At 39.2% G+C, this 57,671-nt stretch carries 43 protein-coding genes (1 of these 43 running past the window's edge); 31 read left to right on the top strand and 12 right to left on the bottom strand.

Annotated elements, in window-relative coordinates; all coding sequences use genetic code 11:
- Nucleotides 1–1,133, bottom strand: partial view of a hypothetical protein gene (locus tag DNJ75_RS04530; protein WP_150468990.1) — the 5' portion only. The gene continues 160 nt to the left of window position 1, outside the view; only the first 1,133 of its 1,293 coding nucleotides appear in the window; the start codon lies at nt 1,131–1,133; its stop codon lies off the left edge, out of view.
- Between the two features lie 136 nt (nt 1,134–1,269).
- Here DNJ75_RS04530 and lptM point away from each other — a divergent pair, with 136 nt between their 5' ends.
- Nucleotides 1,270–1,650, top strand: coding sequence for an LPS translocon maturation chaperone LptM (lptM, locus tag DNJ75_RS04525; protein WP_117001996.1), 381 nt, complete (start codon nt 1,270–1,272; stop codon nt 1,648–1,650).
- A gap of 51 nt (nt 1,651–1,701) precedes the next feature.
- Nucleotides 1,702–2,844 (top strand): DUF481 domain-containing protein, encoded by a 1,143-nt coding sequence (locus DNJ75_RS04520; protein WP_117001995.1) that lies wholly within the window; start codon nt 1,702–1,704, stop codon nt 2,842–2,844.
- A 103-nt stretch (nt 2,845–2,947) separates the two neighbouring features.
- Here the strand turns inward: DNJ75_RS04520 and DNJ75_RS04515 are convergent, their stop codons facing one another.
- The gene (locus DNJ75_RS04515; protein ID WP_117001994.1) at nt 2,948–3,547 is read right to left on the bottom strand and encodes an LPS-assembly lipoprotein LptE; all 600 of its coding nucleotides are present in this window, start codon (nt 3,545–3,547) and stop codon (nt 2,948–2,950) included.
- 6 nt (nt 3,548–3,553) lie between these two features.
- Nucleotides 3,554–5,983, bottom strand: a complete 2,430-nt coding sequence (gene leuS, locus DNJ75_RS04510) for a leucine--tRNA ligase (RefSeq protein ID WP_117001993.1) — start codon at nt 5,981–5,983, stop codon at nt 3,554–3,556.
- Nucleotides 5,984–6,204: 221 nt separating this feature from the next.
- On the opposite strand from leuS, the gene DNJ75_RS04505 reads away from it, so the two are divergent.
- From DNJ75_RS04505 to DNJ75_RS04450, 12 genes are all read left to right on the top strand, one after another.
- Nucleotides 6,205–6,429 (top strand): type II toxin-antitoxin system Phd/YefM family antitoxin, encoded by a 225-nt coding sequence (locus tag DNJ75_RS04505; RefSeq protein WP_117001992.1) that lies wholly within the window; start codon nt 6,205–6,207, stop codon nt 6,427–6,429.
- The gene (locus DNJ75_RS04500) at nt 6,430–6,834 is read left to right on the top strand and encodes a type II toxin-antitoxin system VapC family toxin (RefSeq protein ID WP_117001991.1); all 405 of its coding nucleotides are present in this window, start codon (nt 6,430–6,432) and stop codon (nt 6,832–6,834) included. It begins immediately after the preceding gene.
- Nucleotides 6,835–6,867: 33 nt separating this feature from the next.
- The gene (locus DNJ75_RS04495; protein ID WP_117001990.1) at nt 6,868–7,611 is read left to right on the top strand and encodes a DUF2147 domain-containing protein; all 744 of its coding nucleotides are present in this window, start codon (nt 6,868–6,870) and stop codon (nt 7,609–7,611) included.
- Nucleotides 7,612–7,743: 132 nt separating this feature from the next.
- On the top strand, nt 7,744–8,364 hold the full coding sequence (gene lpoB, locus DNJ75_RS04490) for a penicillin-binding protein activator LpoB (protein WP_373282845.1): 621 nt from the start codon (nt 7,744–7,746) through the stop codon (nt 8,362–8,364).
- A 206-nt stretch (nt 8,365–8,570) separates the two neighbouring features.
- Entirely contained in the window at nt 8,571–10,037 is a 1,467-nt protein-coding gene (locus tag DNJ75_RS04485; RefSeq protein ID WP_117001988.1) for a DUF6844 domain-containing protein, read from the top strand.
- A 13-nt stretch (nt 10,038–10,050) separates the two neighbouring features.
- Nucleotides 10,051–11,259, top strand: a complete 1,209-nt coding sequence (locus DNJ75_RS04480) for a CsgG/HfaB family protein (protein ID WP_117001987.1) — start codon at nt 10,051–10,053, stop codon at nt 11,257–11,259.
- 18 nt (nt 11,260–11,277) lie between these two features.
- Nucleotides 11,278–12,666 carry a COG3014 family protein gene (locus DNJ75_RS04475; RefSeq protein ID WP_117001986.1) on the top strand — a complete coding sequence of 463 codons (1,389 nt, stop codon included), beginning with the start codon at nt 11,278–11,280 and terminating at the stop codon, nt 12,664–12,666.
- Between the two features lie 102 nt (nt 12,667–12,768).
- The gene (locus DNJ75_RS04470) at nt 12,769–13,044 is read left to right on the top strand and encodes a hypothetical protein (protein ID WP_117001985.1); all 276 of its coding nucleotides are present in this window, start codon (nt 12,769–12,771) and stop codon (nt 13,042–13,044) included.
- Nucleotides 13,045–13,206: 162 nt separating this feature from the next.
- Nucleotides 13,207–15,888 carry a pyruvate dehydrogenase (acetyl-transferring), homodimeric type gene (gene aceE, locus DNJ75_RS04465; RefSeq protein WP_117001984.1) on the top strand — a complete coding sequence of 894 codons (2,682 nt, stop codon included), beginning with the start codon at nt 13,207–13,209 and terminating at the stop codon, nt 15,886–15,888.
- 59 nt (nt 15,889–15,947) lie between these two features.
- Nucleotides 15,948–17,528: a dihydrolipoyllysine-residue acetyltransferase gene (gene aceF, locus DNJ75_RS04460; RefSeq protein WP_117001983.1), complete on the top strand. Its 1,581-nt coding sequence runs from the start codon at nt 15,948–15,950 to the stop codon at nt 17,526–17,528.
- 15 nt (nt 17,529–17,543) lie between these two features.
- Entirely contained in the window at nt 17,544–18,962 is a 1,419-nt protein-coding gene (gene lpdA / locus DNJ75_RS04455) for a dihydrolipoyl dehydrogenase (protein ID WP_117001982.1), read from the top strand.
- Between the two features lie 140 nt (nt 18,963–19,102).
- On the top strand, nt 19,103–20,068 hold the full coding sequence (locus DNJ75_RS04450) for a biotin--[acetyl-CoA-carboxylase] ligase (protein ID WP_117001981.1): 966 nt from the start codon (nt 19,103–19,105) through the stop codon (nt 20,066–20,068).
- Between the two features lie 2 nt (nt 20,069–20,070).
- Here the strand turns inward: DNJ75_RS04450 and ylqF are convergent, their stop codons facing one another.
- Nucleotides 20,071–20,913 carry a ribosome biogenesis GTPase YlqF gene (ylqF, locus tag DNJ75_RS04445; protein ID WP_117001980.1) on the bottom strand — a complete coding sequence of 281 codons (843 nt, stop codon included), beginning with the start codon at nt 20,911–20,913 and terminating at the stop codon, nt 20,071–20,073.
- 201 nt (nt 20,914–21,114) lie between these two features.
- On the opposite strand from ylqF, the gene gcvT reads away from it, so the two are divergent.
- The 4 genes from gcvT to gcvPB all read left to right on the top strand — a co-directional run bounded on the left by gcvT (nt 21,115) and on the right by gcvPB (nt 25,914).
- The gene (gene gcvT / locus DNJ75_RS04440) at nt 21,115–22,221 is read left to right on the top strand and encodes a glycine cleavage system aminomethyltransferase GcvT (protein WP_117001979.1); all 1,107 of its coding nucleotides are present in this window, start codon (nt 21,115–21,117) and stop codon (nt 22,219–22,221) included.
- A 39-nt stretch (nt 22,222–22,260) separates the two neighbouring features.
- A complete protein-coding gene (gene gcvH, locus DNJ75_RS04435; RefSeq protein WP_117001978.1) occupies nt 22,261–22,644 on the top strand; it encodes a glycine cleavage system protein GcvH in 384 nt (127 codons plus the stop codon).
- Between the two features lie 429 nt (nt 22,645–23,073).
- Complete coding sequence (gcvPA, locus tag DNJ75_RS04430; RefSeq protein ID WP_117001977.1) at nt 23,074–24,456, top strand: aminomethyl-transferring glycine dehydrogenase subunit GcvPA; 1,383 nt, start codon at nt 23,074–23,076, stop codon at nt 24,454–24,456.
- 3 nt (nt 24,457–24,459) lie between these two features.
- Entirely contained in the window at nt 24,460–25,914 is a 1,455-nt protein-coding gene (gene gcvPB / locus DNJ75_RS04425; RefSeq protein WP_117001976.1) for an aminomethyl-transferring glycine dehydrogenase subunit GcvPB, read from the top strand.
- A gap of 34 nt (nt 25,915–25,948) precedes the next feature.
- Here the strand turns inward: gcvPB and DNJ75_RS04420 are convergent, their stop codons facing one another.
- The 4 genes from DNJ75_RS04420 to ubiD form a co-directional block, all read right to left on the bottom strand.
- Nucleotides 25,949–26,965 (bottom strand): DUF475 domain-containing protein, encoded by a 1,017-nt coding sequence (locus tag DNJ75_RS04420; protein ID WP_117001975.1) that lies wholly within the window; start codon nt 26,963–26,965, stop codon nt 25,949–25,951.
- A gap of 13 nt (nt 26,966–26,978) precedes the next feature.
- Nucleotides 26,979–27,545, bottom strand: coding sequence for a UbiX family flavin prenyltransferase (locus DNJ75_RS04415; RefSeq protein ID WP_117002047.1), 567 nt, complete (start codon nt 27,543–27,545; stop codon nt 26,979–26,981).
- Between the two features lie 286 nt (nt 27,546–27,831).
- Nucleotides 27,832–28,593 carry a CDP-alcohol phosphatidyltransferase family protein gene (locus DNJ75_RS04410; RefSeq protein WP_117001974.1) on the bottom strand — a complete coding sequence of 254 codons (762 nt, stop codon included), beginning with the start codon at nt 28,591–28,593 and terminating at the stop codon, nt 27,832–27,834.
- Between the two features lie 105 nt (nt 28,594–28,698).
- Nucleotides 28,699–30,186, bottom strand: a complete 1,488-nt coding sequence (gene ubiD / locus DNJ75_RS04405) for a 4-hydroxy-3-polyprenylbenzoate decarboxylase (protein ID WP_117002046.1) — start codon at nt 30,184–30,186, stop codon at nt 28,699–28,701.
- 326 nt (nt 30,187–30,512) lie between these two features.
- Here ubiD and DNJ75_RS04400 point away from each other — a divergent pair, with 326 nt between their 5' ends.
- Nucleotides 30,513–30,983, top strand: a complete 471-nt coding sequence (locus tag DNJ75_RS04400) for a Fur family transcriptional regulator (protein ID WP_224742296.1) — start codon at nt 30,513–30,515, stop codon at nt 30,981–30,983.
- Between the two features lie 29 nt (nt 30,984–31,012).
- Here the strand turns inward: DNJ75_RS04400 and DNJ75_RS04395 are convergent, their stop codons facing one another.
- Both DNJ75_RS04395 and DNJ75_RS04390 read right to left on the bottom strand, forming a co-directional pair.
- On the bottom strand, nt 31,013–32,080 hold the full coding sequence (locus tag DNJ75_RS04395; RefSeq protein WP_117001973.1) for a beta/alpha barrel domain-containing protein: 1,068 nt from the start codon (nt 32,078–32,080) through the stop codon (nt 31,013–31,015).
- 63 nt (nt 32,081–32,143) lie between these two features.
- Nucleotides 32,144–32,764 (bottom strand): IMPACT family protein, encoded by a 621-nt coding sequence (locus DNJ75_RS04390; protein ID WP_117001972.1) that lies wholly within the window; start codon nt 32,762–32,764, stop codon nt 32,144–32,146.
- Between the two features lie 153 nt (nt 32,765–32,917).
- Here DNJ75_RS04390 and DNJ75_RS04385 point away from each other — a divergent pair, with 153 nt between their 5' ends.
- The 7 genes from DNJ75_RS04385 (at nt 32,918) to DNJ75_RS04355 (ending at nt 43,895) form a co-directional block, all read left to right on the top strand.
- On the top strand, nt 32,918–33,664 hold the full coding sequence (locus DNJ75_RS04385; protein ID WP_117001971.1) for an ATP-dependent zinc protease family protein: 747 nt from the start codon (nt 32,918–32,920) through the stop codon (nt 33,662–33,664).
- On the top strand, nt 33,661–35,262 hold the full coding sequence (locus DNJ75_RS04380) for a UUP1 family membrane protein (protein WP_117001970.1): 1,602 nt from the start codon (nt 33,661–33,663) through the stop codon (nt 35,260–35,262). Before DNJ75_RS04385 ends, DNJ75_RS04380 begins: the two co-directional genes overlap by 4 nt.
- Nucleotides 35,263–36,204, top strand: coding sequence for an alpha-L-glutamate ligase-like protein (locus tag DNJ75_RS04375; protein WP_117001969.1), 942 nt, complete (start codon nt 35,263–35,265; stop codon nt 36,202–36,204).
- A gap of 280 nt (nt 36,205–36,484) precedes the next feature.
- Entirely contained in the window at nt 36,485–37,684 is a 1,200-nt protein-coding gene (locus DNJ75_RS04370) for an efflux RND transporter periplasmic adaptor subunit (RefSeq protein ID WP_157968203.1), read from the top strand.
- Nucleotides 37,685–37,687: 3 nt separating this feature from the next.
- The gene (locus DNJ75_RS04365; protein ID WP_117001967.1) at nt 37,688–40,768 is read left to right on the top strand and encodes an efflux RND transporter permease subunit; all 3,081 of its coding nucleotides are present in this window, start codon (nt 37,688–37,690) and stop codon (nt 40,766–40,768) included.
- Between the two features lie 152 nt (nt 40,769–40,920).
- Nucleotides 40,921–42,396, top strand: a complete 1,476-nt coding sequence (locus tag DNJ75_RS04360; protein WP_157968202.1) for a sodium-dependent transporter — start codon at nt 40,921–40,923, stop codon at nt 42,394–42,396.
- Between the two features lie 170 nt (nt 42,397–42,566).
- Nucleotides 42,567–43,895, top strand: coding sequence for a POT-type proton-dependent oligopeptide transporter (locus DNJ75_RS04355; protein ID WP_117001965.1), 1,329 nt, complete (start codon nt 42,567–42,569; stop codon nt 43,893–43,895).
- A 12-nt stretch (nt 43,896–43,907) separates the two neighbouring features.
- Here DNJ75_RS04355 and DNJ75_RS04350 read toward each other — a convergent pair whose 3' ends face one another.
- Entirely contained in the window at nt 43,908–44,903 is a 996-nt protein-coding gene (locus DNJ75_RS04350; protein WP_117001964.1) for a hypothetical protein, read from the bottom strand.
- A gap of 517 nt (nt 44,904–45,420) precedes the next feature.
- Between DNJ75_RS04350 and DNJ75_RS04340 the strand changes: the two genes are divergently transcribed.
- The 4 genes from DNJ75_RS04340 (at nt 45,421) to queF (ending at nt 52,912) form a co-directional block, all read left to right on the top strand.
- The gene (locus tag DNJ75_RS04340; protein ID WP_224742297.1) at nt 45,421–48,228 is read left to right on the top strand and encodes a valine--tRNA ligase; all 2,808 of its coding nucleotides are present in this window, start codon (nt 45,421–45,423) and stop codon (nt 48,226–48,228) included.
- A 242-nt stretch (nt 48,229–48,470) separates the two neighbouring features.
- A complete protein-coding gene (gene clpB, locus DNJ75_RS04335; RefSeq protein WP_117001962.1) occupies nt 48,471–51,062 on the top strand; it encodes an ATP-dependent chaperone ClpB in 2,592 nt (863 codons plus the stop codon).
- 74 nt (nt 51,063–51,136) lie between these two features.
- A complete protein-coding gene (locus DNJ75_RS04330) occupies nt 51,137–51,907 on the top strand; it encodes a phosphodiester glycosidase family protein (RefSeq protein WP_117001961.1) in 771 nt (256 codons plus the stop codon).
- Nucleotides 51,908–52,078: 171 nt separating this feature from the next.
- A complete protein-coding gene (gene queF, locus DNJ75_RS04325; protein ID WP_117002043.1) occupies nt 52,079–52,912 on the top strand; it encodes an NADPH-dependent 7-cyano-7-deazaguanine reductase QueF in 834 nt (277 codons plus the stop codon).
- Here the strand turns inward: queF and DNJ75_RS04320 are convergent.
- Nucleotides 52,857–54,452, bottom strand: a complete 1,596-nt coding sequence (locus DNJ75_RS04320; protein ID WP_117001960.1) for a hypothetical protein — start codon at nt 54,450–54,452, stop codon at nt 52,857–52,859. The genes queF and DNJ75_RS04320 overlap by 56 nt on opposite strands.
- 774 nt (nt 54,453–55,226) lie before the next feature.
- On the opposite strand from DNJ75_RS04320, the gene DNJ75_RS04315 reads away from it, so the two are divergent.
- Nucleotides 55,227–57,575: a hypothetical protein gene (locus tag DNJ75_RS04315; RefSeq protein ID WP_117001959.1), complete on the top strand. Its 2,349-nt coding sequence runs from the start codon at nt 55,227–55,229 to the stop codon at nt 57,573–57,575.
- Nucleotides 57,576–57,671: the final 96 nt, after the last annotated feature.

Genomic DNA, 57,671 nt, shown 5'->3' with positions numbered 1-57,671 from the left:
TTGATATGAATCGAAAGTGGGTAGTTTAACTCGTGTGTGCTTAAGTTCGCTTGTCCAGAGCCTGTGACCGTAAACTCTGGGGCTTGCCAATTGATCGAAGTTGTTTTAAGTTGGTTATTGTCAATATGACTTTGAATGCTAAGTTGTTTTAATTGCGTGCTTTTGTTTGGATCAGCAACGAGTTTGTCTTTAGCAAGAAGCGGTAGTAGTTGAGATTTCAATGTTTGAAAGGCGCTACCAATACCATCGCCTTGATCAACAGCACTTAATAGATTGTGTGTTGAAGAAGCAATCGCATTAAGATCAATACCGATAAGATTAGCACTTTGAGCGTTGATGCTAATGTCAGCTTTAGCTGCTGAGTCATTGTGTGAGAGTGCAAAATCAAGTGCAAACGAATCTAAGTTGACTTTGAAACCGTTAAGATTAATTATTTGCGCTAATGCAAGATGGGGTGCTGTGAATTGCCCTTTAAATGAAAGCTTAGGCTTAAGTATAATTTGGCTCATATTACCCATAAGTAGCTGATCATTGATTTTTAGGCGAATATTATCAATATTGTTGAGCATATTATTATTGTTCAGATAAATACTGGGCACTTTAAGGCAAACGGGCAAGTTATTAAGTACCGTTTGTATGCTTAAATCCGTAATTTCAGTGCTGTTAGTGTGTGGGGTTAAAGTTAATTGAATATTTAGCTGCTTGACATCGTTGGTTAACTCAGTGCTCACGCTATAGCGTTGATGTTTTTCAATGATATTCAAAAGAGATGCTTTAAACTGTTGATGTGCAGCACTAATTTCACCGTTTTGTAGCGTTAAAGACTCAAAAGGATTGCTCGGGTGGATAAAAAAATCAAGTGGGTTGATTTTAATCGTTGCATTTTGCCAGTGACTGTTAAAAGTACCATTTTGCGCGTTAATAGCGACCTCTTTAGCATTAAGCTGCATTGATTTTAGCGAGAAATCCAACACTCCATTAAGCATAATGTGGATGTTGGGGTCATTGTTTATTTTGCTATTGATCCAAGCTTTATAATCATTAGGGTTGAAAATAAATATCAACCAGATAAACATTAAAATAATCAACAGTGCAATAATGCCGATAATACTAAGTAAAAGTTTTTTAATCACACACATATTCCTTCGTAAAAGTAAAAGATGTCAAATTCATTGCAGAAAGACCATAATTCTATTTGGCTTCGCGCATAATGTTTTTTATTATGTTGGGAATTATTTTAACGAATATTTACATAGCGCCAAGCGGATTATGACAAAAAAATCTATAAAATTATTTACATTACTTATTCCTATGACCTTATTAGCTGGTTGTGGGCAAATGGGACCTTTGTATTTGCCAAAGGATGATACTGCGACGGTCGCAAAGCCCACCGAAACCTCTAATGCAACAAAGACAAGCGCTACAGCAGCGCAGTCGGCAGATACTAGCAATAATGATAAGCCATCGAATAAATCAGTTGATACAACAAACAATGATGATAAAGATAAACAAAGTGCTCAAAGCAATACAACATTACCATCAACTAATGAGCAGACGACTGATGATGCAGAAGCTAAGCAGGATATACAAAACACCGAAAGTCAGCAAGATCAGCAGGGTTCAAACAGTCTGCAAAATCAAAGTGAATAAAAGATAAAAAAACAACTAAAAAAAATAAAAACAAAACAATTGGAGTGAGTAATGACAAAGAGGCTAACTGCTTTAGCTGTATTGATAGGAACACTTAATGTAACAGCAGTTTATGCAATGAGTCCTGATGACGCACAAACCATGGCACAAAAATATCGTGCCTTAGCGCAAAGCTATGAAGATTTAGCCAAACACTATCAGGCAATTGCCGATGCTGGTAGCGTTAAAATTAAGCAAAATGATACAGCACAAAACACAAAAACAGCTACTACGGCTACACAAGCGACAGATAGCGCAGCAGCAAATGCTAAAGTACCCGTTGCCAGTGCCGCAGTTCTTAGTCCTTGGAGTGATTCACTGCAAGAGCAGAAAAAACCAGTAGCTCAGTCAGTGCAAGCATCTAAATCAAGTGCAGATACTGCGGCAACATCACAGGCGCAATCTACGTCGTCACTTAGTAGTTTAAATCTGCCAGAAGGCATTGCTAATGATGATGCAGTATCACAGAAAAAGCCAAACATAGCCATTGCAGACCCTTGGAAAGGTACGAGCTTTGGGTTGGGTGGTAGCATTGTCACAGGGAACTCTGCAGCAACTAACTATAATGGTAATGCCAATATTAGTTATAACCCGATTATCCCATGGAAAAACACATTGGTGATGAGTTACTTGTATAATCGCGATGATATGCCCGATGGCAAAGGCGTTAAAACCAATAAGTTCCAAGCAACAGGAACGACTTCATGGAATTTTGATAAGAACAATGGTATTTATGGCAGGATTAACTACTTAAATGATCAGCTTGATACATACAGTTATATTTTGTCAGAATCTATCGGTTATCAGCGCCAGTTGTATAGTAATGATACGATGAGCCTTACATCATCGATCGGTCCGAGTTTAACGCAACAGAAGGTCAAGGATACCGGTGAGTTTTCCAATGCACTCGGTGCGCAAGGTGGACTTGATTATGTGTGGAACTTTACGGATACCTCAAGCTTTAAACAAAGCATTTTAGTCAACTGGACAGCAGATGATGCAACGACTTATCAGACCAATAGCACCTTATCGACAGAGATTTATAAGAATCTTATTTTGCAATTGGGCTTCCAAATTAATGGTAGCAGTTGGGCAAGTTCCAATAAGAAACGCGCTAATACTGTGACATCAACAACGATTGCGTATTCGTTTTAATTACATACCCATAATAAACTATATCTAAGGCAAGTATAGAGATGGCTAATGGCATGAGTTAACACTCAGCCAACGTATAATCATTGTGTGTTTTTAAGGTCGTTTACTTTTTAGCAACTTCTACTGTGTGATTATTAGATGATGATTGCGTGTCAGGATTCTCATCGGAAGAAGCGTTATACTTTTCTAGAGTAATACTCTGCATCTGCACAATAATATTACTTGCCACTTGCGATTGTAGGCTATTGTAAATTTGTTGCTGTTGTGAGTTGTTGCTTAGCTGTTGTGTTGCATTCGTTGTATACGTTTGCTGTGCAGAGTTACTTTGATCTTTTAGGATAACTTGGTTTTTGCTATTCAAAATATCATAACTTACGGCATAGCTCATGATGTAGTCATTGGAAGATGCACCACCCGTGATGCCGACTAAGCGACTACTTTGTGCGGCAGACTTAATGTGAATAATAATATTCGCCTCTTTGGCTGATGGGACGACTTCAGCACCAGTGGATGTGATCACAGAATTTAAGGCATTAATAAAGCCAAATTCACTACCATTGTAGCTGATATATACTTTTTGCATAAACTTAGGCATGCCTTCATTCCAACCGCGTAAGTGAAAGCCGCAGCCATAAATTAAAGTAGCAAACAATGCGACAAGTAATAATTTAAGATTAATGTTTTTAAAGCGTAAATAATGCATGATCCATTACGCTCCAATCACTAGATTCATTAATTTTTTCGGCACGTAAATCGCCTTTTTAATTGTTTTGCCTTCAAGAAATTTGCTGACCACTTCATCGGCAATAACCATGGCTTCAATCTCTTTGGCAGTAAGCTCACTAGAGACATCAATTTTGGCACGTAATTTACCATTGACTTGTACCACTAGAGTGAAGTTGTCACTAATAAGTGCTTGATCATCAATTTGCGGGAAGCCTGCATTTAAAATATCATCACCAAAGTGAAGCTCTGACCATAAGGATTGTGCAATGTGTGGGGTAAATGGCGCTAATAAACGCAGCAGAATACTCACGCCTTCAGTGATAACAGCGCTGTTCTGAGCATTTTGTAAACTATTAAAAATCTTCATGCACGCTGAAACAACCGTATTAAACTGCATCTTATCAAAATCAAAAAGCGCCTGCTTTAACACGCTATAGATTTCAAAGCGCACCTTTTTATCATCATTACTTAACTTATCAAGGCTCAATGTGTATTTTGGATCAATCTTGTCATGATTGCTATGAATATAGCTCCATATTTTCTTTAAAAATCGATGTGCTCCTTCTACACCTGAATCAGACCACTCAAGTGATTGCTCAGGAGGAGCAGCGAACATACTAAATAAACGCACGGTATCAGCACCGTACTGTTCAATCAAAGCTTGCGGGTCAACCGTGTTGCCTTTTGACTTTGACATTTTAGCACCATCTTTTAGCACCATGCCTTGTGTTAATAGGTTGGTAAATGGCTCGCTACTGGTGACAAGACCAGCATCACGCATCAATTTATGGAAAAAGCGTGCATATAACAGATGCATAATTGCATGCTCAATACCGCCAATATACTGATCGACAGGCAGCCAGTAGTTGGCTTCATCATCAAGCATTTTATCAGCTGTTGGGCAGGTGTAGCGTGCATAATACCATGAAGACTCCATAAAGGTGTCAAAGGTGTCTGTTTCACGTGTTGCTTTACTGCCACATTGTGGGCAGGTTGTTTCGTAAAACTCAGGCATTACTTTAAGTGGCGAGGTAGCACCTGTTAATGTGACATCTTGAGGTAGTTTAACAGGTAGGTTTTCTTCTTTTTCAGGGGATATGCCACAATTTTCACAATGAATCATTGGAATAGGGCAGCCCCAGTAGCGTTGGCGCGAAACACCCCAATCACGAATCCTGAAGTTGGTTGTAATCTCGCCCTTGTTGTTGGTAGTTAAATACTCGGCAATTTTGCTAAAAGCAGCATCAAAATCAAGACCATCAAATTGTCCTGAATTAATCAAAGTGCCTTTTTCGGTAATTGCGCCTTTGCTAAGGTCAGTGTTACCTTCAGTGGTTTCAATGACTTGTTTTAATGAGATATTATATTTATGAGCAAATTCCCAATCACGCTCATCGTGCGCGGGTACCGACATCACAGCACCTGTGCCATAACTCATTAAGACAAAGTTGGCAATCCAGACTTCAACTTTATCACCAGTAATAGGGTGTGTCGCATAAAAAGGTGTTTTAATGCCAAGCTTTTCTTGTGTGGCAAGATCGGCTTCCATGGTCGAGGTTTGCTGACACTGTTTAATAAACTTAGCAATTGCAGCATTTTCTTTTGAAGCTTGTAATGCCAGTGGATGCTCAGCAGCAATTGCCAGATAAGTCACACCCATTAAGGTATCAGGACGCGTGGTGAAAACATCAAGTTTAGTGCCATTGACATCAAATGTTATCGTTGTGCCTTCAGACTTGCCAATCCAATTAGTCTGCATGATTTTAACCGCATCAGGCCAGCCTTTTAGTTTGTCTAGATCTTGTAAAAGCTCATCGGCATAGTCCGTGATTTTAACAAACCATTGAGGGATTTCTTTTTTCTCAACAAGTGCACCTGAGCGCCAACCACGACCATCAACAACTTGTTCATTGGCAAGCACGGTTTGATCAACGGGATCCCAGTTAACTACTGAATTTTTGCGATAGACTAAGCCTTTGTTGTAAAGCTCAATAAAAAACCATTGCTCCCACTTGTAATAACTATCATCACATGTTGCAACCTCGCGATCCCAGTCATAACCAAAACCTAAAGATTGTAACTGCTTTTTCATATAAGCAATATTACTATATGTCCAATCAGCGGGTGCTTTTTGATGTTTGATAGCAGCATTTTCAGCCGGTAAACCAAAGGCATCCCAGCCCATAGGTTGCAATACATTTTTACCAAGCATGCGTTGATAGCGGCTAACGACATCACCAAGGGTATAATTACGCACGTGCCCCATATGCAGTGTACCACTTGGATAGGGCAACATCGACAAGCTATAAAACTTTTCTTTGTTAGTATCTTTAACGGCTTTAAAAGATTGATTGTCTTGCCAGAAGGCTTGGATTTGCTTTTCTAATTGGGTGAAATCATAAGTTTGTTGCATTCTATTATCCAATTGTATGTTCTAAGTAGCTGTAGAAAGTATTTACTAAATTGTCAGTATGTTAGCGAAATTTTTAAGAAACGACTAGTGTCAATAGTGTTTATCTTGCGTTACTGTTGTTAATGCTTTAACTTTTATAGTGCGGAGTCTAACTATTAATGTTTGCATTGCTCTGTTTTGAGGCTAAAATATGGATATAGTCATTATAGGTGGTCATTTTTATGAGTAAGCAGATTTCTAAATCAAATTTTAAAACACATGCTTTAGAGTGTTTCCGTACAATAGAAAAAACAGGGCAGCCATTTATTATCACAAATCATGGTAAACCGTCATTAATGGTCTCATTAATAAAAAAGAAAATGCCTTTGGATGTATTGAAAGACTCTGTAATGAAATTTGAAAATCCAACTAAGCCGGTAGCAGATAATGATTGGGATCTGGCGTAAATGGATATTGTCTTGGATACGCATATTTTAGTTTGGTGGGTTGATGGTAACGATAAGCTAAGCACTAAAGCAGTAAACGCTATTAATAAGGCTCAGCAAGAGAAAAGTCGAATTCTATTATCGTCGATTACAGCGTGGGAAATTTGTATGCTAATTAACAAAGGAAGGTTAAGTCTACGTATTGATATTAGAAAATGGCTTGAAACAGTGCAGATGATAGATTGTGTTGAGTTTGTCCCCGTTACCAATGAGATAGCAATGACTTCGACATCTTTACCAAATTTTGATTACCATAAAGATCCTGCTGATCGTATGATTATTGCAACTGCAAGTATTTATGGTGCAATATTAATAACAGCGGATGAAACAATACGTAGTTATGAGCACGTCAGAACGCTCTTTTAAAATAAAACATTAATAAAAAACAAAGGAAACAAGATGAAAGGAAAATATATAACATTATTAGCTTCAATGTCTGTAGCTACCAGTATCGGGCTGTCACAAGCAGCTACTGATCAAGCTTCAGTGAAGTCGTATAATGATCAAACAATTGCCTCAATGCATAAAGCGCAAAACCTGTACTCACCCGTTGGTTATTGGTTGCAGTATACCGATGGTGATAAACAAGCACAGTCAATTTTGCAAGTTTACAAAGGTAAAGATGGTAAGCTTGAAGGTAAGATTATTGTTCCTTTTGTTAATATTGTGGGTGACAAAGAACAAGTGCCTGATGTTTCGTGTAAAAACTGTGGTAAGGGTGATGAAAACGGTTATAAGTTTGACTATTCAAGTTATCCAAACAATCAAGTGCAAGGCTTGAAAATAATGTGGAATTTCAGCAAAGATGGTGACAAAGATGGATCAGATGGAGCGTTATATAAAAGCGGATCAATTTTGGATCCATCCAATGGCAAAGTCTATAGTTGCAAGATTCAAACACAAGAAAATGGCAAAAAGCTCTATGTGCGTGGCTATGTTGGTTTCTCATTATTTGGACGCACGCAATATTGGTATCGTATTGATCAACAGGAAGCATTGCAATGCGCTAAAGTCTGCGGCTTAACCAAAGATGGGCATTATGCTTATGCTGACAAAACAGGAAAAATTACCAATGAGAAATTATGGCAGCAATGTTCAAAGATTATTCTAAAAGCCAATGGTTTGTGTGATTTTGGTGCTTAATTGTGAAGTTTGTGATCAAAAAATAAAAATTAGCTGTGTGCGGAATAAATAAAATTTGAAAGTGAGATCTTTTTTCAATAGAATCTCGTTTGAATTTTGGATTCTAAGGATTATGGAGTGAATACGATGAATATGAAAAAAAAGTTAAAAACCAAATCAATTTATATGTTACCAGCGTTGCTGTCTGTTGGCTTACTCGCAGGCTGTGCTAGCTCAAGTAATGTCAGCTATGTAGATCCGCAGGGTGTCGATACGACATCGATTAATTTCAACTCAACAGACTTGCAAACGACAACGCAGAAAATGGTTGGTGGCATGCTAGCATCTCCAGCGATTGCACGTATTACAGCGGGTGGCAAGCAGCCGATTGTATTCTTTAGTACGATTAAAAATGAAACCGCAGAGCACATTAATACTGGTATGCTAGCGAATACTGTGTCAACTGAGATTATCAATAGTGGTAAATTCCAGTTCACTGATATGTCGCAAGTCAAGCAAATGAAAGAGCAGATGGATTATCAATCGGAATCTGGTATGGTCGATCAAGCAACGGCGACAAAGATGGGTCAACAAATCGGTGCACAATATATGATTTATGGCAGCATTGCCGATATGCAATCGATGAATAGTGATCAACAGTCTTTATTCTATTTGATTACATTAAAAATGATTGATCTAAAAACAGGTATTATTGTTTGGCAAGATCAAAAACAAATTCGCAAAGTACAAAAGCGCAGCTCTTTTGGCTGGTAACCTACCAACACATAGGTCTCTATGTAAATATTAATTGCTGGATTTACGCACTTTAGAAAAAACGATAATTTTATAAACACCCCGTCAGCCTCCGGCTGCCACCCCTCTTTGCAAGAGGGGTGCTTAAGCTTGCGAAGCGGGGTGTTGAAATAGAAAAAGTCCGTAACTTCAGTTAATTTTATTTTCTATAGTAAATAAGGACTTTTATGAAGCTAAAAGCAATTGCTGCCACTTTGTTTATGATGGCAGATGTTCATGTATATGCCACACAGCAAAATCAAGTAACTACCGATTCAAGTACACCTGATGCAAAAACACAGCAAAAGGTGGAAACAATGCCTATTGAAAGCACAATAAATCAAGTGGTCGCTAAAGATACACCTATTTCAGAGGTGGAAGATCAAGATGATCGTACTGCTCAAGAAGTTATTATGGATAAGGTGGGCGCTTATATCGCTAGTAATGGGTTGAATTTTAATAACGAAGATACGCGAGTGTATTCTGCTTACGCTAAAGTGGCTAAAAGTGATAATGATAATAATACGATGAATGCAACGACTTTACAGCTTGCATTTCAAGAGGCGATGTTAAAAGCGCAAGCTGAACTGGTAAACAGTGTGGTTAGTAAGAACTTAACCAAAATAGTGTTTGAGAACCATCAAGATGATAGCTCAAATAAATATGACATTGATAATGATCAATTGCCCGGAGGTGGTGATGGTTTTTGGAGTACGATGAGCTCCTTGTATCATAAGTATGTTGCGATAAAGAGTAATGATTTAGATAAAGAATTAGCAAAGCAAGGTGTTGATGCTGAGAAAATTGCTCAAGATCCGATGCTTAAAAAACAAGTGGCATTTCAGAAAATGTTGATTGAAGCGTATAAAAATGCCTATCTGGAAGTTGCAGGTTTGTTGCCGCTAAAGACATTTGTCGTGACTAAAGATAATCAGCAATATGTTGCAGTTATCGCGTTATATTCTGAGAAAATAAGGGCTTTGGTGACGGATGTTAAATCAGGTAAAGCATCATCAATACATTATCAAAAAGGTCTGAGTATCAATGAGATTGTCAATAAATCAGCCAATGTGCTGAAAAATGATTTTGGCATTCGTATTGTCTTTGATGAGCGCGGTGAACCGGTTATTTTATCCTATGCGCAATTTGGTTATCAACGTCGTGGCTCAGCTAACTCTCTGGATATCGCAGTGGCGCAGGCACGCGCAGTTGCTGAAGCAAACTATGCTAACTTCTTAAACTCATCAATGACGACCAGTCAGTTGACAAAATTAGGTAGAGAAAGTGCTGAGTATGTATTTAGAAATCTCACTACCGGCAAAGAAAACATTAAATCAACAAACAACCTAATTAATATGCTTGATAGTGAAATTAAAAACACGGCAAGCACGTCATTATCCGGTGTGCAAGTGGCAAAAACATGGCGTTATATACAAAAAGGTAACAATGATGCTGTCTATGGTGTTGTGCTTGCGTGGTCGCCAACAAGTATGCATTTAGCGCAGAGTGTTAAAGATTTTAATGGAAATGTATATAATCAAGCACAGCAAAAACATAATGCTGATAATAAAAACGTGGCAAATAAACAAAATAAGCAAAACAGTAAAGCGATTGTGAGCGAGAGTGAAGACAATCCTTATTTACATCAGTTTTAAGTGAGAATCGATAATGATTAAAAAAACGATATTAGCACTTTCTTTGTTGCCTGCTGTACTTTTTGCGCAGGTGACGGAAGTATCAAAAAATGTCACAGGTGTTGGTAAGACTTATGACAAGGCTTTAAAAAGCGCCTTAGTGCAAGCGGTATCACAAGTTAATGGTGTCGATGTATCGTCAATTGAGCAGTCGATTAATAAAACTTTTGATGCGGATATTAATGCCAAAACCAGTGATTATGGTGATTTAAAGGCAGATGTTAAGCTATCAAAAAGCTATGAATCGAGCATTAAAACCGCAACCAAAGGCTTAATCAATGGCTATGATGTGATTGATAGCAAAGAGGTTGATGGTGTATGGCAGCTAACAGTTGTTGTTAAAATGAGCGAATATCAAAGTGTTGATGAGCGTGAGAAGCTCAAGCTTTACTCCATTGCTTTGACACCTTTTCATTTTATGCCTGGATCAATTAATGGCTTAATTGGTTTAGAGCAAGTAAAGCCAATGATTCAAGAGGCGTTGCAAAACCAGTTTGTCCAGTCACGCAAGTTTAATGTGGTCAGTCGTAGTGCTGAAGATTTTGGCGCATATAAGGATGAAATGGCAGTGCTGGAATCAGGGCATGCCAAGCCAGCTGAAAAAGCGCGTATTAAGCAGTTGATTGGTGCTGATTTTATGGTAGTTGGTGATATTGCAAGCTTTGATTTTTATCAAACCAAAAAAGAATTTTATGGTGAGGATTTCAAAACATGGCATGTTGGTTTGGTCATTAACTATCGTGTGATTGAAACGGCAACGATGGCAATTAAATGGTCAGATAGTGTTAAAGTTTACTTGCCATCATCGGATGTTGCAAAAGAGATAAACTCAGAAAACACAGCGGTAAATGCGATCGCACAGTCTTTGTTTGACAAAGCAGGGCAGCAGATTGCTAATGAAGTGATTGGGTTAATTTACCCATTGACGATATTAACCGTTCAGGGCGGTGATATTTATCTTAATCAAGGGGGTGATCGCGTGCAGGTGGGACAAAAATTTGAAGTGCGCGGAAAAGTAGATACGGTAATCGATCCAAGTACAGGGGAGCATATTCCAATACAAGGTAAAAAGCTTGCTGAGCTTGAAGTGATGAGTGTGACACCAAAATATGCAATAGCAAAAGTGCTTTCAGGTCAGGCTAATACGGTTGTTAGAGGTTTACAGGTTTATCCTATAAAGTAGTGATTTGGGTTAAAGAGAATGGCAAAAATAATTAAAAATAGCGGGTTAAGTCTATTCTGTGTTAGCACGTTAATGTTATCAGGGTGCGCGACTTTTTCAGCGTCCTATCCCAATAAAATGAAGCAAGTAAAGGCAGATGCGGCAAGTGGTAATATATCGGAAGCACAAAAGGCATTTATTGATGAATTTGGTGATAAGCCGACAACTGATAACTTATATTTATTAGAGCAGGCGCGTTTAGCGCAACTAAATGGTAATGTCGCCGAGTCTAAGAAAGATTATCAAGCAGTCATTCAAACCGTGGCAACGAGTAAAATGGCAGCGAAAGTTCAAGTATCTAAAATGCTAGAGAATATGGGTGCGGTGCTCACCAATGATCGTGAGCTACCATTTTCAACCCCTGATTATGCAATGACATTTTTATATCCGTACCAGGCATTGAATTACTTATCTGAAAATGACCTAAGTGGTGCGCTTGTGGCTATTCGTCAATTAAGTAATGCACAATATTGGACGTATCAGCAAAAATTAATGGCAGGAGACTTGCAAAGTAAATATCAAAAAGATACGAGCAAAGCTGAGGTCGATCAAAATAAGCTAGGGCTTAACAAATCGACTGAAATCAATCAGATGTTTAGTGCGGTCAAAGATGCCAGTAATGCCTATGAAAATGGCTTTGGCTATTATCTGGCAAGTATTTTATATCAAGCATTTGATGATAATTACAATAATGCCTTTGTCTCGATCAAAGATGCCAAAAGGCTTTTGCCTGATAATCCTTATGTCTTGAGGACTTATAAAGAGATTGAACGCGGCTTTAATGGCGGTAACGCCTATGAATCTGGTAAAGGGCGTTTGGTTGTGCTTTATGAGCAAGGTTTTGTCACTCCAAGAGAGGCATTTAAACTGCCACTTTTTTTAGGGAAACTTGGTTTGCAAGAGGTTGCAGTAGCCTACTATCCATCAAAGTATACTTTGTTGCCTGCAAAAGATTTATATATCACACAAGATAAAAAAATCATCGATAAAGGGCAGACTTCATTGTTGGTAAATACCACGCAAATGGCAATGAAGTCATTAACTGAAGAGTATCCTGCGATTATTACCCGTGAAGTGATTCGTTTGGTCGTAAAATCACTAGCAACTTATGAAGCGAGTAACCAAGCCGGTGGTTGGGGCTTGTTAGCAGGTTCCATATATAGTTTTATGACCGCGCAAGCCGATGAGCGCAGCTGGTTGCTACTACCTAATAATATTCAACTATTTGAGCAGCAATATACGCCAGGAAAATATACGCTAGATATTGCATTAAAAAAGACACCGATTGACATTAAGTCGAATAAAACAACATTACTATGGATTGTAAATATGGGTGATTTCACGAAAGTATATCATTTTATTATTTAAGATTTAGAAGTTAGAAAGGGGGTAATGTGCATTCTAATCATTCTGATACCGCAAATAACACCATCAAAAAACTAACCGCAATCGGGCTTTTTATTTGGTGCAATGCAAAGTGCACATGTGCTTAATTTCTCGATGATTAAAGGGCATGTTCATGATAAGCAATTAGGTGTTGGCATTGCGTTTATTAATCTGTTTTTACCATTAAGTGGCGCGGTATTTCAGCCATTGTCTGGCTTTTTGTTACAGCTCTTTAAGGGCTCGCATGGTCTTCATCAAGCCTATCAATATATGATGATTTTAATCCCTGTTTTAATGTTGCTATCCTTTATCATTGCGCTTTTTTTCAAAGAAGTTAGAACAAAAGATATTACTTTGTGATTGCATTCTAATCAAAGCTTCCAAGCTTTTCCGCTAAAATGCTAATTCGCCTATATTTTCAGGTATCTTAGGTTTATAATTGTCGCCGTTTTTAATACTTAGCTTTAATTGTTTTTTTAAGCTTTTTGAGCTTTTTAAGTTTTAACTGTCTATGGAGGCAACATGTCTGAAAGGTTTCATGATATTGATACAACCGAAACGCAAGAGTGGCTAGAAGCATTAGAAGATGTCGTGACACGTGAAGGTGCCGAACGTGCTAGTTTTTTGGTAAATCGTTTATTGGATCGCGCTGGCGAAATTGGTATTGATAGTGCGTATGCGCCTGCTAAAAGTATTTCGTTTATGAATACGATTAAAGTCGCTGATCAGCCTGGTTATCCAGGGGATTTGGAAGTTGAGAAAAAGATTGAGAATCTTAATCGCTGGAATGCGGCGGTTATGGTTGCCAAGGCCAATAAAAAAGATGGCACATTGGGTGGACACATCGGCTCGGGTGCTTCAATTATGACGCTTTATGAAGTCGGGTTTAACCACTTCTTCCATGCACCAAGTGAAACAAAAGCAGGGGACTTGGTTTTTTATCAAGGACACACAACGCCTGTGATTTATGCGCGTTCTTATCTTGAAGGGCGTTTAACTGAAGAGCAGTTAAAGAACTTCCGCCAACAAGCATTTAATGGAGATAAAGGCTTATCATCTTACCCTCATCCATATTTACAGCCAACCTATTGGCAGTTCCCAACGGTTTCGATGGGGCTTGGTCCATTGCAAGCGATTTATCAAGCACGCTTTATGAAGTATCTAGAAGCACGTAAATTAGCTGAGACCAGCAATCGCCGTGTATGGGCGTTTTGCGGTGATGGTGAGATGGATGAACCTGAGTCATTAGGAGCCATTAATCGTGCGGCACGTGAAGGCTTGGACAATCTGATTTTCGTGATTAATTGTAATCTGCAACGTCTAGATGGTCTTGTTGATGGCAATGGCAAGATCGTTGAGGAATTTGCTCAGATCTTCACAGGTGCCGGTTGGAATGTTATTAAAGTACTATGGGGTAGTAATTGGGAGCCATTATTCGCCAAAGATACCAATGGCAAATTACAACAACGCTTAGCACAGATGAATGATGGTCAGATGCAGTTTGCACGTTCGCATGGCGGACAAGATTTGCGCCAAACAATTTTCGGTGGCGATCCAGAGCTAGAGGAAATGGGCAAAGGTTACACTGATGAAGATGTACAAAACTTAATGCGTGGTGGTCATGACCCGATTAAGGTATATGCTGCTTATCAACGCGCTGTTAATAATACAACAGGTAAGCCAACGGTTATTTTACCAATGACGATTAAAGGCTATGGTTTAGGTGAGTGGGGTGAGTCTAAGAACATTGCGCACAATGTTAAAAAGCTTGATACCGCAGCGCTAAAATATATTCGTGATCGATTCGATGTGCCGGCAACGGATGAGCAAGTTGAGAATATGGAATTTGTCAAATTCCAAGAAGGCTCTAAAGAACATGCTTATTTACATGCGCAACGTAAAGCATTAGATGGTTACGCGCCTGCACGTTTTGAGAATAACACCGCTTTACCGATTCCAAGTTATCAGGATTTTGGTCAGCTATTCTTAGAGGCAAGTGGTGATCGTGAGTTCTCAACGACAACGGCATTTGTACGTATGTTTGTTAATCTAACCCGTCATAAAGAGCTAAAAGATCGTTTGGTGCCAGTGACAGTAGATGAATCACGTACGTTTGGTATGGAAGGCTTGTTCCGTCAACTAGGTATTTATAATCATCGCGGTCAGCAATATGTGCCAGAAGATAAAGCGCAAGTGATGTATTACAAGGAATCAACGGATGGACAGATCATCCAAGATGGTATCAATGAAGCTGGCGGATTTTGCTCATGGTTAGCGGCAGCGACTTCGTATAGTGCTCATCGTGTGCCAATGATTCCATTTTATATTTATTATTCTATGTTTGGTTTCCAGAGAATTGGTGACCTTGCGTGGTTGGCAGGTGATTCACATGCTAAAGGCTTCTTATTAGGAGGCACTGCAGGACGCACTACACTTAATGGTGAAGGGCTTCAACATGAAGATGGGCATAGTCATATTCAAGCTAGTCTTATTCCATCATGTATCTCTTATGATCCAACGTATGCATATGAGCTTGCTGTGATCCTTTGGGATGGTATGCGTCGCATGTATGTTGAAGGCGAGCAAGTTTTCTACTATGTCACGGTAATGAATGAGAACTATGTGCATGGTGCGATGCCTGAAGGCTCTGAAGAAGGCATTATCAAAGGCTTATATTTGTTAAAAGGTGCCAAAAAAGCCGATGCGAAAAAGCATGTACAGTTAATGGGCTCAGGCACTATTTTGCGTGAAGTTGAAGCCGCTGCTGAGTTATTAGAGAAAGACTTTGGTGTCACCAGTGATGTTTGGAGTATGACCTCAGCGAATGAGCTTTATCGCGATAGTCGTAAAGTAGCGCGCTGGAATATGCTTCACCCTGATAAAAAAGCACAACAGACGCATATTGAGAAATGTTTAAAAGGTCATACAGGACCTGTGATTGCGTCAACGGATTATATCAAGCTTTACACTGAGCAGTTACGTGAGTTTATGCCTACAAATTATATTACCTTAGGTACGGATGGCTTTGGTCGCTCTGATTCGCGTGAGAACTTAAGAAGCTTCTTTGAAGTAGATCGTTATCATGTAGTTATTGCTGCGTTAACTGGCTTGTTACGCGAAGGTGCTGTGACTGCTAAAGTGGTTAAAGACGCGATTAAGAAATACAATATTGATCCTGAACGTCTTGATCCACTAAGTCACTAATCGGGCGTTTTAAAACTAAATTAAAAAAATTAAAAAAATAAAAACAAGAGGAAAATTGCATGGCAGTACAAAAAGTCACAGTACCAGATATCGGTGACTATAAAGATGTTGATGTAATTGAGGTGAATGTCAAAGTGGGTGATGTAATTGAGGCAGAAGACTCATTAGTTACCCTAGAAACAGACAAAGCGTCAATGGAAGTTCCAGCTCCCTTTGCAGGTGTTGTTAAAGAGATTAATGTCAAAGTGGGCGATAAAGTTTCAGAGGGCTCATTAGTTCTATCGGTCGAAACTGATGCAATTGCTTCATCTGCGCCATCTCAATCAGTAGAGCCCGTAGCGGCAGAAGTTGCACCATCACAAGCGCAAAGTACACAAGTGATTGATGTGACTGTTCCTGATATCGGTGACTATAAAGGGGTTGATGTTATTGAGATTAACGTCAAGCCGGGGGACGAGATCAATGCTGAAGATTCATTAGCAACACTTGAAACTGATAAAGCATCAATGGAAATTCCAGCACCTGAATCAGGTAAAGTCGTTGATGTCAAAATCAAGGTCGGTGATAAAGTATCACAAGGCGATTTGGTGCTAACCCTTGAAGTGACAGGTGCGGCAACTGTGGCACCTGCGCCAAAACAATTAGAAACCAAAGAAGCAGTGATAGCTGCTGCTCCAGCGGCTCAAGCTCAGTCAACTGCTGCAGTTGAAACAACAGATGTGCATAATACCAATGCACATGCATCTCCTGCTGTACGTCGTTTAGCGCGTATCTTAGGTGTGGAGCTGGCACGCGTTGTGGCAACAGGTCGCAAAGGACGCATTACCAAAGAAGACTGTGAGAATTATATCAAAAAAGCTGTGCAAGCCGTCCAATCAGGCAATGTATTAAGCGGTGGTGGTTTAGATCTTTTACCTGATCCACAGATTGATTTTGCCAAATTTGGTGAGATTGAAGTTGAAGCTTTGTCACGCATTAATAAATTAAGTGCTAAGAACTTAGCGCGTAACTGGGTTAAGATCCCGCATGTGACTTTCTATGATGATGCAGATATTACTGATCTTGAAGCCTTTAGAAATGCCAAGAAGCCAGCCGCTGAAAAAGCAGGGGTTAAGGTAACACCTTTATCATTCTTGATCAAAGCCGCAGCTGTGGCGTTAAAAGAATACCCGCGTTTTAATAGCTCATTATCCAATGATGGTGAGAATTTAATCCTTAAGAAATACTTTAATATCGGCTTTGCCGCAGATACACCAAAAGGTTTGGTTGTGCCAGTGATTAAAGATGCCGATCAAAAAGGGATCTTTGAGATTTCACGCGAGATTATGGATCTGGTCAAAAAAGGGCGTGATGGTAAGTTAAAGCCTGATGATATGCAAGGTGCAACCTTTACGATTTCAAGCTTGGGTGTTTTGGGTACAACAGCATTTACACCAATTATTAATATGCCTGAAGTGGCAATTATGGGTGTGTCAAAGGCTGCCATTAAACCAGTGTGGAATGGTAAAGAGTTTGCGCCAAGAACGATGTTGCCATTGTCATTATCAACTGATCATCGAGTGATTGATGGCGCGTTAGCGGCACAGTTCTTAACGCGTTACTGTGCAATTTTGGCAGATTTAAGAGAAATACTTTTATAAACAAAGGGTAAAAAAATGAGTGATGTAAACAATATTAAAACAGAAGTCGTTGTCTTAGGTAGTGGACCTGGCGGTTATAGTGCAGCATTTCGTGCGGCAGATTTAGGTAAGAAAGTTGTCCTTGTTGAGCGTTATGACTCAATTGGTGGTGTGTGCTTGAATGTTGGATGTATCCCATCAAAAGCGTTGTTGCATGTCGCTAAAGTCATTAATGAAGCGCGTCACTTAGAAAAAGACGGTTTGATTAGTTTTGATAACTTAACTTTCAATAAAGATAAAATTTTAGGTTATAAAGATAAGATTGTTGGTCAGTTAACAGGTGGCTTAAAGGGCTTAGCAAAGCAACGTAAAGTTGAAATCGTTCAAGGCTATGGTAAGTTTACAGGTGCTAATGAAATCGCGGTTGAAACAAAAGATGGCGTTAAGAAAATTGCTTTTGAAAATGCGATTATTGCGGTGGGTTCTAGCTCAATTAAATTACCATTTATTCCAGAAGATCCACGTATTATTGATTCAACAGGTGCACTTGAAATGAAAGAAGTGCCGAAGAAGATGCTTGTTATTGGCGGTGGTATCATCGGTCTTGAGATGGCGCAAGTCTATAGCGAATTAGGTACTGAGATTACCGTTGTTGAGTTTATGGATCAATTGATGGGTGCTGCTGATAAAGATATCGTTAAGCCTTATGAGAAAATGATGTCTAAGCGTTATGATATTCGCTTAGAGACTAAAGTGACGAAAGTTGAAGCGAAAAAAGATGGTCTTTATGTTTCAATGGAAGGTAAAAAAGCTGCTAACGGTGAGCGTTTTGATCGCATTTTATTGGCAGTTGGACGTACACCAAATGGTAAGTTAATCGATGCTGAGAAAGCGGGGGTTAACGTTGATGAGCGTGGTTTTATTGCTGTTAATAATCAGTTAAAAACAAACGTGCCACATATTTATGCGATAGGGGACGTGGTCGGTCAACCAATGCTAGCACACAAAGCAGTGCCTGAGGGGCGTATTGCTGCTGAAGTGATTTGTGGTATGAAGCATTACTTTGAACCAAAATGCATTCCAGCAGTCGCTTATACTGATCCTGAAGTAGCATGGGTTGGTGTAACTGAAAAAGAAGCCAAAGAGAAAGGTATCAAATATGACAAGGGTGTATTCCCATGGGCAGCTAGCGGCAGGTCCCTTAGTATTGGGCGCAATGAAGGCATGACTAAAGTCCTGTATGATGAGAACCATGTCATCATCGGTGCTGGCATTGTTGGTCCAAACGCTGGTGAGTTAATTGCTGAAGCGGCATTAGCCATTGAGATGGGCTGTGATGCTGAAGATATCTCATTAACAATCCACCCACACCCAACCCTTACTGAAACATTGATGATGGCGACAGAGGTTTATGAGGGTACAGCAACTGATATTTATGCGCCTAAGAAGAAGTAAATCTAATTACGACAACATTACCTTTTAAATTTTTAATATCATATCAAGACATGCTCTTTGGGGCATGTTTTTATTTTCTTACTGTCAATATTGCTGAATGTGTCAATAAAAGACACAGTTGCACAATGGAGTAATCATAGTTGAATACAACAACGTTAGAGATTTTAAAGCAGTTAAGCCATGAGACTTATATTGATGGCACGACCATCGGTAATGCGCTTGGAATTACACGCGCCGCGGTATGGAAAGCGATTCAAAAACTGCAAAATGATTATCATATAGCGATTGAGTCGCATCGTGTTCATGGATATAAGTTACAATCACCGCTTATTATGCTTGATCAAGCAAAGATTTTAGCAGCTGTTGAGGTGACAAACGTAGCGCTTGAATGCTTAACAACTGTTGATTCAACCAATACTTACTTGCAGAATTCAGCGCTTAAAAGTAAGTATCATATTTGTATCGCAGAAGAGCAGCGCCAAGGAAAAGGTCGTTTTGATCGTGTGTGGTGCTCACCTTTTGCTGAGAATCTATATTACTCACTGAAGGTAAGCTTACAAAAAGAATTAAGTGAGCTATCAGGTTTGAGTTTGGCAGTGGCAGTGAGTGTTGCAAAAGCTTTAGTGAACAAATACCCAACATTAGATATTAAAATCAAGTGGCCAAATGATATTTATATCAATGCCAAAAAACTTTCAGGTATTTTGATTGAAGTTAAAGCCGAATCCAATGCGCAAAGCCAGATCGTGATTGGTATTGGTATTAATGTTAATATGCAGCAACGCGGTGATATTACACAAGACTGGACATCATTGACAAGTGAATTAAATCATTATATTGATCGAAATGAATTAGCTATTAGCCTCAGTAATGAGTTAATACCGAGCTTACAACGATTTGAAAACAAGGATTTTAGTATCTTTATTGAAGATTATGATAAGTATGATTACTTAAAAGGCAAAACCATTGGTTTGAATATTTTAAATAAAGAAGTGATTACCGGTGTTGCTAATGGTGTCAATGCATTAGGTCAATTGAAGCTTAAAGTTGGAAATAGTGAGCGCGTATTTGCTTCAGGTGAAACTTCTGTTATTAAAAAAAGCTAAATTTAGATACCTTCTTCAACATTCTCATTCACCTGAAATTTTAAATAGTTCTCTGGTGTTTCCAAGGTTATTTTGCCTATTCTGCCTTGGCGGAAGTCTTGGATAAGTTTCTCGGCAATATGATGCATATGCTGCTGCCCTAGTGTTTTGCCAACCTCTATAAGCATCTGTTCTAAATCTTCTGAGTCTTCAGTAATTTTGTAACGAGAATTTAATACTCCAGAGTAATCTTGTTTTAATAGTTGCAGCATAAAATAAGCAGTTGTTGGGTAATCCATGGCAGTATCACGAATCGAACCAATAGCAGCAAGCTTAAAGCCACAACCTTCATCCTTCGGGCTTGGGAACATAATCCCTGGTGTGTCATTAAGATAAAAATGTTTTTCAATCTCAATTTTTTGCTGCCTTTTAGTGACTGCAGGTTCATTGCCCGTTTGTGCGATTTTACGCTTGGCAAGACTGTTAATAAGTGTTGATTTGCCAACATTAGGAATACCAAAAATAACCGCACGTATTGGCTTTAAAAGCGTGCCGCGATTGGGCAGTTGTTTTTTACATAATTGAATGATCTTTTGCGCGCTTTTTTTATCACGTGCAATGTCCAAGGCAATCGCCTTACCATTATAAAACTGAAGCCATTGTTTGGTGACTTTAGGATCAGCAAGATCAGATTTAGAGAGAATCTTAATAATCGGTTTGCTTTTGGCTGCTTCATGCAATACCGGATTGGCACTTGCCTCAGGTGCGCGCGCGTCAACAACTTCAATTGCAATATCAATTTGTGGCATAAGCTTAAGAAGCTCTTTTGTTGCTTTGTGCATATGCCCTGGAAACCAGTGAATCATCGTAAGGTAAAATATATTTATAGTAAATTGATGGCTACCTTAGCGTATTTGCCCAGTGAAGTAAACTATATGAAGAAGGTGCTGCACGGGTGAGGGGAATTTAAATTCTGTAAATTTCTGCCAATTAGCGATTTATTCACTATTTTCTTTTGGCTATAATGAGCCCTCGACGTAAGAGGATTAAGCCATACGAGGTTATTCATGGGATTAATAACACCTTTATATGAAAAGCATTTGCAACACAATGCACGAATGGTTGACTTTGCTGGCTGGGAGATGCCTATTCAATATCAAGGCGTGATTGAAGAGCATCATGCGGTACGCAAAAGTGCCGGTATATTTGATGTTAGTCACATGCTAACGGTTGATATTATTGGCAAGGATGCAAAGCGCTTTATTCGATTTTTATTAGCCAATGATATTAATAAAGTACCACAAGGCAAGGCTTTGTATTCTTGTATGCTCAATGAAGGAGCAGGCATCGTTGATGATCTTATCGCTTATCATTTTAGGGATGACTTTATTCGGTTGGTGATTAATGCTGGAAATCGCACAACAGATGTTGAGTGGATGAACAAACATAAAAGCAATTTCGACGTCAAGATTAATGTACGTGATGACTTGGCAATTATTGCTGTGCAAGGACCCAAGGCGCGCCAAAAGGCTGATGTTGCATTAGCAAACTTAGCTACAGAAGAGGTGAGAAATCTAAAACCATTTAGCATGCATAAAAATGGTGAGTGGATGATTGCTCGCACGGGTTATACCGGTGAAGATGGCTATGAAATCTCACTCCCTGCAAGTGAAGTATGTGCATTTTGGGATAAGTTGATTGACGAGGGTGTAACCCCTTGTGGTCTAGCTTCACGCGATACTTTACGCTTAGAAGCGGGGATGAATCTTTATTCCCAAGATATGGATCAAACGACAACACCTGTAGAATCAGCATTAATGTGGACAGTGGCATTAACTGATGATCGCGACTTTATCGGGAAAGAGGCATTGTTAAAGAAAAAACCTGCGATTGATAGCAAGCTTGTCGGCTTGGTACTTTTGGATCGCGGTGTATTGCGTCATGGTCAAAAGGTTGTGGTGGAAGGAAGTAGTAAAACAGGGGTTATCACCAGTGGCACTTTCTCACCAACACTATCTGAAAGTATAGCGCTTGCACGTATCCCTAAAGATGCTGAGAATGTATTTGTTGAAATTCGCAATAAACAAGTTCCGGCTAAGATTGTGCAATTTCCTTTTGTACGCAAAGGCGAAAAAGTATATAGAGAATGCCAAAAAGCAGTGACTGAAAATTAATATCTTAATGAATGACATATAAAACCTAAGGAGAAAAAAATGGCAGAAATAAGAGAAGAGTGTCGCTACAGCAAGTCTCATGAGTGGGTGCGTGTTGAGGGTGATATTGCCGTTTGTGGGATTGATGATTTTGCGCAATCAAGCGCTGGTGAGCTTGTGTTTGTTGAGCTGCCTGAATTGGATGATGAAGTAAAAGCTGGTGACGATGTTTGTGTTGTTGAATCAGTTAAAGCAGCATCGGATGTTTACGCTCCAGTCTCAGGGACAATTGTTGAGGTCAATGAGGCATTGATTGATTCACCATCAATGGTTAATGAAGGGTGTTATGATGAGGGCTGGTTATTCAAAATTAAAATGGATGATCCAACTGAATTAGATGATTTATTGTCTGCAGAAGAATACGCAGAGGAGCTTGATGCTTAAGTTTGGCATATAAAGAGACGCCCGATGAGCTATGATGACATCGGGCGTTTTTGTTTGTAATGACAAAATACGATTTTAAATGTAAGTAGGGGCGTATTGAATACGCCCTTGTAAGTAAGACGATAGAAACATATACCGCTCGTAAATCATTTTGTGGTGTTCGGTGCCGAAGAAGCTTTTGATGCTTTTGGGTGATTGGATTGCAGGTAATAGCTAGGACTATTGCCAAAATTAAATCACTCAAAAGAGCGTAAAATTCAATGGTAGAAATGCTGTAAAATGGTTTATGGGCGGTATGGTAACCAATGAAAAATAAGTTGTACTACTTATTACCTCGCCCCTTGCGGGAGAGGTCGTGCAGCATTAAGCTGCGCGGGTGAGGGGTGATTAAAATTCAACTTATTTTTTATCATGATATAAGGAGCCTATATGCCTTTTGTGCCGCATACCGAGCGTGACATTGATATGATGCTTTATACGATTGGAGCAAAAAAAGTTGAAGACTTGTTTGATGAGATTCCCCAGTCGATTAAAAGTAAAAGCCATTTAAATTTGTCAGATGGTTTAAATGAGTGCCAAATGCATCGTTTGTTTAATGATAAGTGCGCTAAAAATATTCCACAAACCAACTTTATTGGTGCGGGTGCTTATCAGCATTACACGCCTGCGATTGTCACTGATGTGATTAGTCGTGGTGAGTTTTATACTTCATATACCCCATATCAGGCAGAAGCTTCACAAGGGACATTGCAAGTGATCTATGAATATCAGACAATGATTGCTTCATTAACGGGTATGGATATCTCTAATGCCTCGATGTACGATGGTGCTACAGCGTTAGCTGAAAGCGTATTGATGGCAGTGCGTGCTAATAAGAAAATCAAAAGTAAGAAAGTGCTGATTACGGATGCGATTTTCCCGCAGTATGTTGATGTGATTAAGTCAATGACGCATGCCCAAGGGATTGAACTTGAGTTTTTAACGCCAAATCCAAGTGTTGGTAAAACTGAAATTGATGATTTACCTGAAATTGAAGTGGGTGATTATGCCGCTGTTATCGTGCCGCAGGTTAACTTCTATGGTCAGATTACCGAGTTTGATGCAATAACCGATTGGGCACATGAATCTTCAGTAATGGTTATCGGTCTTGTTAATCCAATGACGCTAGGCTTGTTAAAAGCACCTGGCTATTGGGGAGAAGAGGAAGATGGTGCCGATATTGCTTGTGGCGATGGTCAAAGTCTAGGCTTGCCTTTAAGTGGAGGTGGTCCTTATTTTGGTTTTATTACCACCAAGGAAGAGCTATCGCGTCAAATGCCAGGGCGCATTGTCGGACGCACGGTTGATGTTGATGGTAAAGAAGCGTTTTGTTTGACACTTCAAGCGCGCGAGCAGCATATCAGACGCGCGAAAGCGACATCAAATATTTGCTCAAATCAAGGCTTGCTTGTCACAGCGGCAACAGTTTATATGACACTAATGGGGGCTGTTGGCTTAAAAGAAGTGGCATTACAATCGCACCAAAACACGCATCGATTGATAGAGAAGCTATCAAAGATATCAGGTGTTAAAGTTCGTTTCACACATAATTATATGTATGAAATGGTTGTGGACTTGCCGATTTCGGCCAAAGAAGCAAAGGCGCTTGCGACGAAAGACCAAGTTCAGTTAGGTTATGATCTTGGGCAGTTTGATGCTCAACAGACCAATAGCTTATTGGTATGTGTCACTGAAGTGCACAATGAGACGGATCTAAATCGCTATGTCGATGTATTAACAAAAGTTCTAGCAACCTGTGCAGCAGAGGTATAATCAATGACAGTTAGTTTTGAAAAATCAGCGGAAAACCGTAGAGCAAATTCACAAAAATGGGCAGTGTCAGATATTATCCATTTTGAGCAAAAGCATTTGCGCGATGATAAACCCTTATTACCAGAGTTAGGTGAGCTTGAAGTCTTACGTCATTTCACCAAGTTATCGCAAAAGAACTTCTCGATTGATACGCAGTTTTATCCATTGGGTTCATGCACGATGAAATACAATCCACGTATTGCATTGAAGTGTGCGTTTAACCCATCGGTCTTAAATATCCATCCTTATCAAGATGAGTTGACACAGCAAGGTCTGTTGGAGATGCTCTATGAATTACAGGAAATTTTAAGCGAAGTCACTGGTATGGATGGTGTGTCACTTGTGCCTTGTGCCGGTGCTCAAGGTGAGTTTGCTGGAGTGCAGATGATCAGAGCGTATCATATTGCTAATAATGAAGCGCATCGCAATGAAATCATTGTGCCGGATGCCGCACATGGCACAAACCCTGCAACCGCGGTGATGGCAGGGTGCAAAGTGATTGAGATCCCAACATCACTTAAAACAGGTGATATTGATATTGAGGCTTTAAAGAAAGTCCTAGGACCTAATACGGCAGGCATTATGCTAACCAACCCATCAACGATGGGCGTATTTGAGCGTGATATCGAGCAGGTGGCTAAGCTTGTGCATGAGGCGGGTGGGCTTTTGTATTATGATGGTGCGAATTTGAATGCGATTATGGGTAAAGCTAAACCAGGCAAAATGGGCTTTGATGTAATGCATATGAATGTTCACAAAACCTTTGCCACACCGCATGGCGGTGGTGGACCAGGCGGTGGGCCTATTGCCGTGAATAAGCGTTTATTGCCTTATCTGCCAGTGCCAACCATTGTTAAAGAGGGTGATATCTACCGCATTAAAGGTAAAGAGGCAATTCCACAAACCATTGGTGCAATGCATGCCTTTATGGGTAATGTTGGCGTATTAATCCGTGCTTATGTTTACCTTAAAACATTGGGTGGCAATGGTTTAACCAAAGCCTCAGAAATCGCTACGTTAAATGCCAACTATATGATGGCACGTTTAAAGTTGGCAGGCTTTACAATTGCATTACCTAATCGTCGCGCGTCACATGAGTTTATTGTTTCATTAGCACCTGAGAAAAAAGCCTATGGTGTTAATGCCAATGATTTTGCTAAGCAACTTTTGGATCATGATATGCATGCGCCAACGATGTATTTTCCATTGTTGGTGCCTGAGTGTTTATTGATTGAGCCGACTGAGACGGAAACGCGCGAGCAAATGGATCAGTTTGTTAATGCGATGATTGAAATTCGTGAGTTAGCACGAACAAATCCTGAGAAAATGAAACAAGCGCCGTTAACGCAACCGGTAAAGCGCGTTGATGATGTTAAAGCCGTGCGCGAGCTTGACGTTGTCTTTGGGCAGTGCTGTTAAAGTGACCTGAGCGTAAGTCGAATGCAAGTAAGAGTTATGTTGAGCGTTTGTTTGCAATATTTGAGTGAACAAACGCCACGATAATTAAACCAATCCCAATTGTTCCTGTTAACCATTCTGGTACATGAGTGTAGATCTTGATAAACATAATAATCGCTAAAAAGCCAATGGCGTAATGTGCGCCATGCTCAAGATAGCGAAATTTCGTTAAGGTTTGATGCTCAACAAAGAAGATGGTCAGTGAGCGCACATACATCGCACCAATACCCAAACCAATCATGATAATAAAGATATTTGTTGAAATGGCGAAGGCACCAATAACACCATCAAAGCTGAAAGATGCATCTAATACCTCAAGATATAAAAAGCCCATAAGACCATTTTGCATAACCTTGCCCGTCATATTGCTACCAAAGGCGTGGTTTAAAATACCTAATGCTTCATGCACCATTAAGCCCATTAAAAAGGCAAGTGCTAGTGTACCCCCTTGATTGCTATCCGCATTGTAAATAACGATAAAACCAATAATTAGTGCAAAGATAATATAACCACCTGGGTAGTGACGAATCAGGCTAATAAATTTATTTTCTTCAATCGCTGGGATCCAGTGAAGATCATGTTTCTCAGCAACGAAAAACTTCAAAAACACCATGATCAGAAAGCCCCCACCAAATGCGCAGATCGTAGGAAAGCCAAGCTCTAAGGCGTGTTGATAAGCCGCAGGATCATTAGTAGCTAGCTTAAAGACATCAAGAAAGGATAGGCTTGTCGTCACACTGACCAAGAGGATAGGGAAGATTAAGCGCATACCAAATACAGCAATTGGCAAACCAATCCAGATAAATATCTTCTGCCACTTTTTTGGCATATTTGCCAATACTTTGGCATTAACGACCGCATTATCAAAACTCAATGAAATCTCCAAGAGTGCCAAAACCAAAATCAAATAAAGCGCATAGGCTTTGTGTGTTGGTTCAAGCATGACTGCGGCAATAATGCCAACAATCGTAATGAAAAAAGCACTGTAAAAATACTTAAGGTTTTGATGCATGTTTATTATCCTTCTATCCTTGCCATTGTTTCATTTGAGGTAAATTTAGCCCAAAAACATCGAGTGTACGATAAACAAAGTCATCGATGATGTCATCAAGCGTTTGCGGTTTGTGATAAAAAGCAGGTACAGGCGGCATGATAATCGCACCTGCTAATGTTGCTTTTTGCATATTTTCAATGTGTATTAAGCTAAAGGGAGTTTCTCTTAAGCAAATAATCAGTTTACGTCGCTCTTTGAGCACGACATCCGCAGCGCGCGCAATTAACGAATCCCCTATGCCATTGGCAATTTCAGCCAAAGTTTTGGTCGATGAGGGGATGATAATCATGCCATCGGTTGGGTAAGAGCCACTGGCAATTTTAGCGCCAATATCAGCATTAGCATAATAGCTATGTGCTAAGGATTTGATCTCTTGTGAGCGATACGCTGTTTCGTATTCACGTGTCATTTCAGCGGGTTTTGATACGATTAAATGCGTTTCAATGCCTTGCACTTTTAGAACTTTGAGCATTCTGACAGCATATTCAATGCCGGTAGCACCGGATAACGCAATAATAATTCGATTATGTTTAAGCATGTGCTTGAATAATAAAGTCATCATTTAAATTGGTTGGGAGTATATACCCACCGTAAACCATTTTACAGTATTTCTGCCATTGAATTTTTTGCGCTTTTGAGCGATTGGATTTTGCCAATAGTCCTAGCTATTATCTGCAATCCAATCGCTCAAGATCATCAAACACTTCTGCAGCATTAAACATTGAGAAATGATTTACGATGGGTATATATGACAGGTGCGGTATTTTATAGATGTTTTTGTAGGGGCGTATTGCATACGCCCAATACTTTATACATCTGATTATTTACAGCCAGTTTAAGGGCTTCAAAGTGCGATAAAGACTAAAGAGAAAATAGACCAAAATATAACTAACAATCGTCCAAGTCAAAAGGGCATTAGATATTGGCCAAATAAGCGCTGAAGCAATCGTTGCCGCGCCCCATATCAATGTGTAGATAAACATCAATGAAATAATTGATTTACGCTTGCTTAGATAATTCATTCGTGATGGGTAGATGTATTTAATCGGCACAAAGGTCAAAATCGTCAGAGCGACAATAATTACAAAGTTAGTGGTTCCCGAGAACTGGAAATAAATCAGATAATAAATTGCCAGATTCCAATAGCTTGGAAAGCCTTTAAAGAAGTGATCTTTGGTTTTAGCATCAAGTTGGCAAAATTGATAGCATGAGGCAAGCATGATCAAGATAAGCGCAAGTGTTTTAAAGCCATCAGGTACGACGTCGGTGATATAAACCCACACAGCAGGGATAACCGCGTAATTGGTAAAATCAATAATATTATCTAATAAGCCACCATCTAAAGGGGCTAGCTTTTTGATATCAACACGACGTGCTAATGTGCCATCAGCGGCATCAATTAAAATCGCAATGACGACATATAAAAAAGAAAGCTTTAAATAATGGATATAATCAAGATGGTTTCCTAATAGTTTAGCCGCATAAGCTTGTGCTGAGCTGGTTAGTGCCAGTACCGAGAAAACAGCGCCACTAGCGGTAAATAAATGTACGAACCATGCGTAAATACGTTGAAAAAAAATAGGCATAGGTTTTTAAAGTAAACTCAAAGTCCGCATAGGGTAGCAAAAAAACCTTAAGATAGGAAGTTGTAAAAATTATTCTGCCTTAACGTGAAGAAGGCTTTGGGCTGCTTAGGCTTTTGAGTCATTATCGATCCCTAAATCTGCCCAGATCGCATCAATCTTATCAATAATATCTTGGCGCATGGTGATCACTTCTCCCCATTCGCGCATTGTTTCACCAGGGAGTTTATTGGTTGCATCTAGTCCCATTTTCGAGCCTAGGCTAGCAACAGGCGAAGCAAAATCCAAATAATCAATCGGTGTATTATCGATCAAGGTCGTATCTCTTGTCGGATCCATACGAGTGGTAATTGCCCAGATCACATCCTCCCACGAGCGGGTATTGATATCATCATCAACAATAATCACAAACTTGGTATACATGAATTGGCGCAAGAATGACCAAACACCCATCATCACGCGTTTGGCGTGTCCTGGGTATTGCTTTTTGATACTAATGACTGCCAAGCGATAGGAACAACCTTCAGGTGGCAAATAGAAATCAACAATCTCAGGGAATTGCTTTTGAATGATGGGCACGAATATCTCATTAAAGGCAACACCTAAAATAGCCGGCTCATCTGGTGGTCGCCCAGTATAGGTGCTGTGATAAATCGGGTTTTTGCGATGAGTGATTTTCTCAACGGTGAATACAGGAAACTTTTCAACTTCATTATAATAGCCGGTGTGATCACCAAAGGGACCTTCCTCAGCGATATCATTGGGATATATAAAGCCCTCTAAAATGATCTCAGCATGCGCTGGTACCATAATATCTTCACCATGAAGTATCGAGGGAGTGAGCTCGGTCTTGCTACCACGCAATAATCCGGCAAAAGCATATTCAGAGAGCGTATCAGGAATGGGGGTCACTGCACCTAAAGTAGTCGCGGGATCTGCACCCAATGCAACACATACCGGAAAAGGCTTTTCAGGATTGGCTTTGCACCATGCTTGGTAATCAAGCGCACCTCCGCGATGATGAAGCCAGCGCATAATAAGGCGATTCTTACCAATAACTTGTTGGCGATAAATACCTAGATTTAAACGCTCTTTACGAATGCTATTGGTGATGGTTAAACCCCATGTAACAAGTGGGGCAATATCTCCAGGCCAGCAGGTTTGTATGGGCATTTGATAAAAATCAATGTCTTCTTTATTGATAATTACCTCACGGCATGGCGCATTCTTAATAATCTTAGGTGACATCTTTAAGACTTGCTTTAATATCGGCATTTTATCCCAAGCATCTTTAAGACCCTTTGGCGGTTCAGGTTCTTTTAAATAAGCCAAAAGTTTACCAATCTCACGCAGTTGACTGACATCATCTGCACCAAGTGCCAACGCAATGCGCTTTTCAGTGCCAAATAAGTTGGTTAACACTGGCATATGATGATTTTTCGGGGTTTCAAATAAAAGAGCGGGTCCTTTGTTGTGCAGTACGCGCGATGAGATCTCAGTCATCTCCAGAAAGGGCGATACTTCTTGTTTGATGCGTTTTAGCTCACCTATTTCTTCCAAGTGATCTAAAAATTCGCGTAAGTCTTTGTAGTTCAGCATAAATGTCTTATCAATTTATCTAAAGATGGCACTTATGGTAATGATTCACGATGCAAAAAAGCAAGTATGACGCTTTGATTTCTCAAAAGTGTAAAGTATTAACCGTCCCCTAAGCATAGTCGAAGGGTACGGTTGAGTGATTGCATAATGGCTTCAACTAACGCTCAGCCAACGTGAAATAACCTCCCCCTTGCGGGAGAGGTCGTGCCGCATAAGCTGCACGGGTGAGGGGGCTGAAAGCAACTGTTTTTGTTTGGCAATAGATAAACAACTGAAGATTTTGTAGTAGTGACTTCTTCATTTATCGAAATGATCAGGTTAGAATGTCTAGCATTGACGAATTTAATGAGTGCTTATACACAATGTCACTAGGAAAAGAAGATCTAAAACAGGCGGGATTAAAAATCACGCAACAACGATTGAAAATATTACGTATTTTTGAAGAATCAGATCAGCGCCATTTATCTGCTGATGATGTTTATCGAATTGTTAAAGAAAAAGAAGAAGATATCGGTATTGCGACGGTTTATCGCGTCTTGGCACAATTTGAGTCGGCAGGACTTTTGCAGCGCTTAAACCTTGGTCGAGAGCAAGCAGTGTATGAACTTGATTCGGATGATCATCATGATCATATGATCTGTGTTAAATGTCACAAAGTGGAGGAGTTTGTTGATCATGTGATTGAAGCAAGACAAATGAAAGCAGTCGAAGAGCTAGGCGGCAATCTCGTTGAGCATAGTTCCGTGCTCTATATCGAATGTAAGGATTGTTTGAGTAAACCAAAGAAAAAATAAAGAAGGATAAAAAGCGCGTGAGTTAGTGACTATTTTGTTGTCTGCAACTTTTGCCAATCATGTGCTAATAATGGATTCCACATCGCACCTGTTGCACTCATAGCAATATCAGCGCCCGCGTTTAGGTAATCATCAATATCTTCAGGGCAAACAATGCCACCCACACCGCAAAGCACAAAATCAAAGTGATTTTCTTTGCGTATCTTATGAATGCGTTTAGTCATTTCAAGCGATAGATCTTTAATGATACTACCGCAAATGCCACTGTTTAAGCGTCCCTCACCAGGAAGTGCTTGACTGTTATCTTTATTTCTTGCTTGCATTGAGATGGTATTAATTGCTGCAATTCCATCAACAAATGGCGCATTGGCTTTGATGATGTCATATGCTTTGGTCTCTTCTTTGATATAGCCCATCTTGATCATAAGCGGCACATCCTTGATCGCTTTTTTTACCGCTTGTGAGATCGTGCTTGAAAGCGCAGCATCTTGATAAATGCTACCTTCTTTAGAGACAACATTAGGGCATGAGTAATTAAGCTCAATGGCTTTAGCTCCCGCTTCAACCGCTTTTTGTGCGCAAAGAACAAAGTCATCGATAAAACTGCGATTTGTCACAGGTGTGCCAACGCATGAGACGATCATCAGCTGATTAGGCGCCATAAACGCATTGGCTTTGGCAATATCTGCTTGCCAGATTTCTATTGATTTACTTGGAATACCAAAAGAGTTAGTAATGGCAATCTCATGCGGTGTTTGTGGTGCTTGATCAAATGGGTAAATATTTTGGCCAATATCATCGATGGTTAGTTGCTTATGACTGTCAACCATTAAACAGTTCGGTGCCGGGTGCACTTTACGTTCAAGTGTGCGCACGGTTTTATACACCGGTAGATCAAAGCCTAACTGGGCATATAGCTTAATATATTCGGCATTAATTAAAGGACCCGCTGGCACGCCAATGGGTGAGTTTATTTGGTAGCCCCACAAGTTAATCGGTTTTAATGAAATGCGTGTGGGAATAGTAAAATCACACATGGGTCCATTGTTGTAATTCTCGTCATAAGACTTATGAATATCGTAAGTTGGATGTAACATAGCTGCTTCAAACTCAATTGATTTGTCACATGGTAGAGAAAAAAAAAGGAAATGCAAAGCGATTTATCGATGAATAATGACTCGTCCTTGTGTCATTTCTAATAGCGCTTGATAAGTGGTATCCCATTGTGATAATGCAATATCGAAGTGCAAGGTAATGTCATTGCCAAAGATTGAATCAATCGCTGTTAATTTAAGTGTGTGTAGCACTTGCTCAATTAATGCGGTATCTCTGTATTGATAGGTCAGGGAGAGTTTTTTGGTTGGTGTGAAAGTTACAAGCTGACTATTTTTAATGACTTCACTGGCTGCTTGACCATAGGCGCGTACTAAGCCGCCCACGCCAAGCTTGGTGCCGCCAAAGATTCGCGTCACGACAATGGCAGCATTAATGAGTTTGTTGCCTTGAAGGTGATTAAGGATGGGTTTTCCAGCGGAACCTGAAGGCTCGCCATCATCATTAAAACGAATCTGCTGATTGTCAAAGAGATGATAAGCCCAACAGTGATGATTGGCATTGGCATATTCTTTGGTCAGTTGCTGCAAGAAACGGTGAAGCGTGGATGGCTCTGTCAACGGCAGTAAATGAGCAATAAAACGAGACTTTTTAATCGGATCAATCTCATGCTGTGATATGCATTCAACGCTGTAATAATTTGCTGTCATAGTCGATGTTGTTGTCATTCTTAAGGTTCAATTAATGCAAGTATGGTGTTATTAGGCGCTTTATAATTAGGCTTTATAGTTAATAGCATATCCATTGGCATAATGCCAAGTTTATAACTATACTACGAAGCAATTTACTGCCTAAAGGTAAAAATTTTTAAAGGGAAACAAATGAAGGCAAATAAGATCATCAAACATTTAGCTTTATCAACCATATTAATGACGAGTACAGCGATGGCAAATATAAAAACAGGTTATGGCTATGTTGAAAATGTGTATATTTTACCAAGCAAAACGTTATTGGATGCCAAGCTAGATACGGGGGCTGGGGTTTCCTCGATTTCAGCGACAAATATTCACGTATACGAAAAGGATGGGAAGGAATATGTGCGCTTTGATGTCACCCATGAAGCGATAGAACAGCAGGGCAAGCGCAATAAAGATAAGGTCGAAAAGGTAGCATATGATTTGCCGTTAAAGCGTGAGATGAAGATTAAAAACCGTGCCGGTGAAGACACAAAAGATCAATATGATGAGCGCCCTGTGGTTGAAATGCCGGTTTGTTTTGATGGCAAAATCTATACGATTGAAGTTAATTTAACCGATAGAACGCATTTTGATTATCCGCTACTTTTAGGGCGTAAAGCATTGATTCAATTGGGTGCTGTGATCGATCCGGCACAAAAATTCACGGTGGATGGCAGTGCCTGTGAAGCGCTATTTGCTAAGATGGCAAAAGAGCAAGAGGAGAGAGAAGCAAAAGAAGTAAAAGAAGTAAAAGAAGCAACAATAAACAGTGATCAAAAAAATGATGTAACAGGAGTTTCTGATAACAAATCAAAGAAACTACAGAAAGAAAATGACGTTAGTGATGAAGCGTCAAATGATAGCAATACAAATGATATGGATAAGCAATGAGTAAAGTTAATAAGCAGTTTTTCACACTTTTGATCATTTTGTTGGTTGCAGGTATTGGTTTTAGTCTTTATCAGCATTTTAAACTTGGGCTGTCGTGGTGGCCGAATGATGAGAATATGACGTGGAAGTTTAATGCTGAGCTGCAGATTGTGCCAGATACGACGGATTCATCGCTTAAGGTGAACTTGTTGGTACCAAACTTGGTTAAGGCGGATGTACTAGATGAAAGTATTAATGCTTCAGGTTTTGGTAAGATTGTATTGCGTTCAGAGGATAAAAATAACCGTATGGCAGTGCTCTCTAAAAGCGAGGTTAATAGCAAGCAAACGGTAATTTATGATGTGACGGTGGCAAGTAATGCACAAAGTGCACCAAGCACCATCCCTGATCTTGAAAAAGAAAAAAAGAAAATAAAAGATATTCTAGAGCCTAAGAAGTTATTAACGTTGTTAACGACTGCCAAGGGGATTGCAGAGAAATCAGCAGATTCGCCCACCTTGATTGCGCAAGCCATCAACTTTATTAATGATGATGGTAATCTGTATTTCTGGCAGGAGATGACCAGTGGCAAGCCCACGGCAAAAACGCGCGCAAGATTGCTTAATTATTTATTAACTGAGCTTAATTTGCCGAACTTGATTATTCATGTGGTACCTTATGAGTATGAGGATAAATTGAGTCTTAAGAACTTGCCAACGTGGATTAAAGTTTACTATGGCAAAGATTGGCATACGTATGATGTTAGCACAGGTGAGTATATTGATAATCCTAATAGCAAAGCGATGACCTGGTGGAGTGGTAATGGTGATTTTGTCAATGTCCAGGGCGGGACAGTTAAGCTTGTATCCTTTACCGCAGCACAACAAAGCATCCCGATGGAGCGTTATCTGGATCTTAAAAATAATACTGTGAAGCAAAATATATATGAGTTCTCGTTACTTAATTTGCCTGCGCAAACACAGGAAATTTATAAAATCATTTTAATGGTGCCTTTTGGGGTGCTGATTATTTTGATTTTGCGCATTATTATCGGCGTGCCGACATTGGGTACATTTATGCCGGTATTGATTGCGTTAGCTTTTAAGGATACCACTTTGGTATGGGGAATTATCTTATTTTCATTGGTGGTCATTTTAGGGTTAAGCTTTAGAGCTTATTTTGAGAAATTACAATTATTGGTCGTGCCACGGCTTGGGATGCTTCTGTGTGTTGTTGTGCTTATTATGGCATTGATTAGTATTGCAATGCATAAGATGGAGCTATCTCAAGGCTTATCGATTACCTTGTTCCCAATGGTTATTTTAACCATGTCGATAGAGCGTTTATCGATTGTTTGGGAAGAACGTGGTGGCACTGAAGCCATTAAAATTGCGATTGGTAGTCTGTTGGCTGCAACGATCTGTTATATCTTTATCTTTAATGCCTATTTAGAGTATTGGTTTTTTACATTCCCAGGATTGCTATTAGTGGTCATGGCTGTGATGTTATTAATTGGACGTTATCGTGGCTACCGTTTGACTGAGCTTTATCGCTTTGAGGCGTTAGCACAGAAAATTAATGATCAGCAGCAAGGTAAAACGGGTAAAGGTGATCAGTAAATGTGGTGGATTAGTAAATGGCGTGCACTAAAACAAGCCGGTGTGCTGGGAATTAATAATCGCAATGTTGGCTATATCCAAGCATATAATGATCGCAAATATTATCCACTGGTTGATGATAAACTCAAGAGCAAATCCTTGGCACTTGAGCATGGTATTAATGTGCCTGAGCTTTATGGTGTAATTGGTTCAGAGCATGATAATAAAAACCTGCAATCGATCTTAGGCGATCGCCATCAGTTTGTGATAAAACCTGCGCAAGGTGCCGGTGGTGAGGGTATTCTTGTCATTACGCACTTTATTAATAATCGCTACCGTTTGGCAAATGGTAAATTAATGACGCTAGATCAGTTGCGCTATCATACTTCAACCACATTAAGCGGCGCTTACTCACTCGGTGGTCGTCCTGATAAAGCGATGATTGAATACTTGATTCAGTTTGATCCAACCTTTGCCAAAGTTGCCTATCAAGGGGTGCCAGATATTCGGATTATTTTGATCAAAGGCTTTCCAGTAATGGCAATGGTGCGTTTACCAACACAGCAATCCAATGGCAAAGCAAACCTGCATCAAGGTGCAATTGGTGCTGGCGTTGATCTAAAAACTGGTTTGACACTGCATGGTGTTTGGCATAATGAGATTATCACGCATCACCCAGACACCTTGCATGAGATTGAGGGAATTACCGTGCCACATTGGCAAGAGTGTCTAAAAATCGCAAGTGCTAGCTATGATATGACCAATTTAGGTTATTTGGGTGTTGACTTGGTGTTAGATAAAGATCATGGGCCTTTGATGCTTGAGCTTAATGCGCGCCCTGGTCTTAATATTCAAATCGCGAACCAAGTTGGTCTGGCAAAGCGTCATGCACTGATTAAGCCAGTGCTTAATGAGCCAATGACCAAGGAAGAGCGTATTAAATATGTTTTAGATCGCTTATAATTTTACTGGAGTTAGGCGTCTTAGAAAAACTATGATTTTATAAACACCCCGTCAGCCTACGGCTGCCACCCCTCTTGCAAAGAGGGGAATTGGGCGACGGTGATTTTAATTCCCCTCTTTGCAAGAGGGGTGCCGAGCTTGTGAGGCGGGGTGTTGAAATAGAAAAAGTGCGTAATTCCAGTTAGTGATAATAAAAGATCATAGTTTATTAGACATAATAAAAGCAGTGGCTATAATCAAATTAGCTTATGACTTAACACATTCAATGACAAGTGAGCCTATGAACAACAATAATGTAAATAGCAAATATCAAATCTTAAAAACATTAAAAACAGTAAAGATCACTACGTTGATGATGGCTTTAGCTGTCCCATTGATGAGTCTACATCAGTTTGCTTACGGAGCTGACAAGGAGCAAGTGGTCAAACCAACGGCGGTTAATGTCGGTGAGGTTAAGAAGATTAATGTGCCAGAGACGATTACCGCAGTCGGTAATATCTATGCGTTAAAACAGGTTGATTTAAGCTTTGATAATAGTGGTAAATTAAAAGAGAAGTATTTCAAAAATGGGGATCGGGTATTAAAAGGTGAAACGGTTGCAGCTTTAGATGATCAGCAAGATATGGCAACGTTAAGCTCATTGCAAGCAAAGTTAAATTTGGCCAAACAGACTTATTCTCGCGTTAAGTTGTTAGAGCAATCAGGTGCAATTTCCAAAGAAGATATCGACCAGAAATATGCGGATTTACAACAAGCGCAAGCCGATGTTGATCAACAGCAAACGGTGGTCGCTCATGATAAACTACAAGCACCATTTACCGGAGTGCTTGGGATTTATAAGTTTGATGTTGGTGCATATGTGGCAGCGGGTACTGCTGTTGTGCAATTAACACAGGAAAATCCCCTAAAGATACGCTTTGCGATTCCAGCAGATCTTAAACCAAAAGTAGCAATTGGTAATGAGGTTGAGCTCTCCACTGAAACGTATCCCAAGAAAATATTCAAAGGTATTGTTAACTACATCTCGCCAACGGTAGATAGCAAAAGTGGCACACTTGAGATTGAGGCTGAAGTCAATAATGATGATTATTTATTGTCTCCGGGGATGTTTATGTCGGTTTCACAAATCCTAAAGGATAAACAAGCGATTTTGGCATTACCAGATATGGCAATTCAGACCAATCAACAAGGATCATTTGTCTATGTGGTCAACCCTGATAATACGGTTAAAGCCGTACAAGTAGATATCGGCATGGTGCGCAGTGGTTGGACACAGATAACCAAAGGCTTAGAAGAAGGTCAAAAAGTGGTGACGATTGGCGGATTTAAGCTTACTGATGGCGCTAAAATTAGCATTTCTGATTTACCACCACCAGGGTTTGATAAATTACAAAAAGAATTAAATATTAATGTTGATCCAAAAAGCGGCTTTGGGGTTAACGATCAAGCAGCAACCAATGGTAATAATGGAAGTAAGTAACGCATGAAGCTTTCAAAAATTTGTATTGAGAGACCCGTTTTTGCGGTTGTTTTAAGTTTGATGATTATCGTCTTAGGTATCGTTGGCTTTAGCTATCTTGAGATTCGTTATTTCCCTAAGATTCAGCAGAAAATTGCGCAAGTCTCGATTTCATACTCAGGCGCCTCACCAACGTTGATGAAAAATGATGTTACGGTACCGGTTGAAGATGCACTGTATAATATCGATGGCTTGGTCAAGATGACCTCAACGAGTTCATATGGTAGTAGTAAGATTAATCTAACCTTTGCCGATGATGCTGATATGACCAATGTCATGGGGCAGGTGCGTGATAATATCTCAAGTATTATTTCGCAGAAACTGCCTGCTGATATTAATGCGCCTAGTGTGACTCAAGGGGGCGTTGAGCGCCCTGTGGTTAACTTGGGCGTGTTAGATAAAAATCTAACATCAGCACAAATACGTGACTATGTGCAAAAGAATATTGTTCCGATCTTTCAATCCATTCCAGGTATGGGGGCTGTTTGGGTCTATGGTGCTAGTGATTACGCGATGCGAATTTGGCTTAATCCACAAAAAATGGCAGCGCTTGGTATTACCGTTTCGGATGTGCAAAGCACCTTAAATAGTAATAATATTAGCTTCTCAGGCGGTAGTGTTCGTGGCAAATATCGTAATTTCTCCATTAGTTCAGATACCGATTTGACTACAGCAGATCAATTTAAAAACCTTGTCGTTAAAGATAGTGGTAGTGCACCGGTTTATTTAAAAGACATTGCAAAAGTGGATTTGGGTAATGCGAGTTTAAGCGACTCGCCCATGTTGATTAATGGGCAAAATGCCATTAGTGTACAGCTGCGCCCCACAGACAATGCCAACCCAATTACCGTAGCAAACCTTGCCAAAGAAGAGCTTAAGCGTGTTGCCAAACAGCTACCAAAAGGCATGGAAGTTAAAGTGGTTTATGATCAATCAACCTTTTTACAGAAATCCATTGCGGATGGTTATGACACCTTGCTTGAAGCAATTATTTTGGTAATGTTGGTGGTGTTTGTATTTTTAGGTAGTATTCGTGCTGCGCTAATTCCGATTTTAACCATCCCAGTGTGCGTTATCGGTGCCTTTGGTGTTATGCTACTGTGTGGCTTTAGTATTAACGTTGTCACACTTTTAGCAATTATTCTTGCCATTGGCCTGGTGGTTGATGATGCGATTGTTGTCCTTGAGAATGTTCACAGGCACATTGAAATGGGCAAGAAACCTTTTGATGCAGCCGTACAAGGCTCAGCTGAAATCGGGTTTTCAGTGATTGCGATGACGCTAACACTGGCAGCAGTCTATGCGCCAATTGGCTTTTTATCAGGTTTTAGTGCGACTATTTTTAGAGAGTTTGCTTTTACCTTAGCGGGATCGGTTTTAATCTCAGGCTTTGTCGCATTGACCTTATCACCGATGATGTGTGCCTATATTTTAAAATCACGTGAAAAAGAAACCAAAATAGAAGTTTGGCTAGAGCATATTTTCGATAAATTAAATGCGGCTTATGCCAAAATATTAAACTTCGTATTAAAGGCAAAATATTGGGTGGTAGCATTACTTGTTGCTTTGGGTGTTTTGTGTTTTATGTTGTTTAAAGTCGTGCCTCAGTCATTTATTCCTAAAGAGGATATTGGATATTTTGAGGCGACAATTACTTCTCCGCCAAGTGCAGCTCTTGATTATACCAATTATTATATGAACATGTTAAGTCAGCGTGTTTATGATAATAATCCTTATATTTTGAATAATGCCGAATATGTATTCTCGGGTAATGCAAATAACTTTGTCACAATGCAACCATGGGGTGATAAACGTAAAGTATCAACTCAGACAATTATTGACAAATTACTCGCCGAGGCACAGCAGATTCCTGGCATCAAAGTCAGTATGAGTGTCCCAGACCCTGTGAGTTTTGGACCCGATGCGGATGGCTCTGATGTGATTATTTATTTGCATAATGTAGGACCAATTGATCATTTGGTTAAAGCTGCTGATAGTCTAACCAAGAAACTTATGAATTACCCAGGACTTAATAATGTTAACAATGGTCTGAAGTTTGATAATGTCGTTTATAATGTCAAGTTTCAACGTGAGCTTGCTGCTAATGTTGGCGTTGATCCGCAAAATATCGCTGATACATTTAGTATTTTGATGAGTGGTAAACATATTACTGACGTTAAAACCGATGAGAAAAGCTATCAAGTTTTGGTGCAAATGAATCTGAAAGACTTATCAAGCTTTGGCAGTTTAAGTAAGATCTATGTGCCAAGTGATTCAGGTTTAATGGTGCCATTGTCAAATTTAATCAAGGTAACACCGGATGTTAGACAAAGTAGCCTCTTTAGATACAATCGGGTTAACACAGCGCAAATTAGTGCGAATATCTCAAGCGGCTATAGCATGAGTGAGGTCTATAACGAAATTAATAAACTGGCAAATCAAACAAAGCTTGATGGCGCTGGTGTTGATTTTGGTGGGCGTATGGCAGCATTCATATCCTCGAGTGGTACGATGTTTGGCTTATTTGCTTTGGCGTTGATTTTTATCTATCTGGTGCTTGCTGCTCAATTTGAGAGCTTTGTCGATCCATTTATTATTTTGCTTACCGTTCCTTTATCAACGGTAGGTGCTTTGATCACGATGCTAATGACAGGAGGGGATTTGAACTTATTTACGAATATAGGTTTGATTACACTCGTCGGGCTGATTAGTAAACACGGTATTTTGATCACGCAATTTGCTAATGAAAACTTCAAAGAGGGTGTCTCTTTAATCGATGCTGTTAAAACGGGTGCAATTACGCGTTTACGTCCTATTTTGATGACAACCTCGGCAATGGTTTTGGGATCAATTCCTTTAGCACTGGCGATGGGTCCTGGAAATGTCGCTAATAATATGATTGGTTGGGTAATTGTCGGTGGACTTTGTTTTGGTACAATATTCTCGCTATTGATTGTGCCTGTGGCTTATGTGATCTTGTCACCTTTAGATCATAAGAAAAAGAAAATACTCAAAGCAAATAAGGCGCGATTATTACAAAGATAATTTGAATATGTAAACAATGGAATGTATTTATTGATAAGGGATTGCAGATCAAAACCCATGTGAATGATTTCGTATGTTGACATAAATTCAGTAGCAAATAAGATACTTTTTGGACTATGTTGAATAGTCTTTTGTTGAAAACAGGAGGAAATATGGGGCAAACACGCAAAGACTTTACATCCGTTTGGATATTTATTTTGGCAGCGGTGGGATCTGCAGCTGGACTTGGCAACTTATGGCGCTTTCCTTATTTGGCGTATGAGCATGGTGGGGCGGCATTTTTTATCGCATATATCACCTGTTTACTGTGCATTGGCTTGCCGCTATTAATCCTTGAAGTAGGCTTGGGTAAAGTATCAAAAAAAGGCGCACCTGAATCATTAGCACTTATTGGTCATGCCAAGCGTTTTAAAATCATCGGTTGGCTTGCAGTCCTTGCTGCCTTTGGTGTGTTGACTTACTACATCGTGATTACCTCATGGGTACTTAATTTTGCCGTAGATTCATTTAAAATGCCGTGGCAAACAGGCAGTGAAAGTTATTTCTTTAATCAATTTCTAGGATTAAGTGCGGGCATTGATAGCTTTGGCACGCCTAAGTTGGCAATTGTGCTCGGTGTAATTGCTATTTTGCTATTGACGTATATTTCATTATATAGAGGCACCAGTGGCTTGGCGTTTGTTGCAAAATGGATCACCCCGATTCCCTTTATATTGTTAATTATTTTACTGGCTAATTCAGTTTCTTTATCGGGAAGCCTTACCGGATTATACGCGTTATTTGTGCCAATATGGTCATCCCTTTTAGAAACCAAAATCTGGTTTGCTGCAGCAACACAGGTGATTTTTTCAATTTCTCTAGCGACTGGGGTTATGTTTGCTTATGGTGCGTTATTGGGCAAGGATGTCAAAATTGGGCGCACATGTACGATTGTGGTGATTGGTGATACGTTAGCATCAATTATCTGCAGTATGATTGTCTTTTCAGTACTTGGGCATGTTGCACACGTCGATGGTAAGAGTATTCATGATGTGGTTTCTGGTGGCATTGGTTTGGCATTTGTCGTTATCCCACATGCTTTGACGTTGCTGCCTGCAGCACAAGAATTCTTCTCATTTATCTTTTATGCATCGGTTTTCTTTTTGGCATTTACCTCGATCGTATCTTTATTTGAAGCGGTCTTGGCAGCTTTGATGGATAGCAAGATTAAACTTAAGCGTGCCAGTATTTTATTTATTATTTGCGTGGCTTTGCTTATTTGTAATCTGTTTTATACCATGGGTAATGGGTTGTATTTGCTTGATGTGGTTGATCATTTTATCAATGGTTATTTAATGCTTGTTGTGATGGTTGCCGAAGCACTTGTGATCGCGTGGCTTTATGATATTAATAAGCTCACGCGCGAGCTTTTCCCTAATCATAATGCCAATAATATATTGCATGTTATGTTTAAAGCATTAACCGCTTATATTATTCCGATTGTATTAAGTGTACTGTTTATCAAGCAGGTCTACGCCGACATCTCAGGTGGTTATGGCGGCTATCCTAATGGTTACTTATGGGGAATAGGCGCTTTGATTTTAATATTGAGTGTTGTAATTGCTCAGCGCTTAAGTCGCAAGGTTTAAAGCTAATACATACTGCCATCGTCCCCTGAGCGCAGTTAAAGGGACTTGCATCTTATTAAAATAGAGTTATCGCTCCCTGAGCAAAATCGAAGGGGCTTGGAAACACTACACTAAAATACAGGATGTCTTGTCAGTGGTATAACTAATGATAAATAAAAGAGGGAAAGAGTATGCATAGTAAAGATTTAACGAGATTTGGTCGTTGGAATTTATATCAAGTTGAGGTGATTGAACGATTTTCATGGTCAGCATTATCAGGGATTTTAGTAGCTTATCTAATGGCTGTATTTGGTGTGGACAATAAATATGCCTATCTGCTTTATGCTGGCACAAGTGGTATGACATATGCCATCATGGTGCTAGGAGGCTATTTGGCAGACAGTTTTGGCGCTAAGCGAATGGTGTATATTGGTCTATTTACAAAAGGAGTAGGTTTTTTAATTTTGGCATTATCAACGCATTTGAGTATGGCAATTTTTGCGTTATCAGTCATAGCTGTAGGCATAGGTCTTTTTAAAGCAGCGCCCTCAGCATTATTGGCACAAGTAACTAAATTAGGTGAAGAATCGAAGAATTTTACAGCGCTTTATATGTCGATAAATATAGGTTCTGTGATAGCTAAACTTACATTAATGCTCGTTGCTTTTGCATTTATTGACTATGTATCGCTTTTTTGGATTAGCACCATCTCAAGCTTTTTGGTGATTCTAACTTTTTATTTAATGCGACATACATTAAAGGATGTTTCTACAGCGGGAGGTGCCAAGAAATTTGATAAAAACCAAATGAAGTATATTGCAGTCATCATTCCTGTACTTAGTATTATCGTCTCAATGATTCTGTCATTTAAAACATTGCTTACAATAATCACGATAGTGGTTGCGGTTATTGCGATGCTTTATTTGTTTAAACTTGCATTAAAAATACCAAGCGTTTGGGCAGTTATTGCCTTGATGTTTATTATTGCGCCATTTAACATCGTTTATGTTCAGTTATATACGAGCTTTTTAAGTGAAGCAAAAGCAAATGTAGGTGAGGTGTTAGGGCAACTCATGCTCGTGCTAAACCCGTTGACAATAGTGGTTTTCGGCTCAATATTTTTGGGTGTATATAAGCGTTTTGCGATACATGATTTTTATAAAATGGCAATTGGTACATTATTAATAGCATTATCATGTGGCATTATCTCTAATTGGAATGGCGGCACAGGTTTGGTGCTAACTTATATTGTGAATGCTATTGGAGAGCTTCTTGTCAGCGCGATTGGGCTTGGTGTTGTAGCAAGATATATGCCAAAGTCAAAAGTAGGTATTGGCACAGGTATATTTTTCTTAATGCTGGCAGTGTGGAATGTGGCAGGCGGTTATATTGCTTCAATGACGGTTGATTATAGTACCCAAACAGTAGCCGCTTTGATTAGCAGTGTAGCGATCGTGGTGGCAGTTATTATTGCGGTTGGAACTTATATTTGGAGTAAAAAAGATAAAAAATCAGCGTAGGAAATTATGATATTAAGCACTTTTAACAAAGTGATCATTTTTAAAAGCAACACAATATTGAAGTGTGCTTTGTGCTAAAACATTTTTCTTTAATTTGTCGTAACACTGATTATTTGGTGCAGTTACACTTTGCAGGTGCAATTTGGCGCTAGCATTATTGTGATTGTTTTCAACGATGGAGCTGTCAAACATCGCATTAGGATACCAAACCTTCAAGCCAGTATCTTTGCCAAACCAATCAGTCATTTGATCCCCTACTGACATAAGCCAATAGACGTGACGCTGGTCACTCAATGCGCGACGCAAAACATCCTTGTAAGCAACACGCTCATTGGCGTTATTTGTACAGGCATTAGCAGGCACTGATCCTGATAAAAAGACATATTGATCAAGTGTTTTATCTGATAAATGCAAATGTTTTTTAAGCCAGCTTCTGGTGGCGGATGATTCATTGTGATTACAAGATCTCGCAGTGATAAAGTAGCAGGCAATGCCATCTTTGAAACAGTTTTGCTCAATAAACTCGGCAGTAGCTGGATCATTAATGCCTGATTTTGTGAAGTAATCATCATCAAATGAGGTTAATTCAATGGTGTTATCAATATCAAACATAATCGCTGGTGCTTTACCTTCAGCTTCAATTGCATGGATAAAGCCAATCTTTTTAAAGTTGGCAATAAGATTGGTTAAATCACTCATCATTGCATTGGCATCCTTGGCAAATTGCGAGTCTTTGGCAAAATCATTATAGTCTTTAGTACCCATATAGCGCTTAGTGTCAGAATTGTCATCTATTTGATCTATCGCGGCTTTAGCATTGGTTGGTAAGCTAAAGGGTTTGCCATATTTAGCGTTAAATGCCATCGTCAGTGAAGTGACTTCACTATACAGCCTCAATGAATCAACCGTTGCAGGTTTTATCTTAGGTGCTTGTGCTAAAGCACTCTGGCACGTCATGGCAAATAATGCAGCAGCTAAGAGTTTTCTGTATTGTCTAAATGGTTTCATGCTATTGATCCTTAAGCATTGTTGGGTTGTAAAATGATTTTCAAACGTTCTGTAAGTGCTTATCTAGTACTTTAAGGTGTTTTTTGGATTCTCGGATCAAGTCCGAGAATGACCACGGATCGTCATATTCGGGCTTGACCCGAATATCCATTGTTATCAAAAAGCCATTGTTAAAGCACATAACCATTGCGCTTGATGCTAATAAAACAGTTGCGATTGGGAAATAGAGATTATTTATCTTTATATCTATATCACCTAGCTGCATGTTCAATTTCCATATCATCTTGCGATTAAAAGCAAATAAATTATAAAAGGGAGAGTAAGCCGCAATTGTTACAGAAATATTAAAGAAAGGTCTTGTATGCTTTTATTCGTTTTTTTAACCAAAATTGTGTGAACCAATCTTGGTGCGTTGTGCTAAAATGCGGCTCTAAAATTTTGATTTTTAATATTAATACCCATCGCAAAATGGTCTGTGATGGGTATAACAAATAATAGGGTTTAAGTAATGTCGCAAATGCAAGAAGTGCAAAAAACGCAAGAAATGCAAGAGAAAAAAGAACAACAAGAAATGCAAAAAAACTATGATCCTAAAGCGTTAGAGCAGCAATGTTATGACAAATGGGAGAAAAAAGGTTTATTCAAATGTGGGCAAACCAATGGTGCACCTTATACGATTATGCTCCCCCCCCCTAATGTCACAGGAACGCTACATATGGGGCATGGTTTTCAGCAGACTTTGATGGATTTGTTGACACGCTATCATCGCATGATGGGTGATGATACTTTATGGCAACCGGGCACCGATCACGCGGGTATCGCAACACAAATGGTGGTTGAGCGCAATTTAAATGCCGAAGGATTGACGCGTCATGATCTAGGGCGTGAGAAGTTTATTGAAAAAATCTGGCAGTGGAAAGAATACTCCGGTGGTTCAATCGCTAAACAAATGCGTCGTTTAGGAGCCTCTGCTGATTGGTCACGTGAGCGCTTTACGATGGATGAAGGTTTGTCACAAGCGGTGCAAACGTGCTTTATTAAGCTTTATGAAGATGGTTTGATTTATCGTGGTGAGCGTTTGGTCAATTGGGATCCAGTGCTTTTAACAGCAGTCTCTGATCTCGAGGTTGTTCAAGAAGAAGAAAAAGGTTCATTATGGCACTTTGCTTACCCATTAGCCGATGGTGGCAACATCGAGATCGCGACCACGCGTCCTGAGACGATGTTAGGAGATGTTGCTGTGGCAGTGAACCCAAATGATGAGCGCTATCAGCATTTGATTGGCAAGATGATTAAATTGCCATTAACTGAGCGTGAAATTCCTGTTATCGCAGATGATTATGTCGATATTGCTTTTGGTACGGGTTGTGTGAAGATCACTCCAGCACATGATTTTAATGATAACGAGATCGGTAAACGTCATCAATTGCCAATGATTAATATCCTAACAGCAGAAGGTAAGATCAATGATAATGCACCAAAAGCCTATCGTGGTTTAGATCGCTTTGATGCGCGTAAACAAATTGTTGCTGATATGGAAGCAGAAGGTTTGTTAGTCAAGGTTGAACCGCACACGTTGAAAGTGCCACGCGGTGATCGCACAGGTGTTATCCTTGAGCCGTATTTGACTAAACAATGGTTTGTTAAAGCCAGTGAGTTAGGTAAACCTGCTTTAGAGGCGGTTGAAAATGGTGATATTCGCTTTGTACCTGATAACTGGAAAAATACTTATTACTCATGGATGCGTGATTTGCAAGATTGGTGTATTTCTCGTCAGCTATGGTGGGGACATAGAATTCCTGCTTGGTACGATGAACATGGCAGTGTCTATGTTGGTGAATCGGAAGCGGATATTCGCAGTAAATATGGCTTATCGTCAGAGCTTAGATTGCATCAAGATGATGATGTCTTTGATACGTGGTTCTCATCAGCATTGTGGCCGTTTTCAACGCTAGGCTGGCCAAATAATACCGCTGAGCTTAAGAAATATTACCCAACAAGTGTCTTAGTGACAGGCTTTGATATTATCTTTTTCTGGGTGGCGAGAATGGTGAGGTTTGGACTTTATTTTATGGATGAGATCCCTTTTAAAGATATTTATATCACAGGACTTATTCGTGATGCTGAAGGGCAAAAGATGTCTAAATCAAAAGGCAATGTACTTGATCCTGTGGATTTGATCGATGGTATTTCTTTGGAGGACTTGGTTGTTAAAAGAACACAAGGTTTGATGCAACCACAGATGAAAGCTAAGATTGAGAAACAAACGCGTAAACATTTCCCAGAAGGCATTGAAGCTTATGGTACTGATGCACTTCGTTTTACCTTTACCGCACTTGCCTCCACTTCGCGCGATATCTGTTTTGATGTTTCGCGGATGGAAGGTTATCGTAATTTCTGCAATAAACTATGGAACGCTTCACGTTTTGTGATGATGAATCTAGAGAGCTATGATCCAACATATAACCAATATGAAATGGGTGTGGCGGAAGAGTGGATTTGGCAGGAGCTTAATAAAACCGTGGCAGAAGTGCATAAGCATATCGCAAATTACCGTTTTGATTTATTAGCACAAACGATTTATGAGTTTGTTTGGAATCAATATTGCGATTGGTATCTTGAGCTAGCAAAAGCAACGCTTAATGATCAAGCAATTAGTGCCGCGCGCAAGCATGCTGCGCAATACACTTTAATCACAGTGCTTGATAAGATTTTACGTTTGGCGCATCCGATTATTCCATTTATTACTGAGGAGATATTTAATCAGGTTAAAGTCTTTACTCAAGAAGAGGCAACATCGATTATGGTCAGTAGCTTCCCGCTATTTGATGAGGCACTTGTCAATGAAAGAGCAACTCATGAGATAGAATGGCTTAAACGTGTTATCGTTGCTATTCGCACCGTGCGTGCTGAGATGAATATTAAGCCAAGCTTGAGTATTCCGCTTTTTATTAAAAATGCATCAACAGATGAATTAGATAAGCTTGAAGCGACCAAAGCGCTTATTCAATCAATGGCAAAAATCGAAAATATTACTGTGAGTGATGATGTGCCAATGTCGGCAACAAGTCTTGTTGACACACTGGAGTTACATATTCCATTAGCAGGACTCATAGATGTCTCAGCAGAACAGGCGCGCTTGAAGAAAGAACAAGAAAAACTCGACAAGGAAATCGCGCGTTTAATGGCAAAGCTTGGCAATCAAAAGTTTGTTGCCAATGCGCCAGAGGATGTCGTAGCTAAGGAAAAGGCAAAGCTTACTGAATATCAAACAACGCAAAGCAAATTGATCGAACAATTTGAAAAATTAGCGGCGTTGCATTAAAAATTTCTTGAAAAAAAATTTCCTATCCTCACTTTCTAGGCATTGAATTTTTAAAGCCCCAAGTATTGTTAAGCATTAAATAATGGAATGTTGATCATGCGCTGATGTTCAGCAGGGTGTTAAAGATAATATAAAAAGTTATAAATGAGTGATCTAGGCTTAATAATTAATTTAGTGCTTTTTCTCAAGCCCGTGATTATTTAGAAAATTTATTGTGTTGAAGAAATGAGGATAAAGGATATATGAAAGCAGAGAAGTTTACCCATAAGTTGCAAGAGGCGCTTACTGAAGCGCAGAGTTTAGCCATTAGCAAGAGTCATACGATGCTAGAGCCTATTCATGTGCTAAAAGCATTGTTGGATCAAGAAGGTGGCATGATTGCATCTATTATCACCCAAGCAGGGGGTAATTTATCAAATCTCAATAGTGAGTTAAGTAATGCCTTGAATGCGCTAGCCACAAGTAGTGCTGCTAGTCAAATCAGTGCGTCAAACAACTTGATTAAAATACTGCAACAGATGGAAAAGCTTGCCACTGAAAAGCAGGATGAATTTATTTCAAGTGATTTATTCTTAATCGCAGGGTTTGCAGATGGTGCGATCAGCAAGATCTTTAAAGCGGCGGGCTTATCAAAAGAAAATCTAACGCTAGCGGTGGATAAGGTCAGAGGTGGTGCACGCGTTGAGAGTCAGAATGCTGAAGATATGCAAGGTGCGTTAAAGAAATATACCATTGATCTAACAGAAAGAGCGCGACAAGGCAAAATTGATCCGGTAATTGGGCGCGATGATGAGATCAGGCGCACGATTCAAGTATTGCAACGTCGCACTAAAAATAACCCCGTGTTAATTGGTCGCCCAGGGGTTGGTAAAACCGCAATTGTTGAAGGTTTAGCACAGCGCATTGTTAACAATGAGGTGCCTGAGGGAATTCGCAATAAGCGTATTTTATCTTTGGATTTGGGTGCGTTATTGGCAGGTGCTAAATTCCGTGGCGATTTTGAGGAACGTTTGAAATCAGTGCTTAAAGAGCTGTCCAAGCAAGAGGGCAGTGTGATTTTATTTATTGATGAGTTGCACACTATGGTTGGCGCAGGTAAAGCTGAAGGCTCGATGGATGCTGGCAATATGTTAAAACCCGCCTTGGCGCGTGGTGAGCTAAGATGTGTGGGGGCAACGACATTAGATGAATATCGCGAGAATGTTGAAAAAGATCCCGCATTAGAGCGCAGATTCCAAAAAGTATTGGTTGATGAGCCAACGGTTGAAGATACCATTGCAATTTTGCGTGGATTAAAAGAGCGCTATGAAGTGCATCATGGTGTTGATATTACGGATCCAGCAATTGTTGCAGCAGCCACACTATCGCATCGCTATATTACCGATAGGCAGCTGCCTGATAAAGCCATTGATTTGATGGATGAAGCGGCAAGCCAAATCCGTATGGAGATTGATTCGCGCCCTGAAGAAATGGAGAAGCTGTATCGCCGAATTATTCAGCTAAAAATGCAGCGTGAGCAATTGAAAAAAGAAAAAGATGATGCCACCAAAAAGCGCTTGGATGTTTTAGAAGATGAAATCAAAGCGTTAGAAAAAGAATACTCTGGCTTTGAAGAAATCTGGAAAGCAGAAAAAGCACAAATGCAAGGTTCACAAAAACTAAAAGAGCAATTAGATCAAGCTAAAATTGATCTTGATGCGGCTAAGCGAACCGGTGATTTATCAAAAATGGCAGAGCTTCAATATGGGCTTATTCCTCAGTTAGAAGAGCAGATTAAGGCGCTTGCCAGTGCTGATCCGATTAAAACCAAATTAGTACGCACTCAAGTGACTGAGAATGAAATTGCTGAAGTAGTATCTAAATCAACAGGTATTCCCGTCAATAAAATGATGGAAGGTGAGCGTGAGAAGCTGTTGCATATGGAGGACTTCTTAGGCAAACGTGTGATTGGTCAAAAAGAAGCTATTACCGCCGTGTCAAATGCTGTTCGTCGCGCGCGCTCTGGGTTATCTGATCCGAATCGTCCAACAGGATCGTTTTTATTCTTGGGTCCAACAGGGGTTGGTAAGACTGAATTAACCAAAGCATTGGCTGAGTTTATGTTTGATAGTGAAGATGCGATGCTTAGAGTGGATATGTCAGAATATATGGAGAAGCACTCAGTAGCACGCCTAATTGGTGCACCTCCAGGCTATGTTGGTTATGAGCAAGGTGGTTATTTAACTGAGCACGTTAGACGCAAACCTTATTCGGTAATTTTGCTTGATGAGGTTGAGAAAGCACATCCAGATGTTTTTAATATTCTATTGCAAATCTTAGATGATGGGCGTTTGACTGATAGCCAAGGGCGTACAGTTGATTTTAAAAACACGGTATTAATTATGACCTCAAACTTAGGCTCGCAGTTAATCCAAGAAAAACTGCATAGTGAAGGTTATGATCAGGTGAAAGAGCAGGTATTGCAGGTTGTGTTGCAACATTTTAGACCGGAGTTTATTAATCGTATTGATGAAACCGTTGTCTTTGAGCCATTAGATAAAGAGATGATCAAACAAATCGCTGAAATTCAAATCAATCGTGTGCGTAAGCGTTTGCATGAGCGTGATTTAACATTAACAATCTCTGCAGTAGCAATGGATGAGCTAGCTGATCACGGGTTTGATCCGGTATTTGGCGCAAGACCATTGAAACGGGCGATTCAGCAATACATTGAGAATCCATTGGCTACTTATCTTTTAGAAGGGCGCTATGTCGCGGGTGATACCATTCAAGTGACCAGTGAGAATGATAATTTTGTTTTCTCAAAAAAAGATTCCACCATTATGGAAAAATAATAACACCTTGGTAATAAATGCTAGGCATACTTTCTGATATAATGCTGAGCATATTTATTTGAATTAATGTAGCTATGTCATTACAACGTATATTCGCTTTGGGACTGTTGTTAAGCAGTGCCATTACCTCATTTGCATTCTCGTGGCAGCTTCAGCAAAAAAAATCCATCGATATTGCGCCAGAGAAAATACAGTTTAATACTTTTGATGCGATTAAAGATAAGCATTTCCCGCTGATTGTTGATGTGGTGTTATTGGATAATGGTGCATATAAAGCGGGACTTACGATTCAATCACAAGATAATGTTCAAAGTGTGCTTGATGTGGCAACTCAAAAAGATGCGTTTCTAGCAACTAATGGTGGCTTTTATCAAGAAGGGTTTCTTGTCAATGGTCTTTTGATCGATCAAAGTAAACTACGCTTACCATTGGTCAATAATACGTTGTTATCATCAATTATTACGATTGATCAACAGGGTCAAATCAATATCTTAGATAAAGATCAAAAATATCATCATGCCTATTATGCTTTTCAAGTAGGTCCGATCTTGCTTAAAGATAATATCGTACAAAAAGTCAATGATGATAAAATTGCCAAACGCATTATTTACGCGCAAACAAGCTCAAAGCTTATGGTGATTTATATCGATAGCACAACCTTACAGCAAGCGGCATATGTTGTTAAAGCACTTGCTGATTATTTTGATATTAATATTAAACGCGCGGTAAATTTTGACGGTGGCAAAGCAGGTGCTTTTATCTTGCGTAAATATATGACGCCAGTGATTTATCCAGAATATAGTCCTGTGAAAAGTGTTGTTTATTTCAGTTTGAACATCGCTTAGAGGTTACTCAGCTAATCAAGGAGACCATCGATTTAGCTTAACATGCATAAATAGTTGAAAGGAATGAAAAGTAAGCATAGTTAGTTGGGGAAATGTTAACTATGCCGATTGAGTGCGAATTTACATTATGATACAGTTTCGCTATTAAAAATTACGTTTAAGTTTAAGCTAATGGATTTAGGGTTTTCTGAGTTAGGTAAAAAATCTGAATATAAAACACAATATGATGCCAGTTTATTGTTTCCGATCCCGCGATCGATAAAGCGTGATGAGTTGGGGATAAAGGGAGTCCCTGAGTTTAAAGGTGTTGATATTTGGACGGGTTTTGAAGTCTCATGGTTGAATATGAAAGGCAAGCCACAAGTGCGCATTGCCGTATTTGAGATTGATGCGCTTTCTCAATGCTTGATTGAGTCCAAAAGTTTTAAGCTTTATTTGAATTCTTTTAATAACACACATTTTGCCAGTGATGATGAGGTTACTAAAATTATGCAGCATGATCTCTCGCAAGCTGCCAATGGTGTAGTATCTGTGACATTATACGCACTAAAAGACTACCCTTGTCATGTTACCAATCAATTTGTAGCAGAATCGATTGATGAGCTTGATATCGAAATCAATGAATATATGACAAATCCTCAGTTTTTATCAGCAGATCAAACGAGCAAAGTGCATGAGCGCCTAAGTAGTGATCTATTGAAATCTAACTGTTTAGTAACCTTTCAGCCGGATTGGGGTAGTGTGTTGATCGAATACCAAGGAGGCAAAATTAATCGAGAAGGATTGTTGAAATACCTTGTTTCTTTCCGTGATCATAATGAGTTTCATGAGCAATGTGTTGAGCGTATTTATACCGATATTATGCTCTATTGCCAGCCTGAGAAATTATGTGTTTATGCGCGCTATACACGTCGTGGTGGCTTGGACATTAATCCAATGCGCGCAAACTTTATGTTTGATGCTGAGCAAAATGAGCAAAAACAGATACGTTTGGCACGTCAATAATGCTTTCTGGTATGTCGTTGATAGTTCTCATTTCTTCGTTTAGTAACAATTGCTTATTATACACATGAAATTTGTTCTCCACTGGAGGAGTAAATCGTAAGCTAATACGATGTTGATGATGTTTTGGTTTATTAGGCTTATTATCTCGATCGTCATGTGGTTCGATTGAAGTTTTACACAGGTTGATTATTCGCTGAGATTCATATAATCGATTGACTGCCAAAATCGTAAGATAGCCTATTTTTATCCCATTAACGACAAAATGATACGCCTCTTTCTCATCTTCACCGTTCTTTAGATACTCATCAAAAACCTCTGCTAATATTGGAATGAAAGCACTTGCCCCATATCCTTGTGGAAAGGCAGCCTCCAAAGCATATATAATACTGTTGATAGCGCCTCTTTGAGCGACTTGATCGCGATGAGATAAGATTATTTCATTGCTAAGCTTATCAATATTTAAACTGCTAAATATATCACGCTTGTAATGATATATATTGTCCTGCTTTAAAATATCAACTGTATCCGACAGCACTTTCCTTAATCCATATTTAATGGCACCACCAAGACCAGCTCTTTCAACATATGTCCATGCTCCTGACTCTGTTATATTTAGGTGGTGAGGTATTTTAAACATACATCCTGTATAATGTGATACTTCACTTATCGAAATGTTTAATGACCTCTCAACTATTCTTTTTGGGAAACCATTTAATTGTTGAAACCATTGGTTTAGATTATCGTTTTTGCTTTTTTGATGAATTGTCTCTGCCACATTAAGAAATGCCAGATATAATAAGCTTCCGCCTTCAATGGCAATTGCCTCACGACAGCACCGATGGCTTTGCTCATATAACATTGGCTGGATAGATACCAGTGTATGGTGTAAGTCTGCAGGTACTCTGAAAGGGTATTCTGCAAGCACATTTTCAAAAAATTGTTGGGTGTTTTGATGGTATAATTTTTCATAGATGACATCATGTACCAATTTTTTAAACAGATAATTAACATAAACCTCGTTAACAGCAGCTAGCCCTTTAGAGCTCACTTTTTCTATTAGATCTATAACAAATTCAATTTGAAGATGGTACTCTCTGGGGAAGCGACTTATTATATTATCCCAAGGAAATAAATAGCTATAAGCACTAATGATTAATGTTACATCCGATAAAATTCGGGAAAACTCAAGAAAAGAGAGCTCTCCTTTTGCATATTGAGTAAATGCTCTATGTATTCTATTTATTTCATGTGCTAACATCAAAACAGTTGCTTGATCTTGAGCTTGAAAAACGCCTTGCTCAATCCCTTCGGTAAAGCTATGCAGCAAAACTTCATAAGCATCTGGAAACTCTACTATCATTAGTGTATCTTCATCTAACGATTTTTCGCTCACTTTATCGAACAAGGCATACGTAGAGGAGGTTGGCTTATAACTGCTTTGCTGTATTTGTAATATATTATTTTGATTGTTTAAAGGTATTTCTGCCAAACAGAAATTACCGATTAATAAACCAGCTAAACTATGTATGGTTTTTTTCATTTTATCCTCCATATACTTGATATAAACAAAGCCTTAAAATCAAAAAAAACATGATAATGAGACTTGTTATCATTATTTGGCTTGGTAAGCTGTTTTGTCAACATGTGGAAGTGTTTATTTATGTCATACATTGTCATATTAGGAGGTGTAAAATATCTAACTTTACGTACGCTGCGAGACATGGAGAGCGGAACGCGAGGTCTAGTAGACAAGGTAGGCGTGGCTTCATTCCCAGCGCGCGACGTGCCGTAGGCGCCAGAGCAAGTCTGTGCTTGAAGCTATATTTTCACGCCGTAGAGGCGTACAGGAGCAAGATGGCGTAGAAGAATACGTAGTTTTCGTCGAAGCCTGCTTGAGAGGGAGCCGTGCCGCCCAAAAGAATAAACCGCCGAGGGAAGCGATTCGATTTTGGCTGACTTCGAAGTCCCAAAATCTATTATGAGCCCCGAGGCACCCTGCACTTGTTGCTTTTAAATAAGCTTGCTCGCAACAAATGGTTACATAACCTTGAGATTTAATTAATCATATTTTGTGCTGAGGTAGGAATTCTGACGCAGATCTTTACCAAGAGCCAATAATAATTGAAATTTAGATGCGCTCAAAGATAAGTAGTTTTACGCTATCGAATAAAGTTCTGATCAATTATGATGTATCAAGAGTGTAGCATTTCAACATGTCTGCCATATATTTTTTATGGGAACACATTGAATATGTGGTTTTGTAAAATCAATCCATTGTTGGTAAATATTTGGGGTGATGGGGAGCGAGTGTACTATGGGAAATGAGCTAGAAAAAATAGTACCAGAACTTAAATTATATTTTGATGGGACATTTTGTAACAAAGATAATGGTAAAGATCCAACGGTCGTTGGAGAAGCCTACAATAATGATAAAAGCGTCGAAACATATTTCAACAGAGAAAAGTATGATGGTTTGGTTGGTAATCAGAATATTCTGGAAAATCAATATCTAAAAATTTATTTTCCTGGACCTGCTGCCGAGAGAAAAAACACGAAATACGATAAACCTGGCACTGGCAAATTTAACTCAAAATACATGTCCCAACATACTACAAACAATTCAACTGGACTATGGGGTGATGGCTGGGAGCATAATATGCAGTTGGCATTAATCATAGCTTGCAATTTTATTATTGAGCAGCTAGGTAAACATGAGCGTGTGGCTATATCAATACCTGCATCTCATAGTAGAGGGGCGATTACTGCTATAGCTTTTTCCAATCAATTATCTTATTTTTTGCAGAAGATGGGCATCGATAAACAAAAGGTTTCTATCAGAAGTTTGTACGCTATTGATCCAGTAGCAGGCCTTGATTATGGAGCTCTTGAGAAATCAGTGGTACGTAATATACCAATGGAGAACTTCCATGCTGAAAATGATTCAAATGACTTAAAGAATCATCTTGTTCAGGTAGAGCCTATTAGGATAGGAGCTTATGTTGATAGGTTAACTTTGCGTTATGCCGCTGACGAAAGACGAACAGCCTATAAGTCTCAGCTTCCTTACGGGATTGATCCTAATTTTAAAAACGGGCGTCCTTTATTCATCCCTGATAACGTAGATGTAGAGATAAGCTATTCTAGGGCTACTCACCAAACAATCGCCTATACAGAAAAAGAAGGTAATAAATTTTTCTCTGGAAAAAATACTTTAGGTGAAATACAGTCAAAAAACAATGCTCAAATAAAGTTGCAATACGGTATTATTAGTGAGGAGCTAGTTGATGATTTGTCTAAGGCTAAAGCTAAAGTAAACTCGTTCCACCCCAAAGAAGATAGAGTTATTAAAATCAAATGCAAAGACAATCCTGAATGTAAAGAAAAATATACTAACTCTGTATTACATGATGTTTATCAATTTTTTATGCATAAAAGTAAAAACGATTGCAACTTTTTTCAGGCATTTAATGATCCAAAAAATAAATACTATGACTTAATTAATTGGGCATATAAAAACAGTGCTTTTTACCAACAGTTGGATAGTAAGGAATACAAGATAGAACCTAAAGTTTTAGCCCATCTTGTGCAAATAAAACAAAAAGATCAATCAAAGAATTTTGCAAAGTTTATTAATAGTGTTGATTCATACGCAAAGTCAGAGAAAAATCAAAACCTTTCCCATAATGACTATAAAGATGCCGTCAGGCAAGCAATTAACAGTTCACTCATCCACATTCGCCCTTCTTCAAGCAATGCTAAAAAGAGAAAACTTGAGCGGATTAGGGATGTCTTTTTAGAAAAGATATCGGAAAAAAGCTTTAATAATTCAAAGGATATATATGCAAAATTACTATACCTTGCAGAGCGTGTTGTTCAACATAATATGGGAAAACTTCATTTTCGCTTAGGTAGAAACTACTCAAAGGACTATGACAAAAACGATTTTAAGGAAGCTAAAGATCTTTTTCTTAACGGAAATCAACGTTTAAATAATAATAAGAATAATAAAAATATAGATCACAGAGGAGATTTTCCACAAAAAAAACGGCCACCTGATCAGGGTGAGAATAATCATTATGATAGCCTTGATAAGGGCGGGGAGTATCGTAAATATGGGGATTTGAAAATAACTTTTGCAAATTTTGATAAAATTGATCAAATAATCACAGGTAATATAAAAATGACAGAGTATGCAAGTAAAGCTAACACTGAAACTAAAAATGATAGTGAAATTACAGATAAGTTCTTAATAGAATTATCTGACAATATCAAAAATAAAAGCGATAACATGTTGTCTAATAGCGATTTGTCCGTGAAAATTAAACTTAAGCAAGAGCTTTGTTTGTACGGGGAGGATGTGTTTGAATTATACAAAAAATGCATTAAAGACGCAAAGACATCAATTGTCTTTAAAAATTTTGGAATTGATGAAAGTAGTGACGCATGGGATACCATTAAATCATCTCTCGAAGACTTATCAAAGGAAAAGGAAAACAGCGTAAATAAAATTCAGGTTTACTTTTTAGTTAATAAACCAGTCTTGAGTGCGTTATATAAAAATAAGCATGTTGAAACTTGGATAGAAAAGAATAAAACTAAGCTAACGGGATTAAACTTTCATTTTTTGCCATGCCCTATGTGTCAGGATAGTTGTCGCCTGTAGTTAATTTTTAATCAGGGCGATAATTACTGGAGAAATTATGGGAAGTTATAATGATGCTTTTAAAGCGGATGCGGTTAAAAAAATGTTATCAGGAAC

Origin of the sequence: Cysteiniphilum litorale (assembly GCF_003428165.1) — a bacterium.
GTDB classification, from domain to species: domain Bacteria; phylum Pseudomonadota; class Gammaproteobacteria; order Francisellales; family Francisellaceae; genus Caedibacter; species Caedibacter litoralis.
The sequence above is the reverse complement of the archived record's forward strand: the minus strand, read 5'-3'. Positions and strand labels throughout refer to the sequence as shown.

Bases quoted from the DNA above. Each gene is read 5' to 3' on its own strand.
- lpoB (WP_373282845.1), top strand. From the start codon at position 7,744: ATGAAAAAAAAGTTAAAAACCAAATCAATTTATATGTTACCAGCGTTG.
- DNJ75_RS04375 (WP_117001969.1), top strand. From the start codon at position 35,263: ATGTGGTGGATTAGTAAATGGCGTGCACTAAAACAAGCCGGTGTGCTG.
- DNJ75_RS04470 (WP_117001985.1), top strand. From the start codon at position 12,769: ATGCAAAGTGCACATGTGCTTAATTTCTCGATGATTAAAGGGCATGTT.
- DNJ75_RS04360 (WP_157968202.1), top strand. From the start codon at position 40,921: ATGGGGCAAACACGCAAAGACTTTACATCCGTTTGGATATTTATTTTG.
- lpdA (WP_117001982.1), top strand. From the start codon at position 17,544: ATGAGTGATGTAAACAATATTAAAACAGAAGTCGTTGTCTTAGGTAGT.
- gcvPA (WP_117001977.1), top strand. From the start codon at position 23,074: ATGCCTTTTGTGCCGCATACCGAGCGTGACATTGATATGATGCTTTAT.
- gcvT (WP_117001979.1), top strand. From the start codon at position 21,115: ATGGGATTAATAACACCTTTATATGAAAAGCATTTGCAACACAATGCA.
- queF (WP_117002043.1), top strand. From the start codon at position 52,079: ATGGATTTAGGGTTTTCTGAGTTAGGTAAAAAATCTGAATATAAAACA.
- DNJ75_RS04380 (WP_117001970.1), top strand. From the start codon at position 33,661: ATGAGTAAAGTTAATAAGCAGTTTTTCACACTTTTGATCATTTTGTTG.
- gcvPB (WP_117001976.1), top strand. From the start codon at position 24,460: ATGACAGTTAGTTTTGAAAAATCAGCGGAAAACCGTAGAGCAAATTCA.
- DNJ75_RS04330 (WP_117001961.1), top strand. From the start codon at position 51,137: ATGTCATTACAACGTATATTCGCTTTGGGACTGTTGTTAAGCAGTGCC.
- DNJ75_RS04475 (WP_117001986.1), top strand. From the start codon at position 11,278: ATGGCAAAAATAATTAAAAATAGCGGGTTAAGTCTATTCTGTGTTAGC.
- DNJ75_RS04485 (WP_117001988.1), top strand. From the start codon at position 8,571: ATGAAGCTAAAAGCAATTGCTGCCACTTTGTTTATGATGGCAGATGTT.
- DNJ75_RS04495 (WP_117001990.1), top strand. From the start codon at position 6,868: ATGAAAGGAAAATATATAACATTATTAGCTTCAATGTCTGTAGCTACC.
- leuS (WP_117001993.1), bottom strand. From the start codon at position 5,983: ATGCAACAAACTTATGATTTCACCCAATTAGAAAAGCAAATCCAAGCC.
- ylqF (WP_117001980.1), bottom strand. From the start codon at position 20,913: ATGATTCACTGGTTTCCAGGGCATATGCACAAAGCAACAAAAGAGCTT.
- aceF (WP_117001983.1), top strand. From the start codon at position 15,948: ATGGCAGTACAAAAAGTCACAGTACCAGATATCGGTGACTATAAAGAT.
- DNJ75_RS04500 (WP_117001991.1), top strand. From the start codon at position 6,430: ATGGATATTGTCTTGGATACGCATATTTTAGTTTGGTGGGTTGATGGT.
- lptM (WP_117001996.1), top strand. From the start codon at position 1,270: ATGACAAAAAAATCTATAAAATTATTTACATTACTTATTCCTATGACC.
- DNJ75_RS04395 (WP_117001973.1), bottom strand. From the start codon at position 32,080: ATGTTACATCCAACTTACGATATTCATAAGTCTTATGACGAGAATTAC.
- DNJ75_RS04480 (WP_117001987.1), top strand. From the start codon at position 10,051: ATGATTAAAAAAACGATATTAGCACTTTCTTTGTTGCCTGCTGTACTT.
- DNJ75_RS04370 (WP_157968203.1), top strand. From the start codon at position 36,485: ATGAACAACAATAATGTAAATAGCAAATATCAAATCTTAAAAACATTA.
- DNJ75_RS04515 (WP_117001994.1), bottom strand. From the start codon at position 3,547: ATGCATTATTTACGCTTTAAAAACATTAATCTTAAATTATTACTTGTC.
- DNJ75_RS04340 (WP_224742297.1), top strand. From the start codon at position 45,421: ATGCAAGAAGTGCAAAAAACGCAAGAAATGCAAGAGAAAAAAGAACAA.
- DNJ75_RS04320 (WP_117001960.1), bottom strand. From the start codon at position 54,452: ATGAAAAAAACCATACATAGTTTAGCTGGTTTATTAATCGGTAATTTC.
- DNJ75_RS04520 (WP_117001995.1), top strand. From the start codon at position 1,702: ATGACAAAGAGGCTAACTGCTTTAGCTGTATTGATAGGAACACTTAAT.
- DNJ75_RS04505 (WP_117001992.1), top strand. From the start codon at position 6,205: ATGAGTAAGCAGATTTCTAAATCAAATTTTAAAACACATGCTTTAGAG.
- aceE (WP_117001984.1), top strand. From the start codon at position 13,207: ATGTCTGAAAGGTTTCATGATATTGATACAACCGAAACGCAAGAGTGG.
- DNJ75_RS04390 (WP_117001972.1), bottom strand. From the start codon at position 32,764: ATGACAACAACATCGACTATGACAGCAAATTATTACAGCGTTGAATGC.
- DNJ75_RS04355 (WP_117001965.1), top strand. From the start codon at position 42,567: ATGCATAGTAAAGATTTAACGAGATTTGGTCGTTGGAATTTATATCAA.
- DNJ75_RS04385 (WP_117001971.1), top strand. From the start codon at position 32,918: ATGAAGGCAAATAAGATCATCAAACATTTAGCTTTATCAACCATATTA.
- clpB (WP_117001962.1), top strand. From the start codon at position 48,471: ATGAAAGCAGAGAAGTTTACCCATAAGTTGCAAGAGGCGCTTACTGAA.
- DNJ75_RS04315 (WP_117001959.1), top strand. From the start codon at position 55,227: ATGGGAAATGAGCTAGAAAAAATAGTACCAGAACTTAAATTATATTTT.
- DNJ75_RS04365 (WP_117001967.1), top strand. From the start codon at position 37,688: ATGAAGCTTTCAAAAATTTGTATTGAGAGACCCGTTTTTGCGGTTGTT.
- DNJ75_RS04415 (WP_117002047.1), bottom strand. From the start codon at position 27,545: ATGCTTAAACATAATCGAATTATTATTGCGTTATCCGGTGCTACCGGC.
- DNJ75_RS04410 (WP_117001974.1), bottom strand. From the start codon at position 28,593: ATGCCTATTTTTTTTCAACGTATTTACGCATGGTTCGTACATTTATTT.
- DNJ75_RS04350 (WP_117001964.1), bottom strand. From the start codon at position 44,903: ATGAAACCATTTAGACAATACAGAAAACTCTTAGCTGCTGCATTATTT.
- DNJ75_RS04400 (WP_224742296.1), top strand. From the start codon at position 30,513: ATGTCTAGCATTGACGAATTTAATGAGTGCTTATACACAATGTCACTA.
- gcvH (WP_117001978.1), top strand. From the start codon at position 22,261: ATGGCAGAAATAAGAGAAGAGTGTCGCTACAGCAAGTCTCATGAGTGG.
- DNJ75_RS04420 (WP_117001975.1), bottom strand. From the start codon at position 26,965: ATGCATCAAAACCTTAAGTATTTTTACAGTGCTTTTTTCATTACGATT.